The organism is Rhizobium sp. BR 250, assembly GCF_047445855.1.
In the GTDB taxonomy this organism is placed as follows: Bacteria; Pseudomonadota; Alphaproteobacteria; order Rhizobiales; family Rhizobiaceae; genus Agrobacterium; species Agrobacterium tumefaciens_I.
Genome location: NZ_JARWKW010000018.1, coordinates 1 through 55020, shown reverse-complemented (window position 1 = coordinate 55020; position 55020 = coordinate 1). Strand labels below are relative to the sequence as shown.

General features: G+C 59.9%; 65 protein-coding genes and 1 riboswitch. Of the genes, 17 read left to right on the top strand and 48 right to left on the bottom strand.

Going from position 1 to position 55020, the window contains the following annotated elements:
- Nucleotides 1-184 precede the first annotated feature (184 nt).
- From QD336_RS22775 to recA, 3 genes are all read right to left on the bottom strand, one after another.
- Nucleotides 185-1036, bottom strand: a complete 852-nt coding sequence (locus tag QD336_RS22775; protein ID WP_499172251.1) for an AraC family transcriptional regulator — start codon at nt 1034-1036, stop codon at nt 185-187.
- A 168-nt stretch (nt 1037-1204) separates the two neighbouring features.
- Nucleotides 1205-3868, bottom strand: coding sequence for an alanine--tRNA ligase (gene alaS, locus QD336_RS22770; protein ID WP_499172250.1), 2664 nt, complete (start codon nt 3866-3868; stop codon nt 1205-1207).
- Between the two features lie 229 nt (nt 3869-4097).
- Nucleotides 4098-5189 carry a recombinase RecA gene (gene recA / locus QD336_RS22765; protein WP_269340932.1) on the bottom strand — a complete coding sequence of 364 codons (1092 nt, stop codon included), beginning with the start codon at nt 5187-5189 and terminating at the stop codon, nt 4098-4100.
- Nucleotides 5190-5435: 246 nt separating this feature from the next.
- Here recA and QD336_RS22760 point away from each other — a divergent pair, with 246 nt between their 5' ends.
- Together QD336_RS22760 and QD336_RS22755 are read left to right on the top strand one after the other, a co-directional pair.
- Nucleotides 5436-6377: a carbohydrate kinase family protein gene (locus tag QD336_RS22760; protein ID WP_269340931.1), complete on the top strand. Its 942-nt coding sequence runs from the start codon at nt 5436-5438 to the stop codon at nt 6375-6377.
- Nucleotides 6378-6407: 30 nt separating this feature from the next.
- Complete coding sequence (locus QD336_RS22755) at nt 6408-7331, top strand: pseudouridine-5'-phosphate glycosidase (protein WP_499172248.1); 924 nt, start codon at nt 6408-6410, stop codon at nt 7329-7331.
- A 287-nt stretch (nt 7332-7618) separates the two neighbouring features.
- Here the strand turns inward: QD336_RS22755 and QD336_RS22750 are convergent, their stop codons facing one another.
- Nucleotides 7619-9916 (bottom strand): OmpA family protein, encoded by a 2298-nt coding sequence (locus tag QD336_RS22750; protein WP_499172246.1) that lies wholly within the window; start codon nt 9914-9916, stop codon nt 7619-7621.
- Between the two features lie 344 nt (nt 9917-10260).
- Between QD336_RS22750 and QD336_RS22745 the strand changes: the two genes are divergently transcribed.
- The 5 genes from QD336_RS22745 (at nt 10261) to QD336_RS22725 (ending at nt 14121) form a co-directional block, all read left to right on the top strand.
- The gene (locus QD336_RS22745) at nt 10261-11034 is read left to right on the top strand and encodes an ABC transporter substrate-binding protein (protein WP_269340927.1); all 774 of its coding nucleotides are present in this window, start codon (nt 10261-10263) and stop codon (nt 11032-11034) included.
- 112 nt (nt 11035-11146) lie between these two features.
- Nucleotides 11147-11950: an ABC transporter permease gene (locus QD336_RS22740; protein WP_269340926.1), complete on the top strand. Its 804-nt coding sequence runs from the start codon at nt 11147-11149 to the stop codon at nt 11948-11950.
- Nucleotides 11947-12777 (top strand): ABC transporter permease, encoded by an 831-nt coding sequence (locus tag QD336_RS22735; RefSeq protein WP_499172245.1) that lies wholly within the window; start codon nt 11947-11949, stop codon nt 12775-12777. Before QD336_RS22740 ends, QD336_RS22735 begins: the two co-directional genes overlap by 4 nt.
- A gap of 168 nt (nt 12778-12945) precedes the next feature.
- Nucleotides 12946-13212 (top strand): usg protein, encoded by a 267-nt coding sequence (locus QD336_RS22730; protein ID WP_174057312.1) that lies wholly within the window; start codon nt 12946-12948, stop codon nt 13210-13212.
- Between the two features lie 84 nt (nt 13213-13296).
- Nucleotides 13297-14121 (top strand): class I SAM-dependent methyltransferase, encoded by an 825-nt coding sequence (locus tag QD336_RS22725; RefSeq protein WP_269340924.1) that lies wholly within the window; start codon nt 13297-13299, stop codon nt 14119-14121.
- A gap of 219 nt (nt 14122-14340) precedes the next feature.
- Here the strand turns inward: QD336_RS22725 and QD336_RS22720 are convergent, their stop codons facing one another.
- The 3 genes from QD336_RS22720 to QD336_RS22710 all read right to left on the bottom strand — a co-directional run bounded on the left by QD336_RS22720 (nt 14341) and on the right by QD336_RS22710 (nt 16139).
- Nucleotides 14341-14829 carry an Lrp/AsnC family transcriptional regulator gene (locus tag QD336_RS22720; protein WP_065115978.1) on the bottom strand — a complete coding sequence of 163 codons (489 nt, stop codon included), beginning with the start codon at nt 14827-14829 and terminating at the stop codon, nt 14341-14343.
- Between the two features lie 70 nt (nt 14830-14899).
- The gene (locus tag QD336_RS22715; RefSeq protein WP_499172244.1) at nt 14900-15553 is read right to left on the bottom strand and encodes a uracil-DNA glycosylase family protein; all 654 of its coding nucleotides are present in this window, start codon (nt 15551-15553) and stop codon (nt 14900-14902) included.
- Nucleotides 15546-16139, bottom strand: coding sequence for a thermonuclease family protein (locus tag QD336_RS22710; RefSeq protein WP_499172243.1), 594 nt, complete (start codon nt 16137-16139; stop codon nt 15546-15548). Before QD336_RS22710 ends, QD336_RS22715 begins: the two co-directional genes overlap by 8 nt.
- A 107-nt stretch (nt 16140-16246) precedes the next feature.
- Here QD336_RS22710 and pdhS2 point away from each other — a divergent pair, with 107 nt between their 5' ends.
- Entirely contained in the window at nt 16247-17782 is a 1536-nt protein-coding gene (gene pdhS2 / locus QD336_RS22705; RefSeq protein WP_499172242.1) for a two-component system sensor histidine kinase PdhS2, read from the top strand.
- Nucleotide 17783: 1 nt separating this feature from the next.
- On the opposite strand, the gene QD336_RS22700 is transcribed toward pdhS2, so the two are convergent.
- Both QD336_RS22700 and cobT read right to left on the bottom strand, forming a co-directional pair.
- Nucleotides 17784-18188, bottom strand: coding sequence for a diacylglycerol kinase (locus tag QD336_RS22700; protein WP_499172241.1), 405 nt, complete (start codon nt 18186-18188; stop codon nt 17784-17786).
- Between the two features lie 8 nt (nt 18189-18196).
- Nucleotides 18197-19231: a nicotinate-nucleotide--dimethylbenzimidazole phosphoribosyltransferase gene (gene cobT / locus QD336_RS22695; RefSeq protein ID WP_269340916.1), complete on the bottom strand. Its 1035-nt coding sequence runs from the start codon at nt 19229-19231 to the stop codon at nt 18197-18199.
- Nucleotides 19232-19383: 152 nt separating this feature from the next.
- On the opposite strand from cobT, the gene QD336_RS22690 reads away from it, so the two are divergent.
- The 4 genes from QD336_RS22690 (at nt 19384) to ribB (ending at nt 22144) form a co-directional block, all read left to right on the top strand.
- Complete coding sequence (locus QD336_RS22690; protein ID WP_499172240.1) at nt 19384-20169, top strand: adenosylcobinamide-GDP ribazoletransferase; 786 nt, start codon at nt 19384-19386, stop codon at nt 20167-20169.
- Nucleotides 20170-20188: 19 nt separating this feature from the next.
- Nucleotides 20189-20380, top strand: a complete 192-nt coding sequence (locus tag QD336_RS22685; protein WP_269340913.1) for a DUF1289 domain-containing protein — start codon at nt 20189-20191, stop codon at nt 20378-20380.
- Complete coding sequence (locus tag QD336_RS22680) at nt 20377-21084, top strand: TIGR02281 family clan AA aspartic protease (RefSeq protein WP_269340911.1); 708 nt, start codon at nt 20377-20379, stop codon at nt 21082-21084. The genes QD336_RS22685 and QD336_RS22680 overlap by 4 nt, the downstream gene beginning before the upstream one ends.
- 150 nt (nt 21085-21234) lie before the next feature.
- Nucleotides 21235-21384: riboswitch (FMN riboswitch) on the top strand.
- A 118-nt stretch (nt 21385-21502) separates the two neighbouring features.
- Complete coding sequence (ribB, locus tag QD336_RS22675; RefSeq protein WP_269340909.1) at nt 21503-22144, top strand: 3,4-dihydroxy-2-butanone-4-phosphate synthase; 642 nt, start codon at nt 21503-21505, stop codon at nt 22142-22144.
- An 87-nt stretch (nt 22145-22231) separates the two neighbouring features.
- On the opposite strand, the gene QD336_RS22670 is transcribed toward ribB, so the two are convergent.
- The 5 genes from QD336_RS22670 to QD336_RS22650 all read right to left on the bottom strand — a co-directional run bounded on the left by QD336_RS22670 (nt 22232) and on the right by QD336_RS22650 (nt 28874).
- Nucleotides 22232-22993, bottom strand: coding sequence for an ABC transporter permease (locus QD336_RS22670; RefSeq protein WP_499172239.1), 762 nt, complete (start codon nt 22991-22993; stop codon nt 22232-22234).
- On the bottom strand, nt 22990-23916 hold the full coding sequence (locus QD336_RS22665; RefSeq protein ID WP_499172238.1) for an ABC transporter ATP-binding protein: 927 nt from the start codon (nt 23914-23916) through the stop codon (nt 22990-22992). Before QD336_RS22665 ends, QD336_RS22670 begins: the two co-directional genes overlap by 4 nt.
- Before the next feature lie 104 nt (nt 23917-24020).
- Nucleotides 24021-24842, bottom strand: coding sequence for a sulfite exporter TauE/SafE family protein (locus QD336_RS22660; protein ID WP_269340905.1), 822 nt, complete (start codon nt 24840-24842; stop codon nt 24021-24023).
- Between the two features lie 502 nt (nt 24843-25344).
- Nucleotides 25345-26658 (bottom strand): extensin-like domain-containing protein, encoded by a 1314-nt coding sequence (locus tag QD336_RS22655; RefSeq protein WP_499172237.1) that lies wholly within the window; start codon nt 26656-26658, stop codon nt 25345-25347.
- Nucleotides 26659-27059: 401 nt separating this feature from the next.
- On the bottom strand, nt 27060-28874 hold the full coding sequence (locus QD336_RS22650; RefSeq protein ID WP_499172236.1) for a methyl-accepting chemotaxis protein: 1815 nt from the start codon (nt 28872-28874) through the stop codon (nt 27060-27062).
- 243 nt (nt 28875-29117) lie between these two features.
- Between QD336_RS22650 and QD336_RS22645 the strand changes: the two genes are divergently transcribed.
- The gene (locus QD336_RS22645; protein ID WP_269340902.1) at nt 29118-29432 is read left to right on the top strand and encodes a DUF1883 domain-containing protein; all 315 of its coding nucleotides are present in this window, start codon (nt 29118-29120) and stop codon (nt 29430-29432) included.
- Between the two features lie 114 nt (nt 29433-29546).
- Here QD336_RS22645 and QD336_RS22640 read toward each other — a convergent pair whose 3' ends face one another.
- The gene (locus tag QD336_RS22640; RefSeq protein ID WP_499172235.1) at nt 29547-30863 is read right to left on the bottom strand and encodes a replication-associated recombination protein A; all 1317 of its coding nucleotides are present in this window, start codon (nt 30861-30863) and stop codon (nt 29547-29549) included.
- Nucleotides 30860-32266: a DegQ family serine endoprotease gene (locus tag QD336_RS22635; RefSeq protein WP_269340899.1), complete on the bottom strand. Its 1407-nt coding sequence runs from the start codon at nt 32264-32266 to the stop codon at nt 30860-30862. The genes QD336_RS22640 and QD336_RS22635 overlap by 4 nt, the downstream gene beginning before the upstream one ends.
- Before the next feature lie 173 nt (nt 32267-32439).
- On the opposite strand from QD336_RS22635, the gene QD336_RS22630 reads away from it, so the two are divergent.
- On the top strand, nt 32440-32790 hold the full coding sequence (locus QD336_RS22630; protein ID WP_269340898.1) for a lysozyme inhibitor LprI family protein: 351 nt from the start codon (nt 32440-32442) through the stop codon (nt 32788-32790).
- 16 nt (nt 32791-32806) lie between these two features.
- Here QD336_RS22630 and QD336_RS22625 read toward each other — a convergent pair whose 3' ends face one another.
- Nucleotides 32807-33808 carry a serine hydrolase domain-containing protein gene (locus QD336_RS22625; protein ID WP_269341387.1) on the bottom strand — a complete coding sequence of 334 codons (1002 nt, stop codon included), beginning with the start codon at nt 33806-33808 and terminating at the stop codon, nt 32807-32809.
- Between the two features lie 454 nt (nt 33809-34262).
- A complete protein-coding gene (ilvD, locus tag QD336_RS22620) occupies nt 34263-36098 on the bottom strand; it encodes a dihydroxy-acid dehydratase (RefSeq protein WP_499172234.1) in 1836 nt (611 codons plus the stop codon).
- Nucleotides 36099-36409: 311 nt separating this feature from the next.
- On the opposite strand from ilvD, the gene msrP reads away from it, so the two are divergent.
- Nucleotides 36410-37351 (top strand): protein-methionine-sulfoxide reductase catalytic subunit MsrP, encoded by a 942-nt coding sequence (gene msrP, locus QD336_RS22615; protein WP_269340895.1) that lies wholly within the window; start codon nt 36410-36412, stop codon nt 37349-37351.
- Nucleotides 37352-37353: 2 nt separating this feature from the next.
- Entirely contained in the window at nt 37354-38001 is a 648-nt protein-coding gene (gene msrQ / locus QD336_RS22610; protein WP_499172233.1) for a protein-methionine-sulfoxide reductase heme-binding subunit MsrQ, read from the top strand.
- On the opposite strand, the gene QD336_RS22605 is transcribed toward msrQ, so the two are convergent.
- Nucleotides 37955-38383, bottom strand: a complete 429-nt coding sequence (locus QD336_RS22605) for a ribosomal maturation YjgA family protein (RefSeq protein WP_499172232.1) — start codon at nt 38381-38383, stop codon at nt 37955-37957. The genes msrQ and QD336_RS22605 overlap by 47 nt on opposite strands.
- Before the next feature lie 57 nt (nt 38384-38440).
- Between QD336_RS22605 and QD336_RS22600 the strand changes: the two genes are divergently transcribed.
- Complete coding sequence (locus QD336_RS22600) at nt 38441-39313, top strand: DUF817 domain-containing protein (protein WP_499172231.1); 873 nt, start codon at nt 38441-38443, stop codon at nt 39311-39313.
- A 161-nt stretch (nt 39314-39474) separates the two neighbouring features.
- Here the strand turns inward: QD336_RS22600 and rplQ are convergent, their stop codons facing one another.
- The 29 genes from rplQ to QD336_RS22455 all read right to left on the bottom strand — a co-directional run.
- A complete protein-coding gene (gene rplQ / locus QD336_RS22595; RefSeq protein ID WP_003521014.1) occupies nt 39475-39900 on the bottom strand; it encodes a 50S ribosomal protein L17 in 426 nt (141 codons plus the stop codon).
- Nucleotides 39901-40020: 120 nt separating this feature from the next.
- On the bottom strand, nt 40021-41031 hold the full coding sequence (locus QD336_RS22590) for a DNA-directed RNA polymerase subunit alpha (protein ID WP_003495228.1): 1011 nt from the start codon (nt 41029-41031) through the stop codon (nt 40021-40023).
- Nucleotides 41032-41224: 193 nt separating this feature from the next.
- Nucleotides 41225-41614, bottom strand: coding sequence for a 30S ribosomal protein S11 (gene rpsK, locus QD336_RS22585; protein ID WP_003495225.1), 390 nt, complete (start codon nt 41612-41614; stop codon nt 41225-41227).
- A gap of 138 nt (nt 41615-41752) precedes the next feature.
- The gene (gene rpsM, locus QD336_RS22580; RefSeq protein WP_003516122.1) at nt 41753-42121 is read right to left on the bottom strand and encodes a 30S ribosomal protein S13; all 369 of its coding nucleotides are present in this window, start codon (nt 42119-42121) and stop codon (nt 41753-41755) included.
- Between the two features lie 303 nt (nt 42122-42424).
- Nucleotides 42425-43015, bottom strand: a complete 591-nt coding sequence (locus QD336_RS22575; protein ID WP_269340890.1) for an adenylate kinase — start codon at nt 43013-43015, stop codon at nt 42425-42427.
- Nucleotides 43012-44352: a preprotein translocase subunit SecY gene (gene secY / locus QD336_RS22570; RefSeq protein WP_269340888.1), complete on the bottom strand. Its 1341-nt coding sequence runs from the start codon at nt 44350-44352 to the stop codon at nt 43012-43014. Before secY ends, QD336_RS22575 begins: the two co-directional genes overlap by 4 nt.
- Entirely contained in the window at nt 44297-44464 is a 168-nt protein-coding gene (locus QD336_RS22565) for a hypothetical protein (protein ID WP_269340887.1), read from the bottom strand. Before QD336_RS22565 ends, secY begins: the two co-directional genes overlap by 56 nt.
- Before the next feature lie 218 nt (nt 44465-44682).
- Nucleotides 44683-45162, bottom strand: a complete 480-nt coding sequence (gene rplO / locus QD336_RS22560) for a 50S ribosomal protein L15 (protein ID WP_003521009.1) — start codon at nt 45160-45162, stop codon at nt 44683-44685.
- 16 nt (nt 45163-45178) lie between these two features.
- Nucleotides 45179-45385, bottom strand: a complete 207-nt coding sequence (gene rpmD / locus QD336_RS22555; RefSeq protein WP_003495212.1) for a 50S ribosomal protein L30 — start codon at nt 45383-45385, stop codon at nt 45179-45181.
- An 11-nt stretch (nt 45386-45396) separates the two neighbouring features.
- Nucleotides 45397-45966, bottom strand: coding sequence for a 30S ribosomal protein S5 (rpsE, locus tag QD336_RS22550; protein WP_004442585.1), 570 nt, complete (start codon nt 45964-45966; stop codon nt 45397-45399).
- A gap of 119 nt (nt 45967-46085) precedes the next feature.
- Entirely contained in the window at nt 46086-46448 is a 363-nt protein-coding gene (gene rplR / locus QD336_RS22545) for a 50S ribosomal protein L18 (protein ID WP_269340884.1), read from the bottom strand.
- A 12-nt stretch (nt 46449-46460) separates the two neighbouring features.
- Nucleotides 46461-46994, bottom strand: coding sequence for a 50S ribosomal protein L6 (rplF, locus tag QD336_RS22540; RefSeq protein ID WP_003495204.1), 534 nt, complete (start codon nt 46992-46994; stop codon nt 46461-46463).
- A gap of 43 nt (nt 46995-47037) precedes the next feature.
- Entirely contained in the window at nt 47038-47436 is a 399-nt protein-coding gene (gene rpsH / locus QD336_RS22535) for a 30S ribosomal protein S8 (protein ID WP_004442588.1), read from the bottom strand.
- A gap of 12 nt (nt 47437-47448) precedes the next feature.
- A complete protein-coding gene (rpsN, locus tag QD336_RS22530) occupies nt 47449-47754 on the bottom strand; it encodes a 30S ribosomal protein S14 (RefSeq protein ID WP_003507785.1) in 306 nt (101 codons plus the stop codon).
- Nucleotides 47755-47787: 33 nt separating this feature from the next.
- Complete coding sequence (rplE, locus tag QD336_RS22525) at nt 47788-48342, bottom strand: 50S ribosomal protein L5 (protein ID WP_003495201.1); 555 nt, start codon at nt 48340-48342, stop codon at nt 47788-47790.
- Entirely contained in the window at nt 48335-48643 is a 309-nt protein-coding gene (gene rplX, locus QD336_RS22520) for a 50S ribosomal protein L24 (protein WP_003521006.1), read from the bottom strand. The genes rplE and rplX overlap by 8 nt, the downstream gene beginning before the upstream one ends.
- Before the next feature lie 12 nt (nt 48644-48655).
- Entirely contained in the window at nt 48656-49024 is a 369-nt protein-coding gene (rplN, locus tag QD336_RS22515) for a 50S ribosomal protein L14 (protein WP_003495199.1), read from the bottom strand.
- 234 nt (nt 49025-49258) lie between these two features.
- Complete coding sequence (gene rpsQ, locus QD336_RS22510) at nt 49259-49495, bottom strand: 30S ribosomal protein S17 (protein WP_077983837.1); 237 nt, start codon at nt 49493-49495, stop codon at nt 49259-49261.
- 11 nt (nt 49496-49506) lie between these two features.
- Nucleotides 49507-49707, bottom strand: a complete 201-nt coding sequence (gene rpmC, locus QD336_RS22505) for a 50S ribosomal protein L29 (RefSeq protein ID WP_003495193.1) — start codon at nt 49705-49707, stop codon at nt 49507-49509.
- Nucleotides 49708-49719: 12 nt separating this feature from the next.
- A complete protein-coding gene (rplP, locus tag QD336_RS22500) occupies nt 49720-50133 on the bottom strand; it encodes a 50S ribosomal protein L16 (protein WP_003507774.1) in 414 nt (137 codons plus the stop codon).
- Between the two features lie 38 nt (nt 50134-50171).
- Nucleotides 50172-50903: a 30S ribosomal protein S3 gene (gene rpsC / locus QD336_RS22495; protein WP_003495188.1), complete on the bottom strand. Its 732-nt coding sequence runs from the start codon at nt 50901-50903 to the stop codon at nt 50172-50174.
- Complete coding sequence (rplV, locus tag QD336_RS22490) at nt 50903-51292, bottom strand: 50S ribosomal protein L22 (protein WP_006313972.1); 390 nt, start codon at nt 51290-51292, stop codon at nt 50903-50905. The genes rpsC and rplV overlap by 1 nt, the downstream gene beginning before the upstream one ends.
- 2 nt (nt 51293-51294) lie before the next feature.
- Complete coding sequence (gene rpsS, locus QD336_RS22485) at nt 51295-51573, bottom strand: 30S ribosomal protein S19 (RefSeq protein WP_003507772.1); 279 nt, start codon at nt 51571-51573, stop codon at nt 51295-51297.
- Between the two features lie 15 nt (nt 51574-51588).
- Entirely contained in the window at nt 51589-52425 is an 837-nt protein-coding gene (gene rplB / locus QD336_RS22480) for a 50S ribosomal protein L2 (protein WP_003507771.1), read from the bottom strand.
- A 43-nt stretch (nt 52426-52468) separates the two neighbouring features.
- On the bottom strand, nt 52469-52762 hold the full coding sequence (locus QD336_RS22475) for a 50S ribosomal protein L23 (protein WP_003521003.1): 294 nt from the start codon (nt 52760-52762) through the stop codon (nt 52469-52471).
- The gene (gene rplD / locus QD336_RS22470) at nt 52759-53379 is read right to left on the bottom strand and encodes a 50S ribosomal protein L4 (protein ID WP_003495173.1); all 621 of its coding nucleotides are present in this window, start codon (nt 53377-53379) and stop codon (nt 52759-52761) included. Before rplD ends, QD336_RS22475 begins: the two co-directional genes overlap by 4 nt.
- Nucleotides 53380-53391: 12 nt before the next feature.
- A complete protein-coding gene (rplC, locus tag QD336_RS22465) occupies nt 53392-54033 on the bottom strand; it encodes a 50S ribosomal protein L3 (protein ID WP_003507769.1) in 642 nt (213 codons plus the stop codon).
- A gap of 168 nt (nt 54034-54201) precedes the next feature.
- The gene (gene rpsJ, locus QD336_RS22460; protein ID WP_003507767.1) at nt 54202-54510 is read right to left on the bottom strand and encodes a 30S ribosomal protein S10; all 309 of its coding nucleotides are present in this window, start codon (nt 54508-54510) and stop codon (nt 54202-54204) included.
- A gap of 312 nt (nt 54511-54822) precedes the next feature.
- Nucleotides 54823-55020: EF-Tu C-terminal domain-related protein (locus QD336_RS22455; protein WP_475382462.1), on the bottom strand; the 198-nt coding region annotated here is incomplete at its 5' end.

Here is a 55020-nt window from a genome sequence, read left to right as displayed (position 1 = left end):
CTCCATCACGACGATCGAAGCGCCTTGCCCGGCCATAAATCTTCGAAAATGCTGCCGGGGTAGCTTCCGCCGGAACTTCACCTCTCCGGAAAGCAAAGCTCCGTGAACCTGAAAAACGTTCTTCGCCAGATCGATCCCAATCATCGTGTCGTATGTCATGCTGCCATCCTTCCACCCGTTGGATTTAACCCGACCATCCTCTGACAGAACGTGCCGGGTGGGTAGAGCGGCAACCACGCCATCTATTCAGATACTCCTCGAACATCGCGCCATCGCCGATCTGTCGTCCGGAGGCGGGAAGCCATTCAGCGTAAAGCCATCGATAAGCCCGGTGCATATCCGCATAGGGGCCTTTGTGACGCAGCACGGCATATTCGCCGCCTGCGATGGGTTGCCGCTGCAACGGCTCGCTCTCCATCGGTGTCACAACACCGGTGACGCAGGCAATGGAACGAAGGTCGTCGGCAGGCACAATATCGGGATCGTCGAAATAAACCCCGATCATGCGCATGTCCGGTCCGGCCAGTCCACGCGCATACAGCGTCCCGAACAGGGTTTCGAACGCCTTGCTGATCAGCATGTAGGAGCCGCGATGCGGAACCCCGGTCAGCGTCATGGGAGAAACGGTTTTCACAGCAATATCAAACATATCGGTCGCCTTTTCCAAAGGAACTGCGTTGAACAGACTGTGGCTCCCCTCTTTCCGGTAACGCGCCGGCGGCATGCCGTAGGCCGTTTTGAAAATGCGGTTGAAGGACTGGAGGTTCGGGTAGCCCGATCGTTTTGCAATGTCGCCGATGGCTAGATCGCCGCGGACGATCTCGCCCGCCGCGCGGTGCAACCGCAGCCTCTTGACAGTCATGGCCGCCGTTTCGCCATGGATTGCCCGATAAATTCTGTGCCAGTGATAGCTTGACATGCAGGCGATTTCCGCCAGCCGGCCCATATCCAGTTCCTCGTCAAGATGGTCGTGAATATAGGCTGAAACCCGCCTCAGACGCGTTTCATAGATTGCCCAAGCCGTGTCACCGTTCATATCGAGCCTCTTTGCAAATCCGATGGCCAATAGAACCATAACTCGATTTGACAAATCCTGCTCAGTTGGGTGCCCGGCAAACGAGGCCGGCAGCCGACAGTCCTCACCTTATTGGTGAAAACGGAAGTGGTTGGCCCGGAAAACCGGACCAACCCTGTGGTTTTAGGATCAGGCCGCCAGTGCCGCGGCCACCGCTTCGATGGCCTCCTGCGCCTTGGCGCCATCCGGGCCACCGGCCTGTGCCATGTCAGGGCGACCGCCGCCGCCCTTGCCGCCAAGTGCGGCGGAAGCAGTACGAACAATGTCCACGGCGCTGAAGCGCGCGGTCAGGTCTTCGGTCACGGCCGCAACAGCGCTTGCCTTGCCGTCTTCGGAAACCGCGATCAGCAGCACGACGCCGGAGCCGAGGTTGGCCTTGGCTTCATCAGCGAGACCCTTGAGGTCCTTGGCATCGATGCCGGACATGGACTTCGCCAGGAAATTGACGCCGGCCACCTGCTTGACGTCGCTTGCGCCGGCATCGGCAGAACCGCCGCCCATGGCGAGTTTCCGACGCGCATCGGCAAGTTCACGCTCCAGCTTCTTACGCTCGTCCAGCAGCCCTTCGACGCGCGAGAGAACGTCGCCCGGCTGTACCTTCAGCGACGACGCAAGCGCCTTCACCCGCTCATCCTGTTCGGAAAGATAGGCAAGCGCACCCTGACCGGTGACCGCTTCGAGACGACGCACGCCGGCACCAACGGCGCTTTCGCCGAGAATGCGGATGAGGCCAATCTGGCCGGTGGCGCCCACATGGGTGCCGCCGCAAAGCTCGACTGAATAGGGACGGTTGGCTTTTGCGCCATGCAGGCCGGTGCCCATGGAGACAACACGAACCTCATCGCCGTATTTTTCACCAAACAGCGCCATGGCGCCTTCGGCAATGGCGTCGTCAACGCTCATCAGGCGGGTGACGACCGGCGAGTTCTGCAGCACGATTTCGTTGGCCATCTCTTCGACAACCTTCAGCTCCTCGGCCGACATCGGCTTCGGATGCGAAACGTCGAAACGCAGGCGCTCGGGCGCAACCAGCGAACCCTTCTGGGCCACATGGGTGCCGAGCACTTCGCGCAGCGCCTCGTGCAGAAGGTGAGTGGCGGAGTGGTTGGCACGCAGACGCGAGCGGCGGTCGTGATCGACCGTCAGCTGAACGGCATCGCCCACTTTCAGGCCGCCCTTGGAGACGGTGCCCATATGCACGAACAGGCCTTCGCCCCTCTTCTGGGTATCGGAAACGGCAAAGGCGCCGTTGTCGCCGGAGATCACACCGGTATCGCCCATCTGGCCGCCGGACTCGCCGTAGAACGGCGTCTGGTTGACGACGACCTGCACGGTCTCGCCATCGGCAGCGCTCTCGACAGCCTTGCCGTCCTTGACGATCGCCAGGACGACGCCTTCGGCGGTTTCGGTGTCGTAACCGAGGAACTCGGTCGCGCCGAGCTTTTCCTTGAGCTCGAACCAGATTGTCTCGGTCGCCTTGTCGCCGGAGCCGGCCCAATGCGAGCGGGCTTCCGCCTTCTGGCGCTCCATGGCATCAGTGAAACCGGAAATATCGACGCCGATTTCGCGGGCGCGCAGCGCATCCTGCGTCAGGTCGAGCGGGAAACCATAGGTATCGTAAAGCTTGAAGGCGGTTTCGCCATCCAGCATATCGCCCTTGTGCAGGGTCGAGGTAGCGTCGGAGAGCAGCGACAGGCCGCGTTCCAGCGTCTTGCGGAAACGGGTTTCCTCAAGCTTCAGCGTCTCGGAAATCAGCGCTTCGGCGCGCACGAGTTCCGGATAGGCGCGGCCCATCTGCTGCACCAGTGCCGGAAGCAGCTTGTAGATCAGCGGCTCGCGCGCGCCGAGAAGCTCGGCATGGCGCATGGCGCGGCGCATGATGCGACGCAGAACGTAACCACGGCCTTCGTTTGAAGGCAGGACGCCATCGGCGATCAGGAAGGCCGACGAGCGCAGATGGTCGGCGATGACCCGGTGGCTGGCGCGCTTTTCGCCTTCGGCCGGAACGCCGGTTGCTTCGACAGAAGCGGAGATCAGCGCACGGAACAGGTCCGTGTCGTAATTGTCATGCTTGCCCTGCAGCAGCGCCGAAATACGCTCCAGACCCATGCCGGTATCGATCGACGGGCGCGGCAGGTCGATGCGCTCTTCCTTCGTCAGCTGCTCATATTGCATGAAGACGAGGTTCCAGATTTCAATGAAACGATCGCCATCCTCTTCCGGCGAACCGGGCGGGCCGCCCCAGATATGGTCGCCGTGATCGTAGAAGATTTCCGAACAGGGACCGCAGGGACCGGTATCGCCCATCGCCCAGAAATTGTCGCTGGTCGGAATGCGGATGATACGGTCGTCGGAGAAACCGGCGATCTTCTTCCAGAGGTTAAAGGCCTCGTCATCGGTATGATAGACCGTGACCAGCAGACGGTTACGGTCAATGCCGAATTCCTTGGTGATCAGGTTCCAGGCATGGGTGATCGCCTCTTCCTTGAAATAATCGCCGAAGGAAAAATTGCCGAGCATTTCGAAGAAGGTGTGGTGACGGGCGGTATAACCGACATTGTCGAGGTCGTTATGCTTGCCGCCAGCGCGCACGCATTTCTGCGCCGAAGCGGCCGTGGAATAGGGGCGGCTTTCAAGGCCGGTGAAGACGTTCTTGAACTGCACCATGCCGGCATTGGTGAACATCAGTGTCGGATCGTTGCGCGGCACCAGCGGGCTGGAAGGCACGATCTCGTGTCCGTTCTTCTTGAAGTAGTCGAGAAAGGTCGACCGAATTTCATTCACACCGCTCATGCCCACACACCGCTCACAGCTGGAGTCCATCACCGCCATCCCGAAGATGGCTATATTGCAAAATCACTGGCTTTTATCGTCCGCATCCTGCCCTGTCCAGCCATGGAGGCGAAGCAAGACATATAGGCAAGGAAAAAGGGCCGCGCGAAGAAAAATCGCACGACCCTTTTTATCCATATCAGTTCGGCAAAGTCTCCGGGCTGCGATACCTGGACCTTCGCGGACCGTATCAGCCCTCGTCGCTGCCGTCGTCACCTTCGCCGGCGTCCGGGCCACCATTTTGCAGGAAGCGGTCGGCGATCAGACCGGCATTCTGGCGCAGCGCCAGTTCGATCTCATTGGCCGTATCCGGATTGTCGCGCAGGAAGGTCTTGGCGTTTTCACGCCCCTGCCCCAGACGCTGGCTGTTATAGGAGAACCAGGCACCGGATTTCTCGACGATACCGGCCTTCACGCCGAGATCGACCAGCTCACCGGTCTTGGAAACGCCTTCGCCATACATGATGTCGAATTCCACCTGCTTGAAGGGCGGTGCCATCTTGTTCTTGACGACCTTGACGCGCGTCTGGTTGCCGACAACCTCTTCACGCTCCTTGACGGCGCCGATACGGCGGATGTCGAGGCGCACGGAAGCGTAGAACTTGAGAGCATTACCGCCCGTCGTCGTTTCCGGCGAACCAAACATGACGCCGATCTTCATGCGGATCTGGTTGATGAAGATCACCATGCACTTGGACTTGGAGATCGAAGCGGTCAGCTTGCGCAGCGCCTGGCTCATCAGACGGGCCTGAAGACCCGGCAGGCTGTCGCCCATTTCGCCCTCGATTTCCGCCCGCGGCGTCAGTGCCGCAACGGAGTCGACCACGAGCACGTCCACCGCGCCGGAGCGCACCAGCGTATCGGTGATTTCGAGCGCCTGCTCACCCGTATCCGGCTGCGAGATCAGAAGGCCCTGCAGATCCACACCGAGCTTGCGGGCATAGACCGGATCGAGCGCATGTTCGGCGTCCACGAAGGCGCAGATGCCGCCCTTCTTCTGGGCTTCCGCAATCGTCTGCAGCGCCAGCGTCGTCTTACCCGAGCTTTCCGGGCCATAAATTTCAATGATGCGCCCCTTCGGCAGACCGCCGATGCCGAGCGCGATATCCAGGCTGAGCGAACCCGTCGAAACGGTCTCCACCTCAACCACGTTTTCATTGGAACCGAGCTTCATGATCGATCCCTTGCCGAACGACCGTTCGATCTGGGAGAGCGCCGCTTCCAGTGCCTTGCTTTTATCCACCGATTTATCCTCTACGAGACGCAAAGAATTTTGTGCCATCCGAACCACCTTTAGGTTATTGAAGCCGCACAGGCAATGAAGCAGTATGGAAACGGTATGTACTCTATTTGTTCTCATTTCGCAAGGCTGAACCAGCATATTGAAAACAAATAGCGATAAGTAGTTTGTTCTGCTTTCGTTTTTCCGTGCCCGGCCCATCGCCGCAAACCGGATGCGAGGTCAGGAAGACATCAGTTTAGGCCGAATCGTCCGGTCTTTCCATCCGCCAAAGAGGGAAACGCAAGCGTGAAGAAAATACTCGTTCTGGGCGGCGCGCATATCGACCGGCGTGGCATGATCGAGACCGAGACGGCGCCCGGCGCCAGCAATCCCGGCTCGTGGATGGAAGAGGCCGGCGGCGGCGGTTTTAACGCCGCGCGCAATCTTTCCCGCCTCGGTTTTAAGGTCCGCATCATCGCCCCGCGCGGCGGCGATGTGACAGGAGAAGCCGTGGCGGAGGCAGCAAGGCAGGCCGGGGTGGAGGACACGCCCTTCGTCTTCCTCGACCGCCGCACGCCGAGCTACACCGCCATTCTGGAGCGCGACGGCAATCTGGTCATCGCACTTGCCGACATGGACCTCTACAAGCTCTTCACCCCGCGCCGCCTGAAGGTACGCGGCGTGCGCGAGGCGATCACCGCCAGCGATATCCTGCTCTGCGACGCCAATCTGCCCGAAGACACGCTGACGGCGCTCGGCCTCATTGCCCGGGCCTGCGAAAAGCCGCTTGCGGCCATCGCCATTTCGCCCGCCAAGGCGGTGAAGCTGAAAGCGGCGCTCGGTGATATCGGCATTCTCTTCATGAACGAGGCGGAAGCCCGCGCGCTGACCGGCGAGACGGCACAGAATGTCCGTGACTGGCCGGATATTCTGCGCAAGGCCGGGCTTTCCGGTGGCGTCGTCACCCGTGGCGCCAGCGAAGTGGTGGCTTTCAACGGAACGGAAAAAGCAATCCTCCACCCGCCCCTCATCCGTGAGGTAAAGGACGTCACCGGCGCCGGTGATGCCATGGCGTCGGGTTATCTCGCCGCCATTGCCGAGGGAAAGACGATTACGGAAGCATTGAGACAGGGGGCGGCCGCGGCCGCCATCACCGTGCAATCGCCCTTCGCCACAGCCCAGGAACTATCAAAAGACAGTGTCGACGCCATGTTGGGGCTTGTTCCCCAGGCTGAAATACTGGCATGAACCCGCTTTTGAAAATTGGAACAAACTAAAATGACCCGCCCCATCTCCCCGCTCCTGCCCATCGTCTATTCTCAGGAAGTCGCCGCCGCCAAGCAGCGCGGTGCGCCGATCGTCGCGCTCGAATCGACCATCATCACCCATGGTATGCCCTATCCCGGCAATATCGAGATGGCGGAAAGCGTCGAACAGATCATTCGTGATCAGGGTGCGGTTCCGGCCACCATCGCCGTGATTCACGGCAATTTGCATATCGGCCTTGAGAAAGACCAGCTCGAGGCGCTTGCGCAGACCACCGACGCCATGAAGGTCTCGCGCGCCGATATCGCCTTTGCAATCGCCGAGCGTCGCACCGGCGCCACCACGGTTGCCGCCACCATGATCGCCGCCGCCCGCGCCGGCATCCGCGTTTTCGCCACCGGCGGCATTGGCGGCGTGCACAAGGGCGCGGAAGAAACCTTCGATATTTCCGCAGACCTGACCGAGCTTGCCAGAACCGGCGTGATCGTCGTCTGCGCCGGCGCCAAGGCAATCCTCGATATTCCGAAGACGCTGGAAGTTCTCGAAACCAACGGCGTGCCGGTCGTCACCTTCGGGTCTGAAGAGTTCCCGGCCTTCTGGTCGCGCTCCTCCGGCCTGGCGAGCCCGCTCTCGCTGAACAGCCCGGCGGCAATCGCCAATTTCCAGGCGACCCGCGAACAGCTCGGCATCGATGGCGGCATGCTGGTGGCCAATCCCGTGCCGGAAGCCGACGAAATTCCGCGCGAGGAGATGGAAATCTACATCAACCGCGCCATCTCCCACGCCGAGCGTGATGAAGTCACCGGCAAGGCGGTCACGCCTTACCTGCTCGGCGATATCTTCCGCCTGACGGATGGGCGCAGCCTCGAGACCAATATTGCGCTGGTGCGCAACAATGCGCAGCTTGCGGCTGAAATCGCCGTGGCGCTGAACTGAGGCCATACACCCCCTCTTCGTTCCGTTCGACAGCAGAGAGTCTTCATCAAAATAGAGAGGAGCCGGGGAGCTTTTGACTTCCCGGCCGTGGGAGGTCATCGCAAACGTCCCATCCGTCATGCTCTGGCCTGTCCCGAGCATCTGCGGCGCCTCGCCCGGTGAGACGTGATTGGATCCTCGGGACGAGCCCGAGGATGACGTCGAGTTGCTGGAAAGACCTGTTGCCAACAACAAAAAGGCCGGAAAGCTTGCGCTTTCCGGGCCTTTGTTTTTCTTCCAGAACCCGATCAGTTCTGTGCGACGGGCTTCACCAGCGGCGTCACGCGGCGGATGGTGACGCGGCGGTTCTGCTGTTCAGGGCCGAGCGTCTGCACCTTCAGGTAACGCTCGCCATAACCCTGCGTCGCGAGGTTTTCCGGCGGAATGCCGTAAACATCGGTCAGCACATTGGCGACGGAGGCGGCGCGCTCATCGGAAAGGACGAGGTTGCTTTCATCCGAACCGACGGCATCGGTATGGCCTTCGATCAGGAAGGTTTCCGCCGGGTTCTTGTTCAGCGCCTTGTTGATCGCATCCGCAACCTTGCGCAGCGAGCGGGCCTGCGTCATCGGGATTTCGGCGCTGCCGGTGGCAAAGGTGATGGTATCGAGGTCGATACGGCGCACCTTGTCGCGGATACGGGCCGAATAACGCACTTCGTCCAGCGAATAGACACGCTCCACAGGCTCGACGGGCGGCTGCTCCAGGAAGCGGTAATAATCGCGGTCCGGATCGCTCGAGGTGTCGATGATGTAGTCGGTCACGGGAATGCGCAGGCGCATCGGCGGCAGGTCAAGGCCCGGGTCGCGATAGACATAATCGCGGTCCGGATCGTCCATCAGTTCCGGTGCATAAAACAGCACATATTCCCGGCCGCGATCATCGATGCGCGAACGCTGGATGACGTCGCCGTAGCGGTTGCGGATCGTCACCACCTGCGTGCCGTCACGGCGCTCGACGGTTTCGCGCACACGGCCACCCGGCAGGCGTTCGTAATAGGGCTCGCCGCCATCACGGATGAAACGCTGGTTGTCGTCACCGCGCACCACGACACGGTCGCCGAACTGCAGGATGATCGGTGCGTCACGATCCCGGTCACGCGGACGGCCTTCGCGCGGCTGCCATTCACGCACGCCTTCCGGCCGCTCATATTGCGGACGACGGTCGATGCGCTCGCCCTGCTGGGAGGTGATCGCCTCCATCTTCACGGGCGGCGGCGGGGCCTTGCCTTCGGCGGCACCGGCGCGCTGTGCTTCGGCGTCGGAGGTCGGAACCTTGACGTCACCGGCCTGTTCGCGCTCGCGGCGACGTTCCTCGCGGGTCTGGCGGTTGCCCGAGCGTTCCACTTCCTTGTCGCTGTCAAGAACGGCCGCGCCCTTGTCGACCGGCAGGATGACGGTGTCAGCGGTCTTGGACGGATCCTTGGCGATTGCCTTGGCCTTGTCCAGTTCCTCCTTCGTCATCGGCGGCGCTTCCGTCTGCGGCACGGCGACCTGATTGGGCACGGGCTCACCGGCCGGCGCCTGTCCGGTCGTCGCACCGCTCGGCGGCGGAGGTGTCGGGGCACCCGGCAGCGGCGCTGCGGGCTCCGTCCTGCCCTGGCCTTCGGCCGGCTGCTCGGAAGGCTGGCGGCCGGGTGCGGGGTTGGGTTGCACCTCAGGTGCCGGTGGGCGCGCAGGTGTTGGCGCTTCGGTCGGGACCGGCGCTTCCTTCACGGCGGGCTCGGGGGCTGCCGGCTTTTTCTCGGGAACGGGTTTTTCAGCCGGCTCGGCTTTCTGTTCCGGGGCCTTTTCCTCTACCTGCGGTTTTTTCGCGGGTGCCGGTTCGCKGGGCTTGGCGGGCTGCTCGGAGCTTTCCGGGCGCGCGGCGGGCTGCTGTTCGGCAGCGGGTTCCTTCGCAGGCTCCTTCGTGGGTTCCTTCTCCTTGCGGGGACGTTCCGGGCGTTGCTCGCCTTCGCCGGCGGGTTGTTCCGCCCGTTGAGGCTTGCGCGGACGTTCCTGCGGCTGCTGCTCGGCCGGTGCGGCTTCGGGCGCGGCCTCCCGCTGGCGTGCCGGGCGCTGTTCACCCTCGCCCTGCGGCTCCTGCGCACGTTCGGGTTTACGCGGGCGCTCCTGCGGCTGTTCGGCAGGTGCCGGCGCGGGTTCCGGGCGGGCCTCGCGCTGCTGGGGTTCCCGCTGCGGTTCGGGCTGCGCTTCGCGCTGGGGCTCCCTTTGGGGCTCCCGCTGGGGTTCAGGGCGTGGTTCGGCGGGTGCTTCGGCCTTCGGTTCGGGCGGCCGTTCACGCGGGGCTTCCGGCGCGCGTTCGTGTTTCTGAGGCTCGGCCTGCGGCTGCGCCTCCTCGGCCTGCTTGTGCTTCTTGCGCAGTTCCTCTTCCGGGTTCTCCGCTTCCGGCTGTGCCTGCGCCAGGATCAGCGGGCTCTGCGAATGGGGCATCTGTGTCTGCGCCCGCGCGGCGCCGGCAAAACCGGCGGCTGCCGGCTCCACCGCAATCGCCAGCGACATGAGGGGGAAAACCACCCCCGTCAGCAATGTGTTCTTCTTCAGCATCAGTGCTTCCTCATCTGCCATCGTTTTACGTCGCGTGTGCCGCGACATCGTGAATCCGGCTGCGCGTGCAGGCGCTGGTCAACGCCCGGCACACGCTTCGGTTCCCATGATGAACAAAGCCTTCTGTACCGGAAATGAACAGATCAAGGCGTTTTCGTGGAAGCTCTGCGGCACAAACGCGGTCGCTAATATTGCAGTTGCATTTTTTGACCAACCGGACGAATAATCTGATCCGCGCTGAAGGCCACAGGCGGTATAATCCGTTCTGCCGCGCCCAGCGCCCCTGGCGTCCGCACTGAAAACAACAACAGACTGCGGATGAACGACCAAAAGAGAGGATCGAAATGCCTATTTCCACCCGTCTGCTCGCAGCCGCATCGATTGCCGCCATCTCGCTGTTTTCCGGCGCTGCCCTCGCGCAGGACAAGATCGTCATCGGCACCGAAGGCGCCTACCCGCCCTTCAACAATCTCGAAGCCGACGGCACGCTGACCGGCTTCGACATCGACATCGCCAAGGCGCTGTGCGAACAAATGAAGGCCGAATGCACCTTCGTCACCAATGACTGGGACGGCATCATTCCCGCCCTGCAGGCCAAGAAGTTCGACGCCATCATCGCGTCCATGTCGATCACGCCGGAACGCCTCCAGAAGGTCGACTTCTCCAAGAAATATTACAACACCCCGCCGGCCATCGCCGTGCCGAAGGATTCGCCGATCAAGTCGCTCGACGATCTCAAGGGCAAGTCGCTCGGCGCGCAGGGTTCCACCACCCACTCCAACTATGCCGAAAAGCATTTTCCGGATGCCAACGTGAAGATGTATCCGACCGCCGACGAATATAAGCTCGACATTGCCAATGGCCGCATCGACGCCGTCATCGACGATATCGTCGTGCTTTCGGAATGGCTGAAGACGGATGCCGGCGCCTGCTGCAAGATCCTGACGCCGCTCAAGGTCGACGTCGAGATCAACGGCAATGGCGCGGGCGTCGCCGTTCGCAAGGGTGACACGGCGCTGGCCGACAAGTTCACGGCCGCCATCGCCGGTATTCGCGCCAGCGGCAAGTATCAGGAGATCAACAAAAAATACTTCGATTTCGACGTTTACGGCGAGTGAGCCTGTTCGATCTGTTGAAATCTGGTGGCGGAAGGCTTGCCCTTCCGCCATTTTTGTTTGAAAACGTCAGCATAACAATCACGGCGGCTTAAGACCGCGGGGGAAAACTGGCATGAGCGGAGCATTTTCCGCCATAGGTGCGTTCTGGACCTATGTCTCGACACTTCTCGATCCTTTCTGCGGACCGGTCGGTCTCTTCTCGCTTTTCGGAAACGGCACCCTCGTCGCCTGCGGCGATGCGGGTTGGGGCGATGAAATCGCCTTCGGCGTCAAGGTCACCATCTCGCTGGCGCTCGCCACCCTGCCCGTCGGGCTGCTGATCGGTTTCCTCATCGCGCTTGCCGCACAATCGGAAGAAAAATCGCTGCGGCTGGCGACCGGCATCTACACCACCATTTTCCGCGGCCTGCCGGAACTCCTGACGCTCTTCATCGTCTATTACGGCATCCAGATGCTGCTGCAATCGGTGGCCGGTTATGTGGGCATCACCGGTCCCGTCGAAATCAACGCCTTCGTGGCGGGCATGGTGGCACTCTCCGTGGTGTTCTCGTCCTATGCGTCTGAAGTGCTGCTTTCCGCCTTCAAAGCCATACCGAAGGGACAATATGAGGCCGGCCACGCGCTCGGCCTGTCGCGCGGCCGCACCATGGTGCTCATCATCATCCCGCAGCTCGTGCGGATCGCCCTGCCCGGCATGACCAATCTCTGGGTCATCCTGCTGAAGGACACCTCCTACGTCTCGATCATCGGCCTTGCCGACATCATTCGCCAGACCGGCATCGCCGCCCGCGTCAGCAAGGAAGCCTTCTTTTTCTACAGCATCGCCTGCCTGCTCTACCTCATCCTCGCGCTGCTTTCGTCCATCGGCATCGGTTTCATCGACCGCTGGTCACGCAAGTCGGAGGTGAGCCGATGAGCCATATTCAGGAACTCATTCCGCCACGCCCCGCGCCCGTCGTTGCGGACAAGCCGCTCAATATTTCGCGCATCGTCGGCATGGCCGTCATCGCACTCTGGGCGCTGCTCGCTGCAGGGCTGATCTTCGCCATGATCGAAGGCTGGGACTGGGACAAGTTCGAGCGTTACGGGCCGCGCTATATCGATGGTCTCATCACCACCATCACCCTCGTCGGCAGTTCGATCATTCTCGGCGCCATTCTTTCCGTGCCGATCGCCTTTGCCCGCATGTCGGAAAATCGCGTCCTCGGCGCGCTGGCCTATGCCTATGTCTATGTCTTCCGCAGCACGCCGCTTCTGGCGCAGCTTTTCCTGATCTATTACGGCCTCGGCAGCTTCCGCCAGGGGCTGGAGACCGTTAGCCTATGGTGGTTCTTCCGCGAGGCCTGGTATTGCGGCCTGCTGTCGCTCACCCTCAACACGGCGGCCTATCAGGCGGAAATCCTGCGCGGCGCCATCCGCAGCGTGCCGCGAGGCCAGCATGAGGGTGCGGCCTCGCTCGGCCTGTCGAAACTCGTCACCTTCCGCAAGATCATCCTGCCGCAGGCGCTCATCGTGGCGCTGCGCCCCTATGGCAACGAGATCATCCTGATGATCAAGGGTTCGGCGGTGGTCTCCATCGTCACGGTCTTCGATCTGATGGGGCAGACCCGTTACGCCTTTTCCCGCACCTTCGATTATCAGGCCTATCTCTGGGCCGCGATCTTCTATCTGACGATCGTCGAAACGCTGCGGCATGTCTGGGCATGGCTGGAAGCACGCCTGACGCGCCACCTCAAACGCTAGGCGAAACATTGGCAGCACTCATCAAGAGCGGCTGCCAACATTTTGAAAAATATAAATATTTTGTGACAGTCCACGCCTTTGGCAAGCTTGGATTAACCCTGTCGTGTTCCCATATTCGATACAGCGGCAATGCTGTGATCGGCAATCATGGATACGGGAACCGCCGTCATGAACAAGGACATGGAAATGATGCTGAGAGGCTACGGCCTCACCACCGCCCAGATATTTTACCGCCTGCCGGACCATCCGCTGGTTCTCCAGACCTATGTCTGGCAGGACTATGATCTCGCCCCGGACTTCCCCGAAATGCACGGCTTCCTCAAATTCTGGCAGGAAAAGCTCGACGGGCCTTTGCACTCCGTCCGCTACGTGCACCGGCAGGTGATCTCGGCGCAGGAATGGCGTGCGCTCAAAGGAGAGTTCATCATCCACTGATGCGTCGCGCCACATAAGCATTGCGCCCGTCCCCGATGCGGCTTACAGCAAACCTCAACTGAAGATGCTGACGGATAAGGCACGATGACGAAGAACCAGAAGATCGACGAAGAGGCGCTTGCCGAGGCGTATAACCGTGCACTCGCGCTCGAAAAAGCCGGCGATGTGGACGCGGCGGTGAAGGCCTACGAGGAAGTTCTGGCCATCGATCCGGAAGACCACGGCGGCGCGGCCGTGCGCATCGCCGCCATGGGCCGGGGCGAACAGCCGTCGAAAGCGCCCGACGCTTACGTCGAAACCCTGTTCGACCAGCACGCCGAAGCCTTCGAGGATATTCTTGTCGAGCAGCTCGGTTACGCCGTGCCGATGATGGTGCGCCAGCGGCTGCAGACACTGAACCTCGGCCCCTTCAAGCGCCTGCTCGATCTCGGTTGCGGCACCGGCCTCACCGGTGAGGCGCTGCGCGATATGGCTGACGACATCACCGGCATCGATATTTCCGAAAACATGGTCGAGATCGCCCATGAGAAGGATCTCTACGAGACGCTCTATGTCGCCGAAGCCGAGGACTTCCTCGAGGACAACGACGACGAGCCCTTCGACATCATCACCGCCACTGATGTGTTGCCCTATCTCGGCGCACTGGAGCCGCTGTTTTTCGGCGCCGCCGAAAACCTCAATGCCGGCGGTCTCTTGATCTTCTCCTCGGAAACCCTGCCCGAAGACATCATGGCCGGCCGCCCCTATATGGTCGGCCCGCACCAGCGTTTCGCCCATGCGGAAACCTATGTCCGGGAAAGACTGGCCGCGACCGGTTTCGAGGTCGTCGAGGTCACCGACATCAATGTGCGCATGCAGGACGGCAACCCCACGCCGGGCCATCTGATTATCGCCAAGCTCAAGGGCTGAGGCGGCGTCGCGGCATCTTTCTTCTCCCCGCCGGGGAGAAGAAACAAGCGGCGGACGCTCGTTTCAATGCGACGAACCCGCTTTGCTGAATCAACATCTCATCAACTCCGCCCAGCGGCTTGAAGAGATTCGACTTTCCGTCACCGAAACCCACAAAACGAAAAATGCCCTTCCCGACGACCGGAAAGGGCATTGCTCAAAAACCGGATTGGCGGCGGATCACTCTTCGCCGGATTTCGGGTTATCCAGCAGCATATAGTCGAGCGGTAGTTCCGTCGTATATTTGATCTGTTCCATCGCGAAGGCGGACGAGACGTCGCGGATTTCGATCTTGGCGATCATCCGCTTGTAGAAGGCGTCATAGGCGGCAATATCCGGCACGACGACGCGCAGCAGATAATCGACATCGCCGCTCATGCGGTAAAATTCCACGACTTCAGGAAACTCGGACACCACCTCGGAGAAACGCTTCAGCCATTCGATGGAATGGGAGGCGGTGCGGATGGAAACGAAAACCGTGACCTTGGTGTTGACCTTGCCCGGATCGAGCAGCGCCACACGCCGACGGATGACGCCATCCTCTTCCATCTTCTGGATGCGCCGCCAACAGGGCGTCGTGGAAAGGCCGACCTTCTTCGCAAGGTCAGCGACGGCCAGTGTGGAATCCTCTTGCAAAATGCGCAAAATCTTACGGTCAAGGCGATCCAATGCGTCTATCCTCCTGAATTAATTTCCTTTCAATACACTAATTTTTGCAGAAAAACAGAAAATTGTTTCACTAAATCCGCATTTCCACATGTTGCCGCAGAACCGGAAGCAATTCCTCGGTGAACCACGGGTTCTTTTTCAGCCAGCCGGTGTTGCGCCAGCTCGGATGCGGCAGGGGAAAAATGCCGGGGCCGGAATTGGCATGAAGGTAGCTGCGCCAGTCATGCACGGTTTCGGTCATGGTTTTGCGTCGTTTTTCGCCCAGGTGAAAAGCCTGCGCATATTGGCCTACGGCAAGGATCAGCTCCACCTGCGGCATCGCCACCATCACCCGCACCCGCCAGTGCGGCGCACATTCACGCCGTGGCGGCAGGTCGCTGCCGCTTTCGTCATAACCGGGAAAACAGAACCCCATGGGCACGATGGCAAAACGATCGCGATCGTAAAATGTCTCCCGGTCGACATTCAGCCACTGCCGCAACCTGTCGCCGGAAGCATCGTTGAAGGGCAGCCCGGTTTCGTGCACGCGCAACCCTGGCGCCTGCCCGGCAATCAGGATGCGGGCCTTCTTCGACATGACGACCACCGGCCGCGGTTCGTGCGGCAAGCGATCGGCCATTCCCTTAAGCGGCTTGTCACGACAGAGACGGCAGCGGGCGATCTCGCCGCGCAGCCCATCCAGCCCGTCATCAAGCCCATCATCCAGCAGATCCGGCTCAGCCATGGTTCCACCCCAGAAGATGGCGAATGATGGTCAGGAAACCCGCGGCCGGTGTCTCGATATCCGCCGCCCGATGCTCGCGCCGCCATTGCGACGGCTTTTCGAATTCGCCCGCCCAGATGCCCCGCGCCTGCCGGCGGGCCGCCGCCTGTTCGCTTGAAAACTGGAAATAACCGGAGGCAACGGCAAAACCCGCCGACACCATTTCCGAGGAAACATCCTGACCACCCGCGGAACAATAAACCAGCAGCCGTCCGTAACGGTCCCTCGAGCTACCGGAACAGGAAAAATCCCGAGCGCCGGCCAGCCGTTGCAGCACACGGCGCGCTTCTTCACCACAAGGCCAGGTCCCACCGTCACGCAGGCACGTCTGCGCAAGCTCCGGCGCATCGATGCCGAGCAGCCGGAACCGGTCTTCGCCCTTTGACAGCGTGTCGCCATCGATCACGAAGAAACGGCCGACATAGGTTTCGCTATTGATCTGGTCCAGCTTGGCGGCGATGAGAATGCCGAGAAAAACCGTGGCGAGAAAAAGCCCGCCATCGCGAAAGGCCGAAAAACGCTCGCGCCTGCCTCCATTTCGTCTCATGTCACAACAAACCCTTGTCAGAAATGGCAAACAAATCCTTTCACGGCAGCATCTTCTTAAGATTTTGGGCGTAGCCTGCAAGGGTTCATGTCACTCGCGTTGTAACAATGAGTAAAAGCGTCAGCACGTCCACCGACAAGATCATCGTCGACCGGTCGAGAAAACACCGTAACAAGGCGGTTTTCGACACGGTGAAGACGACGCGTGAACGCCTGCAGCAGGGGGCCGGCGCTAGCGACGCCTATGAACGCGAAATGCTGACCATGCACATCGCCGAGACCCTTCAGGGCGCGATGATCATGCCGCTTTTTATCGTGCTTGCCTCCATCATCGGCCTCTATATCACCCGCGACATCGGTTTGATCCTCTGGTCGCTGATCGCGCTGAGCTTCCATGCCATATCCCTGCTGCTGGCCAAACGGGCGGCGAAACAGGAGATCACGGCCGAAAATCTCCAGCATTGGAAAAACCTCTTTCTCGGCGTTCAGATCCTCATCGGCTGCGCCTGGGCCATGTTCGCACTGGTCGAGCCGGTGCGCAACGACCCGACACTCGTGCTTTTCTTCAAGGGCTCGACGCTGCTGATCGCGCTTTCGCTGACCGCCATGGCCGGTTTCATGCTGCGGCGCGCAACCTTCGTGACCTTCCTGCCGGTGCTGGCGGCCCTGTGCATGACCTCGGCCATCTCGCGCGATCCCTTCGATGTCGGTCTTGCGCTGATGTTCGGCATGGCGATCCTCTTCTGTCATCGCATCACCAGCCGGCTTTACCAGACCAGCGTCAAGCTCCTCTCCTCGCAGACGGAGAAGGACGACCTGATCGCCGAACTCGAAGTCGCCAATTCCGTTTCCGACGAAGCGCGGCGGCGCGCCGAAGAGGCCAATCTGGCGAAATCACGTTTTCTCGCTTCCATGTCGCATGAGCTCAGAACCCCGCTCAACGCTATTCTCGGCTTTTCCGAGGTCATGTCGTCAGAGGTGCTCGGCCCGCTCAACAATCCGCTCTACAAGGAATATTCCGGCGATATCCATCGCTCCGGCCAGCATCTGCTCGATCTCATCAACGAAATCCTCGACCTGTCGCGTATTGAGGCCGGTCGCTACGATCTCAACGAGGAATCCATCTCCATGCTGGAAATCGCCGAGGATTGCATCGGCATGATCCAGCTGCGCGCCCGCGCCAAGAACATCAGGATTTCCCAACAGTTCGAAACCAGCCTGCCGCAGGTCTGGGCCGATGAAAAATCCATCCGTCAGGTCATTCTCAACCTGCTTTCCAATGCCGTGAAATTCACCCCGCAGGGTGGCGAGATTCTGGTGAAGGCGGGCTGGACTGCGGGCGGCGGGCAATATGTGTCGATCAGGGATAATGGCCCCGGCATTCCCGAGGACGAAATCCCCGTGGTGCTGTCGGCCTTCGGTCAGGGATCGATCGCGATCAAGAGCGCAGAACAGGGAACGGGCCTTGGCCTGCCCATCGTTCAGGCCATCCTCGCCAAGCATGATGGCCAGTTCATCCTGAAATCGAAGCTGCGCGAAGGCACCGAAGGCATCGCCATCCTGCCGGCCAAGCGCGTGCTGCAAAGCCTGCCGGCGGTGGAAGAAACCCACGCCGTCCAGCCGCGCCGCCGGTCCTTCGCGTAAATCAGAAGAACAGCGTCGCCACCAGCGAATAGAGCACGAAAAATCCGTTGGCCAACAAAAGGCAGAAGACGGCGAAGGAGCCGAGGTCCTTGGCATGCCGCCCGACGGAGGAGATTTCCGGCGAAATGCGGTCCACCAGCTCCTCGATAGCGGTATTCAGCGCCTCGACCGAAAACAGAAGCAGCATCAATACCGTGAAGGTGAGAAGATGCGCAAAGGGCGCGCCGATCACCAGAAGCAGGGCGAGCCCGACGCCAAAGGCCAAAACTTCGTGGCGGAACGCCGCTTCCTGCCACAACCGGCCAAGCCCCTGCACGGAATAACGGGCGGCGGCAAAAAGATGCCGCCAGCCTTTTTCCTTGCGAAAGGCGGGTTCCGGTTGCTTCTTTTGCGGCGTCACGTCCATCTTCGGCCTCAATGGTCGGTGCGGGAGCTGATGCGGGTGTCCACACCCGCCGCTTCGAAGGTCGCCATGCCGGAATGGCAGGCGGCAGCGGCCTTGACGATGCCCGCGGCAAGTGCTGCACCGGTGCCTTCACCGAGCCGCATGCCAAGCGCCAGAAGTGGTGTCTTGCCGAGCTTTTCGATGGCGGCAAGATGACCCGGCTCACCCGAGACATGGCCGATGAGGCAATGGTCCAGCGCCGAAGAATTGGCGGCCTTCAGGAGAGCGGCAGCGGCTGTTGCCACATAACCGTCAATCAGAACCGGGATGCGCTGCACGCGGGCGGCCAGAATGGCGCCGGCAATTGCCGCAATCTCACGCCCGCCGAGACGGCGCATGATTTCCAGCGGATCGGACAGGTGGTCCTTGTGGAATTCCACCGCAGCCTTAACCGCCGCGATCTTGCGGGCCATGACCTCACCTTCCGAACCCGTGCCGGGACCGGTCCATTCTTCCGCCGTGCCGCCATAGAGCGCCAGATTAATCGCGGCGGCAATCGTGGTGTTGCCAATGCCCATTTCACCAACGCAGAGAAGATCGGTACCGCCGGCAATCGCCTCCATGCCAAAGGCCATGGTGGCGGCGCAGTCACGCTCCGAAAGGGCGGGCTCGCAGGTGATGTCGCCGGTCGGATAATCGAGCGCCAGGTCGAAGATTTTCAGGCCGAGATCATTGGCCACACAGATCTGGTTGATCGCCGCGCCACCTGCTGCAAAATTCTCCACCATCTGCTGGGTAACCGACGTCGGATAAGGCGTGACGCCATGGCGGGTAACGCCGTGATTGCCGGCGAAAATCGCCACCAGCGGACGGGTGACGGCGGGCGAACGGCCGGACCAGGCGGCCAGCCACATGGCGATTTCCTCGAGACGGCCGAGCGAGCCGGCAGGCTTGGTCAGCTGCGCATTGCGCTCCTTGGCCGCCACAAGCGCGTGCGTGTCCGGGCCGGGAAGCTCGCGCAACAGCGCGCGGAAATCATCGAAGGGCAATCCGCTCATGCTCATGATATCTGTCTCTCTCATCGCCGGGTTGGCTTTCGCATCGGCTCATGCGTCCGGAACTTGTGTTTTCCGGCAAATCGGTCTTTGTTGCGCCTCTCATAATCGCGGATGCGCCGCGGAACAACCGGAAATGCAGCGACTGCAACGGAGAGAGCATGAAGGCCGGGGATTTTATAACAGATGTCATGCATTCCGTTGCCTTTCTCAGCCGCCTGCCGGTTCCTTCCCGGTTTTTCGAAGATACCGACGGCACCTCCATGCGTCGCACTGCACGGACCTTTCCCGCCGCCGGCCTGCTGATCGCCCTGCCCGCCGCTTTCCTGGTGGTGATTTTCGCCGGCTTCGACGCCTCGCCGCAGCTCACGGGCTGGCTCGCCATCGGCCTGACGGCGCTCATCACCGGCGCATTGCATGAGGACGGGCTGGCCGACATGGCCGACGGTTTCGGCAGCGGCAGGGACAAGGCCCGCATGCTGGAGATCATGAAGGACAGCCGCATCGGCAGCTATGGCACCATCGCCATGGTTCTGTCCTTTGCACTGCGTGCCACAGCGCTTGCGTCGCTGATCGAGACCCTGCCAGGAAAAACCGCCGCTGCCTGCCTGATCGCCGCCCTTGTCCTCAGCCGCGCCCTGATGGTGTGGCACTGGCAGGCCCTGCCCGCCGCCAAGACCTCCGGCATTGCCGCAAATGCGGGCCAGCCGGGCGAAAGCGAACGCAACATCGCACTGGTGAGCGGTTTGCTGCTCTTCATACTCTTCACGCTGCACGCCCTGCCGCTTGTCGCCATAGCATGTGTGCTGGCCGCCGCCGTCCTTGCAGCGGTGCTGTTCGGCAGGCTCTGTGACAGGAAGATCGGCGGCCATACCGGTGACACCATCGGCGCCTGCCAGCAGATCACGGAGATCGTTACTCTCGTCGCCCTTGCCCTTGCGACATGACGGCCTGATATAGAACGCCATGGAAACACCCTGCATCCATATCTGCCGCCTCGACGCGACCAATAGTTTCTGCATCGGCTGCGGCCGCACGCTGGATGAAATCGGCAGCTGGGCAGGGTATAGCGACGAGAAGCGCCGCACGATCATGCGGGCGCTGCCGCAGAGACTGGAAAATTTGAGCGAGAGCGCCAGGGAGACACATACCGCATGAACAGACTGACCATCGTTCTCCTTCTGCTGGCCGTCGGCCTTGGCCTGCTGCTCATCAATCATGACGGCGGACGAACGCTCGGCATCGACAATGATCAATTCGCGCAGGTCCTTTATCTTCTGCCCATCGCCGGTCTCCTCTCCGCCGGCATATTGGCGGGAAGGCGCGGCAGCTTCGGCACCGTCATCCGCCAGCTTGCGGTCTGGCTCGTCATCATCCTCGGCCTCGTCTCGCTTTACCTCTATCGCTACGACCTGCAATCCTTCGCCGACCGGCTGCTGGGTGGCCTGATGCCCGGCCGCGCCGTGATGGTGACAACGGCCGGCGGCGAGCAGGAAATCGTGCTGCACAAGTCGATGAGCGGCCATTTTGAGGCGAATGTCGTCATCGAAGGCAAGACCATTCATATGCTGGTCGATACCGGCGCAAGCTCGGTGGTGCTCGCCAATGCCGATGCAGCCGCAATCGGCATCGACACGACGGGCCTGCGCTACACCGTACCCGTCATGACCGCGAACGGCCGCACGTCGGCGGCGCCCGTCACCCTGTCCGAGATCGGCATAGGCCCGATCGTGCGGCGCAACATCCCTGCCCTCGTCGCGCAGGACGGGCAATTGGGCCAGAGCCTGCTCGGCATGAGCTTCCTGTCCACACTCGGCTCGCTGCAGATGCAGACCGACGAATTGCGGCTGCGCGACCGGTAACGCCAACCACCGGCAGACCGATCTCCGGGCCGCCATGGGTCCGGAAAGGAAATGCCCCGTTTCGAATATATTTGGGACGTTCTTTTCGCCTATTGAGAATCCGGCAAACCATTGCCCCTTGATTCCCCCTCATTTGATAATTTATGTTGGTTCCGTTCTCAGGGCGGGGTGCAATTCCCCACCGGCGGTATCGGGATTTTCCCGGAGCCCGCGAGCGCTTCCGGTCTCCAAAGCCGGAAGGTCAGCAGATCCGGTGAGAGGCCGGAGCCGACGGTATAGTCCGGATGGAAGAGGACAAGGCATAAGACGCCCGCGCGTAGCGGGCTCGCATTGCATTGTTCGCCCAAGGGATATTTGGCGCTTCGTGAAGCGCGAAAATGCCGCAAAACGGCATAACCCTTGAAAGGCTTGAAAGAAAATGACTATTGCCAGAATTGAAGATGCCATCGAAGCCATTTCCCGTGGCGAGATGGTGATTGTCGTCGACGACGAGGATCGCGAAAACGAAGGCGATATCATCGCCGCTTCCGACAGCATCACGCCGCAGCAGATCGCCTTCATGATGAACCATGCGCGCGGCCTGATCTGCGTCGCCATTCCGGGCGAGCGCCTCGATGCGCTCGATATTCCGCTGATGGTGCCGCGCAACACCGAATCCATGAAAACGGCCTTCACCGTCTCCGTGGATTATATTCCCGGCACCACGACAGGCATTTCTGCCGCCGACCGGGCAAACACGGTGCGCGCTCTGGTATCGGAGAGCTCACGCCCGGACGATTTCGCCCGCCCCGGCCATATCTTCCCGCTGCGCGCCAACCCGGAAGGCGTTCTCGGCCGCACCGGCCATACCGAAGCGGCCGTTGATCTCTGCCGTCTTGCCGGGAAATTCCCCTGCGGCACCATCTGCGAAATCGCCAATGATGACGGTACCATGGCCCGCCTGCCCCAGCTCAGGGTCTTCGCCGAACGCCACGGCCTGCTGATCGTCACCATCAAGGACCTCGTTGCCTATCTGAAGGGCGAGGAGCTTGAGGACGTGGTGCAGAAGCAGGTCGCCTGATCTGCACACCCTGTGTCGTGAATACAAAAACGCCCGGCGAGAGCCGGGCGTCAATCTGATCAAATCAGGTCCGAAACCAGCCCGCCGTCAGTTACGCAGCCGGTAACCCGTCTTGAACATCCAGCCGACAACGCCAAGACAGAGCGCCAGAAACAGCGTTATCATCGCCAGGCTGATGACGGGATTGACGTCGGCGATCTCGTAGAAACTCCAGCGGAAACCGCTGATGAGATAAAGCACCGGATTGAAGTGGCTGACCGCCTGCCAGAAGGGTGGCAGCATGTCGATGGAATAGAAGCTGCCGCCAAGGAAGGTCAGCGGCGGCACCACCAGCATGGGGATGAGATTCAGCTGCTCGAAATTCGTCGCCCATATGCCGATGATGAAACCGAACAGGCTGAAGCTTACTGCCGTCAGCACGAAAAACAGGATCATCATGAACGGATGGGCAATGGTGATATCCACGAAGAAGGTGGCGGTTATCAGGATGATCGTGCCGATCATCAGCCCCTTGGTCGCCGCCGCCCCGACATAACCGGCCAGAATTTCCGTCATCGACACCGGGGCGGAGAGGATTTCATAGACCGTGCCAGTGAATTTCGGGAAATAGATACCGAAGGAACCATTGCCGATACATTGGGTCAGAAGCGTCAGCATGATCAGGCCGGGCGTTATGAAAGCGCCATAAGAAACCCCGCCAACTTCCTGAATCCGCGAACCGATCGCGGTTCCGAACACGATGAAATAAAGGGAGGTGGAAATGACCGGCGACACCACGCTCTGCAGCAGGGTGCGCCGCGTGCGCGCCATTTCGAACAGATAGATGGACTTGATGGCTTCGAAATTCATTTCTGGCCTCCGACCAGCGAAACGAAGATATCCTCAAGCGAACTCTGCCGCGTTGAAATATCCTTGAAATGGATGTTGGCGGCGGAAAGGGCTCCCAGGAGATCGGCGATGCGCCCCTGCTCGCCATTGTCCTCGATTTCATAGGTGAGCGTGCAGCGATCATCCGAAAACGTCAGGCCGAAGGGCGCAAGGCTTTCCGGCAATTGCTCCACCGGCTGCGCCAACTCGAGGAAAAGCTGCTTGCGGCCGAGCTTTTTCATCAGCGCCGTCTTTTCTTCCACCAATAGCAATTCGCCGCCATTGATGACGCCCACCCGGTCGGCGATTTCTTCCGCCTCCTCGATGTAATGCGTGGTTAGAATGATGGTGACGCCCCGGGCGCGCAGATCGGAAACGACGTTCCACATGTCACGACGCAGCGCCACATCCACGCCCGCGGTCGGCTCGTCGAGGAACAGAACCTTCGGCTCGTGCGCCAGCGCCTTGGCAATCAGCACACGCCGCTTCATGCCGCCGGAAAGTTCCCGCAGCATATTGTCCTTCTTGTCCCACAACGACAGGGACTTGAGAACGCTCTCGATCAGCGCCGGATTCTTCTTCTGCCCGTGCAGGCCGCGCGAGAAGCTGACCGTGTTCCACACGGTCTCAAACATATCCGTCGTCAGTTCCTGCGGCACGAGGCCGATGAGCGCCCGCGTCTGGCGGAAATCCTTGACCACGTCATGCCCGCCGACAAGCACCGAACCTTCGCCCGGATTGACGAGACCGCAGACAATCGAGATCAGCGTCGTCTTGCCGGCACCGTTCGGCCCCAGAAGCGCGAGGATTTCCCCCTGCCTGATATCGAGGCTGATACCCTTGAGCGCCTGAAAGCCATTTGCGTAGGATTTTGTCAGATTCCGTATCGAAACAATGGCATTCATGACGAATCTTTCGAAAAACCGAGTAAGATGCACGCCATATAGGCCGGGAAAGGCGCGATTGCCAGCCCGGCAGCCTGAACACTGCGTTCGGCAAAAAGGGAAAATCAGCCGTAGACGCTATAGAAAAACTGCGCTGCGACGAAGACGAGAAACAGCCCGAAAGCCCGCTCAAGCTGCTTCCTGCTGAGCGCATGCGCGAGCCGCGCCCCATAAGGCGCGACGAAAAGCGTGATGGGGATCAGGAGCACCACGGCAATCCAGTTGATGAAGCCGGTCGAGAACGGCGGCAGGCCCGCATCGCCCCAGCCGGCCCAGATATAGCCAAGGAGACCCGGCAGCGAAATCAGCACGCCGACGCCGGAAGAGGTGGCGACCGCCTGATGGATGGTGCGTCCGTAAAGCGTCATGAAGGTGTTATTCATCACCCCGCCGCCCACGCCCATCAGGCCGGAAAAAAGCCCGATGCCGGTTCCCACCAGAAAACGGCCCGGATTTTTCGGCAGGTCGGAACCAAGATGCCAGCTCGCCCGGTTGAAGATCATCCGGAAGGCGAGCGCCAGTGCGATGAAGGCGAAGATCAGCCGCAGGGCAATGCTGGAGGCATGGGCGGCCACCACCGATGCGAGGATGGTGCCGAGCGGCACGGCAATGATCCAGCCCTTCAGAAGATCGATATCGACGGCCCCCTTCTGACGATGCGTCAGGAACGAACGGATGGAGGTCGGCACGATGATGGCGAGCGACGTGCCGAGCGAAAGATGCATGCGCACAGCCTCCGGCACATCCAGAAGGCCGAAGACATGGTAGAAGACCGGCACCAGCACCGCGCCGCCGCCAATGCCGAACAATCCCGCCAGAAGTCCGGCCACCACACCCGCGGCCGCGAGCGCGGCGGCAAAGACCATTATCTCCGAAACAGGGGGCATGAAAGCAGGCTCCAGGGGGCCGTTGTCACAAACATGTGACGCTCATAGCGTATCAGAAAGGCGCGGCAAGCCATGTTGACCGCAGGTCAGTACGGCGCGATGTCTTTTGCCGCATATCCGCGCCGGATAGACCACTCCGTGGGATCGTTTTCCCATTGCATGCCCTTGCAAAGACGCCGATATCCCCCCGATATGGCTGTCTTCTTCACCGGCCTTCGGGCCGGTCTTTTTTTGTGCGGTGTGACAGGCGGCTATCGAACTGGCACGCAGCTGGAGAAACATCCCCAATCTTCGTCATTCCGGCCTTCTCCCGAAATCCGCAGCCCAAGTCATCGGCAACAGGCAGATAACAAGCCGCCCTCCACATTCGACGTCATCCTCGGCCTTGTGCCGAGGATCTGCCAACCCATCGCCAATCGCGACGTCGCAGATGCTCGGGACAGGCCCGAGCATGACGGAGAAGACGCTTTCAAACTCAGTCGTCAACCTCCACCGGCACACCCTAATCGCAATGCCTGTAACCGGATTTGCGCGTGCGCAGGTCGAAGTGGAAATGGTTCCAGTGATTGGGATCGCTGCCCGGCCCGAGAACGGTCGAGAAATATTTGCAGCTGTCGGACCTCACCGCCTTCAGCAGCGCCTTTTCGCGGAAGGCGAAGAAGCTCTTCTTGCGGACGTCGATCTCCTTGCCGTTCTTCAGCGTAATGGTGCCGATATCGATGGCATTGCCGCGCGCATGTTCGGACCAGGGATTGCTGGAACGGGAGTTCATCTTGCGGCAGGAATAACCGCCCATCGGCGTGATGCGACCGACGCCCGAGAGATAGCGGAAGCGCGAGGACGGCACGAGTTCGAACTTCACCCATTTGGCGAAGGCAAGCGTCACCTGGCAATTGAGCTTCACCGCCGGGCGAACGGCGACGCCGCTGGCAAGACCGCTGAGTTCAATCGGATAATCGATGCCACAGGTCGGACCGTCGGCAATACGGGCGACGTCGCGGAAGGCGACGCCGAGACGGCGCAATTCGCTGCGGCAGGCAACTTCGGAGGATGGCATGACGCCGGGCGACATCTGCCGGTTGCTCTGCATCCCGCCACCCGCCATCGGATCGTTCGGCATGAGCATGGCCACTTCCTCCACCGGCTGGCGGCGGGAAGAGGAACCGGGCGGTGGCGGCGGTATCAGGCGTGACTGGCTGGAGGCCGGTTGCCGGCGCGCGGGAGACACGGCCACCGGATTGTCCGTGCCGATGCCATCCACTACCGGCTGCGTCGAAGCGCCCTCGGCGATCTGCGCATCCTGTTCTTCGGCAAGGCCGCGAACCGGTTCCACACCCAGCATGGAATCCATGTTCACGCCGCCCTCGCCTTCGGCGATCTGGTTGCCGGCCATCTGCTGCGCGGGCACGGTCTGGCCCTGCATGGCCTCATTCTGCATGGTTTGGCTTTGCATCGTCTGGGAAGGCATATTGGCATGGCCGCTGGCCGCCATGCGCGCCTGGTGCTGCGCGTCGAGCGTGGAATAACCCTGCCCGCCCTGCGGCGATCGCAGCAGCGGATCCTGCGAGGCGTAGGGTTCCGGCATCGGCTGCGATATGGCGGAAGGATAATCGGCGCTCTGTCCGGCCCGCTCGGCCTGATAAACGGCCCCGGCCGGCGCACTGTAACCCTGCTGCCGCGACGAGCGAATGGCGCTGACGCGCGTGGTGCCATCCACCTCCGCCGGAGGCACGAGACCCTCCGCCGAACACGACACCATGACCGTGGAAATCATCAGCAACGTCACAAGACGACGCGGAAGGGAAACATACGCCATACGAGAACCTGTACCTTCAGCGGCCGCTATCGCGGCAATACAGGACAAATTTTAAAGAAATGAGGTAAACGAAACCTTATTGGTTGCGGGAAATAACGAAATGGCCTGTCGCGCGACACTGCAGACGGAGAAGCCGAACCGAAACTCGCAAAGGCTTTGGTGATGTCCGCCAAACGAGGATTTCCGGCGAAACCGCAACGTCCGCACTCCGTCACCCCGGAGTTGATCCGGGGTCCAGCGCGATCAAGTCCTTGATCGCAAGAGAGTCTTCTCACGGAGCAGACGCACCGAGACTGGGGGCGGCCGGATCAAGTCCGGCATGACGGAAGAACGGTTTGCATCTCGCCAATGCCAAAGGGCGCAGCCGCAGCCGCGCCCTTCACTCATCCCTGTAAATCAAATCACGCCACCCGCGAAACCGCGCGCGCCGCACCCTGCCCCAGTTCGAAACGCGAAAGCAGCGCCCGCAGCTGCTGGCTTTCTTCGGCCAGTGTCTGGCTGGCTGCGGTCGTCTCTTCCACCATGGCGGCGTTCTGCTGGGTCATCTGGTCCATGTGGTTGACGGAGGTATTGATCTCCTGCAGGCCGGTCGCCTGTTCCCGCGCCGCCGTGGCGATGGAATTCACATGGCCTTCGACGCGGTTGACCAGTGCCACGATCTCGTCGAGCGCATCGCCGGTGGAGCGCACGAGTGCGACGCCGCCGCCCACCTCTTCCGCCGAACGGTTGATGAGCGTCTTGATCTCCTTGGCGGCATTGGCGGAGCGTTGCGCCAGTTCACGCACTTCCTGCGCCACCACGGCAAAACCGCGCCCCGCCTCGCCCGCCCGCGCCGCCTCGACGCCGGCATTCAGTGCCAGAAGGTTGGTCTGGAAGGCGATTTCATCGATGACGGAGATGATCTGCCCGATGCGCTTCGAGGAGTCCTCGATGCGGCCCATGGCTTCAACGGCATTGCGGACGATCTCGCCCGAACGGCCTGCGCTGGTTTTCGTGTCCTGCACCATCTGCCGGGCTTCATTGGCCCGTTCGGAGGCGGTGCGCACGGTGGCGGTGATCTCGTCCAGAGCGGCCGCTGTCTCTTCCAGCGCCGCCGCCTGCTGTTCGGTCCGGCGGGAAAGATTGCCGGTCGCGCCGCTGATATCGGAAGCGCTGTCATTGACGACATGGCCGGTTCTGGCAATCGCCTCGATCGCGCCATACAGCGCGCCGACGGCACGATTGAAATCCACGCGCAGTTTTTCGTAATCCGCGCCGATATCCGACAGTTCGACGGTCAGATCGCCATTGGCAAGTGTCTCGAGCGCATTGCCCAGCCGCTCCATGGCATGGGCCTGCCGCTCGGATGCGGAGCGCAGAACCATCTCGTTGCCATGCCGCGCCTCCTCCAGCGCCCGTTGCTGGTCCGCCTCGCGAGCCTGCAGCGCGCTGCGCTCATTGACGCTGTCGCGCAATACCAGCAGCGTCTTGGCGATCGCGCCGATTTCATTGCGGCGGTCGGCAAACTGGATTTCGGCCTCGCCGTCACCGTCGGCAATCCGCCGCATGCTCTGGCGAATGAGATCGATCGGCCGTGTCACGCTGCGCACGACGGCGGCAGCCACACCGACCACAAGAAGGCCCGCCAGGAGACAGACACCGCCATTAAAATAGACGTCGCGCCAGAACACCGCTTCCAGGTCATCGACATAAACGCCGGTGCCGACGATCCATCCCCAGGGGGCGAAACCGGCGACATGCGAAAATTTCTCGACCGGCTCCGGCGCACCGGGTTTCGGCCAGTAATAATCGACAAAGCCCTGCCCGCCGGCCTTCACCGTGTTCACGAACTCGACGAACAGCGCCTTGCCATTCGGGTCCTTGTTGGCGGTAAGGTCCGTGCCGTTCATCTCGGGCTTGATCGGATGCATCACCATTTTGGGATGCATGTCGTTGATCCAGAAATAACCGCTGCCCTTGCCATAGCGCATCGCCGCAATGGTTGTCTTGGCCTGCTGCTGCGCCGCCTCGCGCGTCAGGCTTCCGGCCTGTTCCAGCCGGTAATATTGGTCGAGAATGGCAACCGCCGTTTCGTTCATCGCCGCAAGGCCGGCTTTCCGCTCGCGCTCCATTTCATGGTAGCTCTCGAACAGGCTGAATGTCAGGGCCGCAGCCAGTATTGCCAGAAACAATGCGACGAGCGCATAAAGGCGCATAGATATCGTTACGTTTTTCATGTTCCCCCTCAACATCGCCGATTGCACTTCGACCGGGCAATGTTAAAGGCAAAAAATTTATTATTATTAAATACACATATTATACGTTGGTATTATTCCTTTGCACCCATAGATGTTCACACCTTCATTCCAGACGGCGGCGGCACGCGCGAATTTCGGAGCCGATCCACGGCATTTAAAGACAGCGTTAACCGTGCGGCCCCTATCCTCTTTGACCAAAATTACGTTACACGGAGGCGCGCGATGGCCCGGCCGAATTTTCGCTACACACATTATGACCTGAAGGAACTGCGGGCCGGCACGGTCATCGAAGTCTCCCTGTCGTCCATCAACAATGTTCGGCTGATGACGGGTGCGAACTTCCAGCGCTTTACCGAATTGCTGGATTTCAAATATCTCGGCGGCGTCGCGAAAAAATCGCCGATCCGCATCGCCATTCCCGAAACGATGCACTGGCATCTGGTGATCGATGCCGAAGGTCATAGCGGTCTGGCGGAATCCTCGGTCAAGATGCTGCCCGCCCAGCCACAGGCCGCACCGCATCGCAAGGCATCCTGATTTCCTTTAAAAACAGTGAGTTGTCGCGGTTTCGCGACTCTTTTTGCCAGCGGCTTGATTCTGTTTGTGAAGATCGATGCGCGATATGGACTTCGGCCAAACCGCATGACGAGGTCAGCGTGCGCCACGCTCCCGGCGCAGCTTCGCCCACCAGTCGAGACGCTTGCGGATTTCCCGCTCGAAGCCCCGGTCCGGGGGATCGTAAAAGGTCGTGCGCCCCATTTTTTCCGGGAAATAATCCTGCCCGGAAAAAGCGTCCGGCTCGTCATGGTCATAACGATAACCGTCACCATAACCCTCGCCCTTCATGAGCTTGGTCGGGGCGTTCAGAATATGTTTCGGCGGTACCAGCGAGCCGTTTTCCTTGGCCGCCCGCATCGCCGCCTTGAAGGCGGTATAGACGGCGTTCGATTTCGGGGCGGTGGCGAGGTAGACGCAGGCCTGCGCCAGCGCGAGCTCCCCTTCCGGTGAACCGAGATAATCATAGGCATCCTTGGCGGCGTTGCAGACGGCAAGCGCCTGCGGATCGGCAAGGCCGATATCCTCCACCGCCATGCGCACCAGCCGACGGCCGATATAGAGCGGGTCTTCGCCGGCATCGAACATGCGGGCGAGATAATAAAGTGCAGCATCCGGATCCGAACCGCGCACGGATTTATGCAGCGCGGAAATGAGATTGTAATGGCCGTCCTGGCTCTTGTCATAGACCGGGGCCCGGCGCTGCACGATGCGGGTCAACCCTTCGGTATCGAAGGTCTCATCCCTGCGCGCCGCGCGCCAGACCTCTTCGGCAAGCGTCAGCACCGCGCGGCCATCGCCATCGGCCATACGGATGAGGCTCGCCCGCGCATCCTCCGTCAAGGGCAGCGGTTTCTTCTCGGCTTCCTCGGCACGTTTCAGAAGTTCGCTCAGGCTCTCCTCGTCATGCGAGCGGAAGGTCAGCACACGCGCCCGCGACAGAAGAGCGGCATTGAGTTCGAAGGACGGGTTTTCCGTGGTGGCACCAACGAGAATGATGGTGCCGTCTTCCATGACCGGCAGGAAGCTATCCTGCTGGGCGCGGTTGAAGCGATGAATCTCATCGACGAAAAGCAGCGTCTGCCGGCCATTCATCCGGCGCGTGCGCGCCGCTTCAAAGACTTTCTTGAGATCGGCGACACCTGAAAAGATCGCCGAAATCTGTTCGAAGGCCAGCCCCGCCTCGCCGGAAAGCAGGCGGGCAACCGTGGTCTTGCCGGTGCCGGGCGGGCCCCAGAAGATCATCGACCCCAGGGAGCCGCTATCGATCATGCGGCGCAGAACGCCCTCTTCGCCCGTCAGATGCGGCTGCCCGCTCACCTCGGCAAGCGTCTTCGGACGCAGGCGATCGGCGAGAGGCCGCCGGTTGGCGACCTCCACGGGCACTTGCGGGGCGAAGAGATCGTCGCTCATCGCAGGAACTGCCGGATACGCTGCCCGTCACGCAGGATTTCCACGCGCCAGAAGCCGGGATTATCGTCCAGCGCCTTTTCGACCGCAGCCGTCGAGCCGATATCCGCGCCATTGAGCGACAGGATGATATCCTTCGGCTGGAAACCGACACGATAGGCCGGCGAGCCGCGCTTCACGTCGACGATGACAACGCCCTTGATCTGCGACGGCATGCGCAATTCATCGGCAAGCTTCGGCGAGAGATTGGCGACGCTCGCGCCGGCAAAGGGATTGCGGCCTTCGATCAGGCGCTCATCACGCGGCGCGGTTTCCGGCGCCGTATCGAGCGCGATGGTCACCTTCTTTTCCTTGCCCTTGTCCATGACGGTCAGCTCGGCGGATTTGCCGATGCCAGCCGTCGTCACGCGATAACCCAGCGCATCGGGATGCTCTACCTCCAGGCCATTAACGGCGGTCACCACCTGTCCCGGCTCGATACCGGCCTTTTCAGCCGGGCCGTCCTTGACGACGCTGACAACGAGCGCGCCACGGGCGCGATGCAGGCCGAGCGCTTCCGCGACATCGGACGTCACAGGATCGAAAGTCGCACCGATATAGGGCCGCTGGAAGCTCGGATCGCCACGCTCGGCGGCAGCCACGAAAACCCGGACCAGATTGGCCGGAATGGCAAAACCGATACCGTTGGAACCGCCACCCTTGGAAAAGATCGCGGTATTGATGCCGATCAGCTCACCCGCCATGTTCATCAGCGCACCGCCGGAATTGCCGGGGTTGATGGAGGCATCGGTCTGGATGAAGAAGCCGAAATCACCCTGCGTCACCTGGTTGCGTGCGAGACCGGAGACAATGCCGCTCGTCACCGTCTGGCCGACGCCGAAGGGGTTGCCGATGGCCAGCACCAGATCACCCACCTCGATCTTGTCGGAATCGCCGAGCGACAGCACCGGGAACTGCTCCTTGGCATCGATCTGCAGCACGGCAAGATCGACCCGGTCGTCCTTCAGCAGAACCTTGGAGGAAAACTCACGGCCATCCGCCAGCGCCACCTTGATGTCATCAGCGCCGTCAATGACGTGATTGTTGGTCACCACGAGGCCGCCAGCCGTCACGATCACGCCCGAACCGAGCGACGACTGTTTTTCCGTGCGGTTCGGCATCTGCTGGCCGAAAAACTGCTCAAAGAAGGGATCGCCGGCAAAGGGCGAAAGGCGCCGCTGTACCACGCGCTCGGCATAGACATTCACCACAGCACCTGCGGTGCGCTTCACCAGCGGCGCGAAGGAAAGCTGCATTTCCGTGTGGCTTGCCGGCACGGTCTTGTTGTCCTGCGCCGCAGCCCCCACGGGTAAGAGAACGAGCGCGGCGAGAAAGCCGGTGGACAGATACTTCAACACGCTTCGCATGTGATTCCTCATCGTCATCAGTATGATGGAGTTATAACGCCAAAGCCTGTAAAGCAAAGAGCGGCAAGATGATGGCCAAGCTTTTCCAGGCGGGGATCGGTTCACGCAATTGGAACCAACGGCGCCCCTTTCTGGTTTCACCGGCATCCGACTGTCCTTAAAAGAGACGATCCATGCATCTGAAACCAAGCCTCCTCGCCGCAGCCACCCTCCTCGCCTCCTCCTTCGTTACACCGGCCAGCGCGGCAAGCTTCGATTGCAGCAAACCCGATCTGGCGGCCGACGAAAAGGCGATCTGCGACAACCGCGCGCTGAATGACCAGGATGTGAAGATGGCCACCACCTTCGACATCCTCACCCAGTTGATGGCCATGGGTGCGCGCGATACGCTGCGCGACGAGCAGAGCCGATGGCTGAAGAAACGCCAGGAATGCGCAGCCGATGTGGCCTGCCTGACGGGTGCCTATGAGGAACGGATGAAGAAACTCGGCGAAGCCTTCCAAAGCATCAACCGCCCGCTCTGATCTCTACCGCCTGTCCTCACACCGCACGGATGATGTTTTCCATAAGCCCATGCAGCTGGTCGCGATAACCGGTTCTGGCCGAAGGCGCGTCCTCGCGGGAGGTCATGACCACGGAAAGCCGTCTGGCGGGAACAATATAGAGCATCTGCCCGCCATAACCCCAGGCGTAATAGACCGTTTCACCCGCCATTTCCTTGATGAACCAGCAATAACCGTAACCGTCGCCATTGAAGACGGAATTGGTGCGCTGCTGCCAGGACTGGCTGATCCATTCCTGTGAGATCAGCCGCTCACCCTCAGGCGTTACGCCGCCAAGACGATAAAGCTCGCCAAAGGCCAGCAGGGAGCGCGCCGTCATCGCCATCTGGTTGCCGCCGAGATAGATACCCTGCGGATCGCGCTCCCAGCCGCCGATGGAAAATCCCTCGAGCGGGCGGAACCAGTCTCGGGCGAGAGAAAGCGTCGAGCGGCCCGATGCCTTGGTCAATATCGCCGAGAGCAGATGTGTAGATGCCGTGGAATAGAGCATGCCGCCGCCGGGCTCTCCGGCAAAACCGGAATCCAGCGCCATTCTCACCCAGTTGCGGCTGGCAACCCAGCGTCCATAATTCGGGCCGGACATGCGCTCCAGACCGGATTGCATGGACAAGAGATTGCCGATGGTGATCCGCTCCAGCCGAGGATCGGGATTTGGCGGAAAATCACTGCGCAGAATAGTGGCGATCGGCTGGTCTGCACCAGTAATGATCCTGCGATCGATCGCCATGCCCACCAGCGCCGAAATGACCGATTTCGAGGCCGACTTGATATTGGTGGAGCCATTGAGGCTGGCGCCATGATAGGCGCGGCTCGCGACCTCTTCGCCATCGATGCTGACAATCACCGCCTTGAGGCTGGAAAGCGCATCCGCCTGCCTTAGCAACGGATCAAAACGGATATTGTTGCCGGCGCTCTGCGCCTGGGCAAGCCGGGCAAGAGGCAGCGACGCGATGAGGGCGAGTGCGGTTCGTCTTTTCATGTTGATGAAGTTAGGCATCCCAGCGTTCTGGAAAAGAGCCACTGGACGAACATCACTCCAATGTGACTGCTGGATAGGAAACAGCTGCAAGTAGTTTCGCATTTACGATGGAAAAACAAAATGTTGAAGGCAGTCGAAGAATCATCCTGTGAGGCAATTGAATCTGTTTGTGAGCTGAGTTGCATCATCTGGTACAGACAGCAAAAAGCCGCCCCAGAGGGCGGCTCAAGTTGAAGACGAGGTGCGAAGCTCTCTCCTCCGTCCTGCCGGACTTAATCCGGCATCCAGCCACGGCGCGTCTGCGCCGTGAGAGGAGTCTCATGCGATCAAAGACTTGATCGCGCTAGACCCCGGATCAAGTCCGGGGTGACGAGGCGTGCTTGTTATCGCTCTGCGACACTCCGAGAAGAAAGCTGCCCACCTGGGACACCCCCCACCCCATTCTGCGACAGGATTACTCCGGCAAAATCCGCACAGCACCCTTGTCGGCACTGGACGCAAAGGCCGCATAGGCCTTCAGTGCCGTCGTGACATTGCGCTTGCGCGGTGCTTCCGGCTTCCAGCCCTGTTCTTCCTGCTCGGCCCGACGCGACGCCAGTTCCGCATCGGAGACCTTCAGGTTGATGGTGCGGTTCGGAATGTCGATCTCGATCAGGTCACCCTGACGCACGAGGCCGATGGCGCCGCCCTGTGCCGCTTCCGGGGAGGCGTGGCCGATGGAAAGGCCTGAGGTGCCACCGGAGAAACGACCGTCGGTGATCAGCGCGCAGGCTTTGCCGAGGCCCTTGGATTTCAGGTAGCTGGTCGGATAGAGCATTTCCTGCATGCCCGGTCCGCCCTTCGGCCCTTCATAACGGATGACGACGACGTCGCCCGCCTTGACCTCGTTGCCGAGAATGCCCTTCACGGCCGCGTCCTGGCTTTCGTAAACAACCGCCGGACCGGTGAATTTCAGGATGGATTCATCAACGCCCGCGGTCTTCACGATGCAGCCATCGAGTGCGATGTTGCCGTAAAGCACGGCCAGACCGCCATCCTTGGAGAAAGGCTTTTCGACCGAGCGGATAACGCCGTTTTCGCCGTCCGTATCGAGATCGTCCCAGCGCGAGGACTGGCTGAAGGCCACCTGCGTCGGCACGCCGCCGGGGGCAGCCTTAAAGAACTGCCGCACCGTTTCACTGTTGGTGCGGGTGATGTCCCAGCGGTCGATGGCGTCGCCCAGCGTCGCTTCGTGCACCGTATAGGTATCGCGGTTGATGAGACCGCCGCGCTCCAGCTCACCCAGAATGCGCATGATGCCGCCGGCGCGGTGAACGTCTTCCATATGCACATCCTGCTTGGCCGGCGCGACCTTGGAAAGGCAGGGAACTTTACGGGAAAGACGGTCGATGTCCTCCATGCCGAAATCGACGCCGCCCTCATGCGCTGCCGCCAGAATATGCAGAACCGTGTTGGTGGAGCCGCCCATGGCGATATCCAGCGACATGGCGTTTTCGAACGCCGCCTTGTTGGCGATGGTGCGCGGCAGAACGGTTTCGTCGTCCTGCTCGTAATAACGGCGAGCGAGATCGACGATCAGGTGACCGGCTTCAACGAACAGGCGCTTGCGATCCGAGTGGGTGGCAAGCGTCGAGCCGTTGCCGGGCAAGGACAGGCCAAGCGCCTCGGTCAGACAGTTCATGGAATTGGCGGTGAACATGCCGGAACAGGAACCGCAGGTCGGGCAGGCAGAGCGCTCGATAACCTTGACGTCCTCGTCGGAAATCTTGTCGTCAGCGGCAGCCACCATCGCGTCGACCAGATCGAGCGCGACCGTCTTGCCATGCAGAACGACCTTGCCCGCTTCCATCGGACCACCGGATACGAAGACCGCGGGAATGTTGAGGCGCATGGCCGCATTCAGCATGCCGGGCGTGATCTTGTCGCAGTTGGAAATGCAAACCATCGCATCGGCGCAATGGGCATTGACCATATACTCCACCGAATCCGCGATGATCTCGCGCGACGGCAGCGAATAGAGCATGCCGTCATGGCCCATGGCGATACCGTCATCAACCGCGATGGTGTTGAATTCCTTGGCAACACCGCCGGCCGCTTCGATTTCGCGGGCAACCAGCTGGCCGAGATCTTTCAGATGCACATGGCCCGGCACGAACTGCGTGAAAGAGTTGACCACCGCGATGATCGGCTTGCCGAAATCGCTGTCCTTCATGCCGGTGGCGCGCCAAAGGCCGCGCGCGCCCGCCATGTTGCGGCCGTGGGTTGTCGTTCTGGAGCGATAGGCTGGCATGGTGTTTTCCTCGATCTCTGGCGAAGAGCGCATTTCCGCAAACGCGGTAAAAATAGCTCCTGCCCTATTTTGCGGTTTTTCTAGCGCAAACCGCAAGCCCTGTCACTGTCACCTTGAGGCAAAACAGTACGGTTCGGTACGGTACGCTTTCTATTCGGCACCATCGGCAGAGGACACGCCATCACAAATGCGCGATTACCACCTGTTCAGCGTTGTTTTTCCGCAGAGCGCTGAAACATATCTGTGCAGCGACCGTATTGGCTATCATAATCGATTTATCGCCGATGCACCCGGCTTTTGTGGAGGTTTTTATGCCCGCCTATCGTCCGCCCCATATCGCGTCTTCAGAGATAACGCCCAAATCCTTTTATCTGTCCCGACGCAATTTCCTCGGAACGGCGGCAGGCCTTGCTGCCATAGGATTGGCCGGCCGCGAGGCCATTGCCGCGCCGCTCTCCGCCAAGGCCGGTGCCTATAAGCTGGATGACAAGCTCACCCCGCTCGATGCCGTCACCAGCTACAATAATTTCTACGAATTCGGCGTCGGAAAATCCGATCCGAAGGAGTACTCCGGCAAGTTCAAACCGACGCCGTGGACGGTGAAGGTGGATGGTCTCGTTTCCAAACCGCAGGAATTCGGCATCGAAGAACTGATGAAATATCCGCTGGAGGAACGCACCTATCGCATGCGCTGCGTCGAAGGCTGGTCGATGGTCATTCCGTGGATCGGTTTTCCGCTCGCCACACTGCTCGACAAGGTGGAGCCGCTGGGCAGCGCGAAATACGTTTCCTTCGAGACGGTGGTGCGGCCGGACGAGATGCCGGGCCAGAGCGGCCTTTTCCAGCCTCTGTCATGGCCCTATGTCGAAGGCCTGCGTCTCGATGAAGCGCGTCATCCGCTCACCATCCTCGCCGTCGGGCTTTATGGCGAGACCCTGCCAAACCAGAACGGCGCGCCGATCCGGCTTGTCGTGCCGTGGAAATACGGTTTTAAGGGCATCAAATCCATCGTCCGCATTTCGCTCACCGAAAAACAACCGGAAACGACCTGGAAAAACTCCAATGCCCGCGAATATGGCTTCTATTCCAACGTCAATCCGCATGTGGACCATCCGCGCTGGAGCCAGGCGACGGAACAGCGTATCGGCGAAGGCGGCTTTTTCGGCACGGAGAACCGCCCTACCCTGATGTTCAACGGTTATGACGAGGTGGCGAGCCTTTATGCCGGCATGGATCTGAAGGCGAATTATTGACCATGGCCTTTGCCCTGCCCCTTCCCACGCTGCCGAAGCGTTACCAGCCGACGGCCATCTGGTCGCTTTATGTGCTCGGCCTCTGTCCAGGCGTCTGGTATTTCTACCTCGCCGCAACCGGTGGCCTCGGCTTCAACCCGGTCAAGGATTTCGAGCACCTGCTCGGCATCTGGGCCCTGCGCTTCCTGTGCCTCGGACTGCTGGTAACGCCGCTGCGCGATCTCCTCAACATCAACCTCATCGCCTATCGCCGGGCGCTGGGGCTGATCGCCTTTTATTATGTGCTTGCCCATTTCACCGTCTATCTGGTGCTGGATCGCGGCCTGATGCTGGGCTCCATCGCCGGCGATATTCTGAAGCGCCCCTATATCATGTTCGGCATGGCGGGCCTTCTCATGCTCATTCCGCTGGCGCTTACCTCTAACCGCTGGTCCATCCGCAAGCTCGGTAGTCGCTGGAACACACTGCACAAGCTCGTTTATCTCGTCCTCATCGTCGGCGTGCTGCATTTCGTGCTGGCCCGGAAATCGATCACGCTGGAGCCGGTGTTTTATATCAGCACCATGGTGGTCTTGCTGGGCTATCGGCTGGTGCGGCCGACGATCATGACGATGAAGAGGAGTAAGCGCGCAAGGCCCGTCCGGACGTAAAGGACGCCACCGCGATCCCGCCGATATAACAGACGATATTCCACACGGAAAAAACGCGGCCGAGCAGCAAAGCTCCGGACGCCGTTGCGCGAAACGCATCCAGCGCCGGGAAATGAACGAGCCGGATCAATTCCACGACGACAACGACAATGACGGCGATGTGAACCTCATAGCCGTGCCAGCGGGACGGAAGAATGGCCGCCAGCAGCAGATAGACCATCGCCCCCCAGAGCACGGATCCGCCGTATTTTACCGCCACGAACGGCAATCCCACCTCGTAGCCGAACGCCCGCAGGCAAAGGCCGCCAATGATCACCATCACGGCCGCCGCCAAAAGCCGGATGCGGGCAAAATAAGGCGGGGAAAGGCGTGACGGACCCATGCGAGTTCCTTCCGGTTTTCGTATGAAAATCTAACGGATGCAAATCGAGGCGCGAACATGAGCACAGCAACAGGTACAGCCGCAACCCGCCTCTCGGTTTTGGACGATCTTCTGTGCGATACCTATCCCTGGGGCGAACTCAAGGGCATCAGGCGCTTCATCGTCGAATTTCTCTATTTCGGCATCAAGGAAGCCCGTGCCTGCCTGTTTGCGGGATTGTTCTTCCTCTCCATCTTCGTGGTGCCACATGCCGGGTTATTTGGCATTCCGCGTTATGACGTGCTGCTGATCATCGCTCTCGGCATCCAGTTCTTCATGATCTGGAGCAGGCTGGAAACGCTGGATGAGGCCAAGGCCATCCTGCTGTTCCATATCGTCGGTTTCGCGCTGGAGGTGTTCAAGACGTCAGGCGCCATCCAGTCATGGTCCTATCCCGACTTCGCCTATAGCAAGGTCCTCGGTGTACCGCTCTTTTCCGGCTTCATGTATGCCGCCGTCGGCAGCTACATCATCCAGGCGTGGCGTTTGCTGGATGTGCGCATTCGCCACTATCCCACCTATTGGATGGCAACGCTGATCGGCATCGCCATCTATGCCAACTTCTTCACCCACCACTTCATCGGTGATTACCGCTGGTACATCGCCGCCTGCGCCGTCGGTCTCTATTCCCGCGCAACGGTGGTGTATCGCCCCTACGATCGGGATCGGAAGATGCCGCTTCTCCTCTCCTTCATCCTGATCGGCTTTTTCGTCTGGCTGGCGGAGAATATCTCCACCTTCTTCGGCATCTGGAAATATCCCGATCAGATCGGCGCCTGGTCCGTGGTGCATATCGGGAAATGGAGTTCATGGTCGCTGCTGGTCATCATGACGTTTACAATCGTCGCGCAACTCAAGCACATCAAGGCCCGTATTCACGTTCCGGAGTAAGAGAAGCAAAGCTTCAGCCGAGCATCTGATCTGGCAGGCGCCAAAGGCTTTGCAGAGGCAGCACCCTCGCCTGCTCGATTTCCCAAAACCCAAACGCAAGAAAGCCGGGTGATCTCTCACCCGGCTTTTTAATTCACGACGCCTGGAAAAGGCGTCAGACCTTATGCGGCTTCGGCAGCAGCAGCTTCAGCGGCAACGCGAGCCTTGTCGGCTGCGCCCTTGGCGTCAACATCGCGCTCGACGAATTCGATGACGGCGAGAGCGGCATTGTCGCCCTGGCGGAAACCGGCCTTCATGATACGCAGGTAGCCGCCGTTGCGGTTTGCATAACGGGCTGCGATCGCGTCGAACAGCTTGCGAACGGCGTCCTGATCCTTGATCTGCGAAATCGCCTGACGACGAGCGTGCAGGTCGCCGCGCTTGCCGAGGGTGACGAGCTTCTCAACGATCGGGCGAATTTCCTTCGCCTTCGGAAGCGTGGTGACGATCTGCTCATGGGTGATGAGCGAAGCAGCCATGTTGGCAAACATTGCCTTGCGGTGGCTGGCGGTTCTATTGAGCTTGCGGCCTGAATTACCGTGGCGCATTGCTATTCTCCTTCTACGCAGGTTCCTTCTCTAAGGCCTGCCGTTTCCTGGCACATGCAGATGACTTATCTGCTGTTTGACGGGGAAAGGCAGTCTTTAAAGGGTCTGCCTTTTTGATTGTTAGTACTGGTCTTCGTAACGCTTTGCGAGATCTTCGATGTTCTCAGGCGGCCATGCCGGCACTTCCATGCCGAGGTGCAGACCCATGGAAGCGAGAACTTCCTTGATTTCGTTCAGCGACTTGCGACCAAAGTTCGGCGTGCGGAGCATTTCGGCTTCGGTCTTCTGGATCAGGTCGCCGATATAAACGATGTTGTCGTTCTTCAGGCAGTTTGCCGAACGAACGGACAGTTCGAGCTCGTCGACCTTCTTGAGAAGCGCCGGGTTGAACGCGAGTTCGGTAACCGATTCTTCTTCTGCTTCCTTCTGCGGCTCGTCGAAGTTGACGAAGACGCCCAGCTGGTCCTGGAGAATGCGAGCGGCGAAGGCAACGGCATCTTCGCCGGAAACCGAACCGTTGGTCTCGATCGTCATGATCAGCTTGTCATAGTCAAGAACCTGACCTTCACGGGTGTTTTCCACCTTGTAGGACACTTTCTTGACCGGAGAATAGAGGCTGTCCACCGGAATGAGGCCGATCGGGGCATCTTCCGCGCGGTTGCGCTCAGCCGGTACGTAACCCTTGCCGTTGTTGACGGTGAATTCCATGCGGATTTCAGCGCCATCGTCCAGCGTGCAGATCACGTGGTCGGGGTTCAGGATCTCGATGTCGCCAACCGTCTGGATGTCACCAGCGGTTACGGCACCCGGGCCCTGCTTGCGCACGACCATGCGCTTGGAATCATCGCCGTCCATCTTGATGGCGATTTCCTTGATGTTGAGCACGATATCCGTCACATCTTCCCGAACGCCGGGGATGGAGGAGAATTCGTGCAGGACACCGTCGATCTGCACGGCCGTTACAGCGGCACCACGCAGAGAAGACAACAGAACGCGACGCAGCGCGTTGCCGAGGGTAAGACCGAAACCACGTTCCAGCGGCTCGGCAACCAGAGTTGCCTTGGTGCGGCTGGACGAGGTGAACTCGACCTTGTTCGGCTTGATAAGTTCCTGCCAGTTCTTCTGAATCATCTTTAAACCTTCCGTTCGCCGCCACCATCCAATCGTGACGGACCGAGCATGAAAACACCGAGAGGAACCTTAAGCCGGTTCATCGGTGGGTTCTTGAGCGCAAGTCCGTCGATCGAAATCGACGCGCACACGCCAGATACACGAAAATTCCGCCAGACCTGAGGTAAGGCGGAATTTCCGAACCACGGCCGCGTCAGACGCGGCGCTTCTTGCGCGGACGGCAACCGTTGTGCGGGATCGGCGTCACGTCGCGAATGGAAGTGATCATGAAACCGGCAGCCTGCAGAGCGCGAAGTGCCGATTCACGGCCGGAACCCGGACCGCAAACTTCAACTTCAAGCGACTTCATGCCGTGTTCCTGAGCCTTCTTCGCGCAATCTTCAGCAGCGATCTGGGCAGCGAACGGGGTCGACTTGCGCGAACCCTTGAAGCCCTTGGCACCAGCGGACGACCAGGCAATAGCATTGCCCTGTGCGTCGGTGATGGTGATCATCGTGTTGTTGAAGGTCGAATTGACGTGCGCGACGCCAGACGTGATATTTTTGCGTTCGCGACGACGGACGCGTGCGGCTTCCTTGGCCATTTTATACCTTTCATTGATCTCTTCACCGCCGTAACACCAGCGGCTACACCGGCAATCAGCCCGTGACCGAGCTTTTCGCCAAACTCAGAAAGGCTGGCGCGGACTGCACCAGCCTCCCCTTTCCGGAGAACCGGAAAATTACTTCTTCTTACCAGCGATAGCCTTCGCCGGACCCTTGCGGGTGCGAGCGTTGGTGTGCGTGCGCTGACCGCGGACCGGAAGGCCACGACGGTGACGCAGGCCGCGGTAGCAACCGAGGTCCATCAGACGCTTGATGTTCATCGAGGTCTCACGACGCAGGTCACCTTCGACCTGGTAGTCGCGGTCGATGGCTTCGCGGATCTGAAGAACTTCAGCATCCGTCAGCTGATGAACGCGCTTGTCAGCCGGAAGACCGACCTTGTCCATGATTTCCTGCGCGAATTTCGGACCAATCCCGTGAATGTAGGTCAGCGCAATAACAACGCGCTTCGCAGTCGGGATGTTGACGCCAGCGATACGTGCCACGTCTTTTCTCCTTGGTTCCAGTTGCCATCCGGCAAGTGGTGATTCCATTTGAGCGGCCGACAAGACCGCCAGTTCAAATTGGTGTCCGTGACAAGTCAAAACGACCGAACCCGGATCTCCCTTCCCTAAGGGAAATCCGCGCCAGTCGCTTGGGATGTCGCGAGTTGGCGCGGTGTTTAACGGAATCAGCGCAAAAAAGCAACCGGCTCCGCCAAGATTCTTTTGCGATCCAGAGGATCTGCCGCCATGCGCAAGCGCGATATGGGCAAGAACGCAACAGCGCCTGCCCATCCGCTCCGTCGATCAGGCGGAGGCTTTCTCGAGAACGCGCTCGATAGCCTCGGTGACAGCATCGACATCGGCCATGCCATCCAGCGTCACAAGCTCACCCTGCTCGCTGTAATAGGCCGACAGCGGCGCGGTCTTTTCGCGATATTCCGTCAGGCGCTTGCGGAAGGCTTCCGGATTGTCATCCGAACGAACCGTGCCGCCGGCGGCAATGGTTTCAGCCACGCGGTTTTCGATTCGGCGAATCAGCGCCTCCTCATCCACCTTCAGCTCGATGACGGCATCAAGGACCAGATTCTTCTTGCGCATGTTGTCGGCAAGCGCCTTGGCCTGCGGAACGGTGCGCGGATAGCCGTCGAGAATAAAGCCCTTGGCACAGTCAGCTGCTTCGATACGTTCGGAAACGATCTGATTGACGATATCGTCGGAAACGAGCCCGCCGGCATCCATGACGGCCTTGGCGCGCTTGCCGATTTCGGTGCCCGCGCTGACCGCAGCGCGCAGCATGTCACCGGTGGAAAGCTGCGGGATCCCGTACTTGTCCGTCAGCCGCTTGGCCTGGGTTCCCTTGCCCGCACCCGGCGGACCCAAAAATATCAGTCTCATCGTCCCCTCTTTCCTCCACGCAACTTCGACTTCTTGATCAGACCTTCATACTGCTGGGCGATCAGGTGACCCTGAATCTGCGCAACCGTATCCAGAGTTACACTGACGACGATCAAAAGCGAAGTACCACCAAGGGCTAATGGAATGCCCGTACGCGCGATAAGTGTCTCAGGAAGGATACAGACGAAGACCAGATAAATCGCGCCGACCACGGTGATGCGGGTCAGGACGTAATCGATGTACTCCGCAGTGCGCTCACCCGGACGGATGCCCGGAATGAAGCCGCCATGCTTCTTGAGATTGTCAGCCGTATCCTTCGGATTGAACACGATCGCCGTGTAGAAGAATGCGAAGAACGCGATCAGCAGGCCGTAGAGCGCCATGAACAGCGGCTGGCCGTGCTGCAGCGACGCGATGATCGAGGTCGCCCAGGTCGGCAGGTTGGTGTTGCCGGCAAAACCCGCAGCCGTTGCCGGCAGGAGTAGCAGCGACGATGCGAAGATCGCAGGAATGACACCGGCCGTGTTGAGCTTCAGCGGCAGATGCGAGGTATCGCCCTGGAACATCCGGTTGCCGACCTGTCGCTTCGGATATTGTATCAGGAGGCGGCGCTGGGCGCGCTCCACGAAGACGATGAGGCCAATGACGCCGATGGCGACGATGACAACCATCAGGATGAGCGGGGTCGACAGCGCACCGGTGCGGCCAAGTTCCAGCGTTCCGGCCAGAGCCTTGGGCAGGCCGGCGGCGATGCCCGCGAAGATGATCAGCGAAATACCGTTGCCGATACCGCGCGACGTGATCTGTTCGCCAAGCCACATCAGGAACATCGTGCCGCCGAGCAGCGTAATGACGGTGGAAATGCGGAAGAACATGCCCGGATCGACCACGAGACCGTTGCCGCTTTCAAGGCCGACCGCAATGCCATAGGCTTGCAGCGTGCCGAGCAGCACCGTGCCGTAGCGGGTGTACTGGTTGATGATCTTGCGGCCGGCTTCGCCTTCCTTCTTCAACGCTTCGAGCGAGGGCACGACCGAGGTCATGAGCTGCACGATGATCGAAGCGGAGATGTAAGGCATGATGCCGAGGGCGAAGATCGCCATGCGCTCGACGGCGCCGCCCGCAAACATGTTGAAAAGACCGAGAATACCGTTGGCCTGGCCACGGAAGGCCTGCGCATAGGCTTCGGGGTTCAGGCCCGGAAGCGGAATATGGGTGCCAAGACGGTAGACGAGAAGTGCGGCAAGAGTAAACCAGAGACGCTTTTTCAGATCCTCCGCCTTAGCGAAGGTCGAAAAATTCAGGTTCGAAGCCAGTTGTTCCGCTGCTGAAGCCATAAATTTCTCCGAATGACCCTTGCCAGCCAGCAACACCGGCCAATGCGGAAAGGTCTAAAAGATACTGGTCAAAACCGGGCTTCGGACGAATGCGGCTCTTGGCCGCCATCATGCCTCACCCTGTTTTTTATGTCCTATCCCCTCCCCTACGGAAGTTCAAGAACTGTGAGGCTCTCCCTGCAGCACTTTCTGCCGCAAGCGGGGCCTTGAAAGCACACCGCGAAGAGATTGCCCTGATGCTCTATAAATCGATTTAGATCGAAAGCACCAGTGGCCAGGGAGCGCAAACGCCCGGAGCGACATGCGCACCGGGCGTCTGAAGTCTATATATTACTCGGCGGCTTCTGCTGCAACTGCGAGAAGCTTGATCGAACCGCCAGCCTTTTCGATCTTTTCGATTGCGGGCTTGGAAGCACCGGCAACTTCGAAAGCAACCTTGGCCTTCAGCTCGCCGTCGGCGAGAATGCGTACGCCGTCCTTGGCGCGGCGGATAACGCCGGCAGCCTTGAGAGCAGCGGCATCGATCGTTGCGGAAGCGTCAAGCTTCTTGGCATCGATGGCGGTCTGAATGCGGCCGAGCGATACGACAACATATTCGGAAGCGAAGATGTTGTTGAAACCGCGCTTCGGCAGACGACGGTAGATGGGCATCTGACCGCCTTCGAAGCCGTTGATGGCGACGCCCGAACGAGCCTTCTGACCCTTCACACCGCGACCACCGGTCTTGCCCTTGCCGGAACCGATACCGCGACCTACGCGGATACGATCCTTGGAGGCGCCTTCGTTATCTCTGATTTCATTGAGTTTCATGATAGGTTACTCCGTCTCACTTCTCGTCAACGACGCGAACGAGATGCTGGACCGCACGGATCATGCCGCGAACCGCAGGAGTATCTTCCAGGGTGCGCTGACGATGCATCTTGTTGAGACCCAGACCGACCAGCGTCTGACGCTGGATTGCCGGGCGGCGAATAGGGCTGCCGATCTGTTCGACCGTGACAGTCTTCTTGGCTTCAGTAGTTTTCTTGGCCATGATCCAGCTCCTTATTCTTCAGAAGCGTTGCCGGAAGCGGCACGACGAGCCTGAAGGGTCGCATACTTGAGGCCACGCTGTGCAGCGATGTCCTTCGGATGAACCTGATGCTTCAGAGCGTCGAACGTGGCGCGAACCATGTTGTACGGGTTCGACGAACCGGTCGACTTCGCAACAACGTCATGAACGCCGAGCGTTTCGAAAACGGCGCGCATCGGACCACCGGCGATGATACCGGTACCGGCCTTGGCCGAACGCAGCAGAACCTTGCCTGCGCCGTGACGGCCATTGACGTCGTGATGCAGAGTGCGGCCATCGCGCAGCGGAACGAAGATCAGATCGCGCTTTGCGCTTTCGGTTGCCTTGCGGATAGCTTCCGGAACTTCACGAGCCTTGCCGTGACCGAAGCCAACGCGGCCCTTCTGGTCGCCAACGACGACGAGAGCGGCGAAGCCGAAGCGACGGCCACCCTTAACAACCTTTGCAACGCGGTTGATCGCGACCAGCTTGTCGACGAATTCGCTATCGCGCTCTTCGCGGTTCTGACGCTCTTCGCGGGAACCTCTTTTATCCTGTGCCATTGTCCTTGTCCTTTTTCTTTTGCGGGTGGAACGGCAAACGAAAAGACCAGCGGCCTCGAGAACGAGATCCGCATGGTCCGGTGATATTCCGCCCGGATCATTGTCCGGGCGGAAAAAAATCAGAAGTTCAGACCGCCTTCGCGGGCAGCGTCTGCCAGGGCCTTGATGCGGCCATGATAGATGAACGCGCCACGGTCGAATACGACATCCTTGACGCCAGCCTTGACGCCACGCTCGGCAACCAGCTTGCCGACAACGGATGCTGCTGCAACGTCGGCGCCAGTCTTGAGCGAGCCGCGCAGATCGGCTTCGAGCGTGGAGGCAGACGCAAGCGTCTTGCCAGCAACGTCATCGATGATCTGGGCGTAGATGTTCTTCGACGAGCGATGAACCGACAGGCGCGGGCGGCCGTTGGCAACCGCCTTGATCTGGCGGCGCACACGGCTCGCGCGACGTGCAAGTGCTTCTTTCCTGCTAGCCATTTCGCGTGATCCTTACTTCTTCTTGCCTTCTTTGCGGACAATACGCTCTTCAGCGTATTTCACGCCCTTGCCCTTGTAGGGCTCGGGACCGCGGTATTCGCGGATTTCCGCGGCTACCTGGCCAACCTGCTGCTTGTTGATGCCGGAAACGATGATTTCCGTCGGCTTCGGAACGGCAATGGTGATGCCGACCGGCGGCTCGTAAACAACGTCATGGCTGAAACCGAGAGCCAGCTGCAGGTTCTTGCCCTGCATGGCGGCACGGTAACCAACGCCGTTGATTTCGAGCTTGCGCTCGTAGCCGTCCTTAACACCCTTGAAGATGTTCTCGATCATCGTGCGGGACATGCCCCACTTCGAGCGAGCTTCCTTGGTGCCGTTTGCCGGCGTTACGGAAACGCCGTTATCTTCGAGCTTCAGCTGGATGTCGTCGTTAGCGACGAAAAACAGCTCACCCTTCGGGCCCTTAGCAGTGACCTTCTGGCCGTCGACATTGGCCGTCACACCTGCGGGAACCGGAACGGGCTTTTTACCGATACGAGACATTATTCAATCCTGTCTGTTCGTTATGGAGATCCTTGCTCGGGTCTTAGAAGACCGAGCAAAGAACCTCGCCACCAACGTTCTGTTCGCGAGCCTGGTGATCGGCCATCACGCCCTTCGGGGTCGAAAGGATGGTGATGCCGAGGCCGTTCGCGACCTGCGGAATGGACTTTACCGAGACATAAACCCGGCGGCCCGGCTTGGACACGCGGCCGATCTCACGGATCACCGACGCGCCTTCGTAGTACTTCAGCTCGATGGTGAATTCGGACTTGCCGTTTTCGAAATCGACCTTGGAATAACCGCGGATGTAGCCTTCAGACTGCAGCACGTCGAGAACGCGTGCGCGCAGGCTGGAAGCAGGCGTGCTTACCGACGACTTGCGGCGAGCAGCACCATTGCGGATGCGGGTGAGCATATCACCCAAAGGATCAGTCATGGTCATGTGCCCGTCTCCTTACCAGCTCGACTTGACAATGCCCGGCACCTTGCCGGAATTGCCCAGCTCACGAAGCGCGATACGCGACATCTTGAGCTTGCGATAGAACGCGCGCGGACGGCCCGTTACTTCGCAGCGGTTGCGGATACGCGTCTTCGAGCCGTCACGCGGCAGCGAAGCGAGCTTCAGAGTGGCCTTGAACCGGTCTTCGATCGGAAGGGACTGGTTCATCACGATCGCCTTCAGTGCGGCGCGCTTGGCGGCCTGCTGGGCGACCGACTTGCGGCGGCGCTTGTTCTTTTCAACTGCGCTTGTTTTCGCCATATCGGAGTTCCTTTTCTACGCTCGTCGTTACGGTTAGTGACGGAACGGGAAGTTGAACTCTGTCAGCAGAGCCCGAGCTTCGTCGTCCGACGTCGCCGTCGTGCAAACGATGATGTCCATGCCCCACATCTGATCAACCTTATCGTAGTTGATCTCAGGGAACACAATGTGTTCCTTGATGCCCATGGCGAAGTTGCCACGGCCGTCAAAGCTCTTCGGGTTCAGGCCCCGGAAGTCGCGAACGCGCGGCAGCGCGATGTTGACCAGACGATCAAGGAATTCGTACATGCGGGCGCCACGAAGGGTAACCTTCGCACCGATCGGCATGCCTTCGCGAACCTTGAAACCTGCGATCGAGTTACGAGCGCGGGTAACGACCGGCTTCTGGCCGGCAATCGCAGCCAGGTCACCGGCAGCGATGGTGGGCTTCTTGGAGTCGGCGGTTGCTTCGCCGACGCCCATGTTGATCACGATCTTTTCAAGCTTCGGGATCATCATGACGTTCGCGTAGGAGAACTTCTCCTGCATGGCGCCACGGATACGGGAAACGTATTCCGTCTTGAGACGCGGCTCGTACTTATCAGCCATCGATCACTTCTCCCGAACGCTTGGCCACGCGGACCTTCTTGCCATCCACAACCGAGAAGCCAACGCGGGTCGGCTTGCCATCCTTGTCGACGATGGCGATGTTGGAGATGTGCAAGGATGCTTCCTTGTTGATGATGCCGGCTTCCTGGGCCTGGGTCTGGCGCTGGTGACGCTTCACCATGTTAACGCCACGCACAACGGCCCGATCTTCCTTCGGCAAAACCTGGATTACTTCGCCGGTACGGCCCTTGTCCTTACCGGTCAATACGACAACCTTGTCGCCTTTACGAATCTTCTGCATCGCATTCGCTCCTTACAGTACTTCCGGAGCCAGCGAGATGATCTTCATGTGGTTCTTGGCGCGAAGTTCGCGCGGAACCGGTCCGAAGATACGGGTGCCGATGGGCTCTTTCTTGTTGTCGATAAGAACGGCTGCGTTGTTATCGAAACGGATGACGCTGCCGTCAGCGCGGCGGATGTCCTTGGCGGTGCGCACGACAACCGCCTTCATCACGTCGCCCTTCTTGACGCGGCCGCGCGGAATAGCTTCCTTGATGGAAACGACAATAATGTCGCCAACAGAAGCATATTTGCGCTTCGAGCCGCCCAGCACCTTGATGCACATGACACGACGTGCGCCGGAATTATCCGCCACGTCGAGGTTTGTTTGCATCTGAATCATGTCAGGTCGCCTTCTTGTTGTTACCGGAACGGTTGGGCAAACTCTCCCGAGCGAGCCCCCTGCCCCAGCTTATGAATATCTCTTTTTTTGCGCGGAAATGTCGTGACAGGGTGGTTTCCCGAAGGACCTTCCGTGCGCATCAAAGCAAAAGACGCCCGGGTCACGAGCGTCCTTGCGCTGCTTCATACAGGATTCCGCGCCAAGTACAAGAGACCTGGCGCGATTCTGATGAAATTAAGCCTGGGCGGAAACGACCGTCCAGCGCTTGTCCTTGGAAATCGGTGCGCATTCCTCGATGGAAACGACATCGCCGACCTTATACTGATTGTTTTCGTCGTGTGCCTTGTACTTCTTCGAACGACGAACGGTCTTTTGCATGAGCGGGTGAGCGAATCGACGCTCAACCCGGACCACGACAGTCTTCTCGTTCTTGTCGGACACTACGACGCCCTGCAGAATGCGTTTCGGCATATTATTCTTCCTTAGGCCTTGGCTTCTGCCGCCTTCTGGCGGGCAATGGTTTTAACGCGGGCGATGTCCTTGCGGACTTCGTTGATGCGCGAGGACTTCTCCAGCTGGCCAGTTGCCTTCTGGAAGCGCAGGTTGAACTGCTCCTTCTTCAGATCGGCGAGCTTGTCCTTGAGCTGGTCGGCGCTGAGGCCGCGAACTTCATCGGCTTTCATGTGCCTTGCTCCTTACTCTGCGATGCGCTGTACGAAGCGCGTCTTGACCGAGAGCTTGGCAGCGCCGAGACGAAGCGCCTCACGGGCGATCTCCTCGGTAACACCGTCGATCTCGAACATCATACGACCGGGCTTGACCTTGCATGCCCAGTAATCGACCGAACCCTTGCCCTTACCCATACGAACTTCGGTCGGCTTGGCCGTAACCGGAACGTCGGGGAATACGCGGATCCACACACGACCTGCGCGCTTCATGTAACGCGTGATCGCGCGGCGGGCCGCTTCGATCTCGCGTGCATTCACGCGGTTCGGTTCCTGCGACTTCAAGCCGAATTCACCGAATGCCAGGTCAAAGCCGCCCTTGGCGACGCCCTTGATGCGTCCCTTGAACTGCTTACGGTACTTAGTACGCTTTGGCTGCAACATTTTCTTACTTCTCCGAGCTTATCTTTCGCCAGCGTCAATCAAGCGTTTTCGCGACGACGATCGGGACGATCGCCACGCTCACGGCTTGCAGGGCCCTGTGCGTCGCCTTCGAGACCGCGACGCTCAGAAGCCATCGGATCGTGCTCAAGGATTTCGCCCTTGAAGATCCAGACCTTGATGCCGCAGATGCCGAATGCAGTTTCAGCTTCGGCCGTGCCGTAGTCGATGTCCGCACGCAGCGTGTGCAACGGAACGCGACCTTCGCGGTACCATTCGGTACGAGCGATTTCTGCACCACCGAGACGACCGCCGCAGGTGATCTTGATGCCTTCGGCGCCAAGACGCATTGCGGACTGAACAGCACGCTTCATCGCACGGCGGAAAGCCACGCGGCGCTCGAGCTGCTGGGCGATCGACTGGGCAACCAGCGTCGCGTCGATTTCCGGCTTGCGCACTTCAACGATGTTGAGGTGCGTTTCGGAGTTGGTCATCTCGGAAAGCTTCTTGCGAAGCTTTTCGATGTCTGCACCCTTCTTGCCGATGATCAGACCCGGACGAGCCGAGTGGATCGTAACGCGGCACTTCTTGTGCGGACGCTCGATGACGACCTTGGCAATGCCGGCCTGCTTGAGTTCCTTGATCAGGTAAGCCCGGATCTTCAGGTCTTCATGCAGAAGCTTGCCGTATTCAGCAGTGTCAGCGTACCAGCGGCTGTCCCAGGTACGGTTGATGCCGAGGCGGAAGCCGATCGGATTGATTTTCTGACCCATTATGCGGCCTCCCCTTTTTCCTCAACTTCACGAACAACGATCGTGAGGTGAGCGAACGGCTTTTCAATGCGGGAAGCACGACCACGGCCACGAGCGTGGAAACGCTTCATGGTGATGGACTTGCCAACATAGGCCTCGGCGACGACGAGAGCGTCGACGTCGAGGTCATGGTTGTTTTCCGCATTGGCAATTGCAGATTCGAGCGTCTTCTTGACGGTGCCTGCAATGCGCTTGCGGGAGAATTCGAGCTCGGCGAGAGCGCGATCAACCTTCTTGCCACGGATAAGAGCGGCAACCAGGTTCAGTTTCTGGGGGCTGACGCGGAGCGTACGGGCAATGGCCTGAGCCTCATTGTCCTTCAGCCGGCGTTCGGTCTTAGCCTTCGCCATGATTACTTCCTCTTTGCCTTCTTGTCCGCGCCGTGACCGTAGTAGGTACGGGTCGGAGAGAATTCACCGAACTTGTGTCCGACCATGTCTTCGTTGACGGAGACGGGCACATGCTTGCTGCCGTTGTAGACGCCGAAGGTCAGACCAACGAACTGCGGCAGGATCGTGGAGCGACGGCTCCAGATCTTGATTACTTCGTTACGTCCGCTCTCGCGCACCTTCTCAGCCTTGGTGAGAAGATAGCCGTCAACAAACGGACCTTTCCATACTGAACGAGCCATTAGTGACTACCTCTCTTACTTCTTACGCTGATGGCGCGAGCGCATGATGAACTTGTCGGTCGACTTGTTCGAACGGGTGCGCTTGCCCTTCGTGGGCTTGCCCCACGGAGTAACCGGGTGGCGACCACCCGACGTGCGACCTTCACCACCACCGTGCGGGTGGTCGACCGGGTTCATGACGACGCCGCGAACGTGCGGACGCTTGCCGCGCCAACGGGAACGACCGGCCTTGCCGTCGTTGATGTTGCCGTGGTCCGAGTTCGAAACAGCACCGATCGATGCGAGGCAGGAGCCATGCACCAGACGCTGTTCGCCCGAGTTGAGACGCAGGATGGCCATACCGGCATCGCGGCCGACGAGCTGGACATACGTACCGGCGGAGCGAGCGATCTGACCGCCCTTGCCCGGCTTCATCTCGACGTTGTGGATGATCGAACCGACCGGAATGTACTGAAGCGGCATGGTGTTGCCGGGCTTCACGTCCACTGCCTTGTCGGAGGCGATCACCTTGTCACCGGCAGCGAGACGCTGTGGCGCGAGAATGTAAGCCTGTTCGCCGTCGGTATACGTAACCAGCGCGATGAACGCGGTGCGGTTGGGGTCGTATTCCAGACGTTCAACGGTACCTTCAACGTCGAACTTGCGACGCTTGAAGTCTACCAGACGGTAGGTCCGCTTGTGACCGCCACCCTGGAAACGGACGGTGATCCGGCCCTGGTTGTTACGGCCACCCTTGGAGCTGAGGCCCTGGGTGAGAGCCTTTACCGGCTTGCCCTTGTAGAGCGAAGCGCGGTCCACGATAACCAGCTGACGCTGGCTCGGCGTGGTCGGATTGAAACTTTTCAATGCCATATTCTTGTTCCCTTTTGGGTCTTTGCCCGCTTGGGCCTAACCTTTAGAGTCCGGTGGACACGTCGATGGATTGACCTTCGGCGAGCGTAACGACGGCTTTCTTGACGTCCTTAAGCTTACCGGCGAACCCACGGAAACGACGGGTCTTACCCTTGCGGATAAGCGTGTTCACAGCCGTGACTTTGACGCCGAAGAGAGCTTCCACGGCAGCCTTGATTTCAGGCTTGGAAGCATTCTTGGCGACGTTGAATACGACCTGGTTCTGTTCGGATACCAGCGTCGACTTTTCCGTGATCGAAGGAGATACGATCACATCGTAGTGGCGAAGATCCGTCATTTGAACCGCTCCTCCAGAGCCTCTACAGCAGCCTTGGAAAGCACCAGCTTGCCACGGCGCAGGATGTCGTAAACATTGATGCCCTGAACCGGCAGAACGTCCACGTTCGGGATGTTCTGAGCAGCGAGCTTGAAGTTGCCATCAAGTTCGGCGCCGCCGATAACGAGAGCGTTGGTCAGGCCAAGCGAAGCGAAGCTGCCCAGCAGAGCCTTGGTCTTTGCTTCGGATGCAACGAGCTGATCAACGATGATCAGTTCTTCAGCCTTCAGCTTTGCAGACAGGGCGTGACGCAGAGCGAGCGCACGAACCTTCTTGGGAAGGTCATGGGCGTGGCTGCGAACGACCGGGCCGTGGGCCTTGCCGCCGCCGCGGAACTGCGGTGCGCGAGCCGAATGGTGACGAGCGCGGCCCGTACCCTTCTGCTTGTACATCTTCGCGCCGGTGCGGGAAACTTCCGACCGGTTCTTGGACTTGTGGGTTCCCTGCTGCTTCTTTGCAAGCTGCCAGCGAACCATGCGGGCCAGGATGTCCTGGCGGGGGTCGAGGCCGAAGATCTCATCCGACAGAGAAACCTTGCCGGCGTCTTTTCCCTCGAGGGTCTTGACGTTCAATTCCATGATAAGGCTCCCTTACTTCGCAGCCGACTTGACGGCGTCGCGGACGATGATCCAGGAACCCTTCGAGCCGGGAACTGCACCCTTCACGAGGATGAGGCCACGGTCTTCATCAGTCGAAACGACTTCGAGGTTCTGGGTCGTAACGCGCGTCTGGCCCATATGACCAGCCATGCGCTTGCCCTTCCAGACGCGGCCCGGATCCTGGTTGTTACCGGTCGAACCGTGTGCACGGTGCGATACGGAGTTACCGTGCGAAGCGCGGCCACCACCGAAGTTGTGACGCTTCATAGCACCGGCAAAACCTTTACCGATCGTGGTTCCAGTGACGTCGACCAGCTGGCCGGACTGAAAATGATTTGCGGTCAGTGTTGCACCGATGTCGATCAGGTTCTCGGGGGAAACCCGGAACTCGACGAGCTTGGCTTTCGGTTCGACATTGGCAGCGGCAAAATGGCCGCGAAGCGCCTTCGTCGTGTTCTTGACCTTGGACTGGCCGGCACCGAGCTGAACTGCGGTGTAGCCATTCTTGTCTTCCGTGCGCTGGGCAACGACTTGTACGTTATCCAGTCGCAATACTGTTACAGGGATATGTTCACCTGCGTCGTTATAGACGCGTGTCATACCCACTTTCTGTGCAATCACACCTGAACGCATTGGTTCATCCTCTTGCGAGCCTTGAAGGGAAAACCCTCTCTGGCCTTTGTTAAGGAGTGCCCTTCGACATCTCACGATGTTTCCGGTCTCCGGTTTGGAAGTCGTTGGATTGCTCCACGTACCTTCCTTGTTATTTCAGCCCTCACCTTGGATGGTTCGGGCCGGGTCTTAGAGCTTGATTTCCACGTCAACGCCAGCAGCGAGGTCGAGCTTCATCAGAGCATCAACAGTCTGCGGGGTGGGGTCAACGATATCGAGAAGACGCTTGTGCGTCCGCATTTCGAACTGTTCACGGCTCTTCTTATCAACGTGGGGAGAGCGGTTGACGGTAAACTTTTCGATGCGGGTGGGGAGCGGAACCGGGCCGCGAACGCTGGCGCCGGTGCGCTTTGCGGTCGACACGATTTCACGGGTAGAGGCATCGAGGATCCGGTGATCGAACGCCTTGAGGCGGATACGGATATTCTGGCCGTTCATTCGTCTTGTCCTTGTTCTTTGTTATTCGTTTCCGCACGCGGAAACACATGAACTTCTATTGATCGTGGCGCCGCAGATTTTCAAAAATCGAGAGGGGATGCGCGTCGCACCCCAATCATTTCAGTAGTCTGTATTGCTAAAACACCGCGTTTCGCAATCGCTTGCGAATCCAGCGGTGAGTGTGAGTGCGCGTTTACGCGTTTTCACCGAATTTTTCAAGCACTAAAAATGCAACGCCGCCAGGCTTTTTATGAAAAGTCCGGCGGCGGTGTTGTTCACACCGCCGCCAGTCAGAATTTCAACGGTCGAATATTACTCGACGATCGAAGCAACGATGCCGGCGCCGACGGTACGGCCGCCTTCGCGGATAGCGAAGCGCAGCTTTTCTTCCATCGCGATCGGAACGATCAGCTCGACTTCAACGGTAACGTTGTCGCCAGGCATAACCATTTCCGTGCCTTCCGGCAGCGAAACGATGCCCGTCACGTCCGTCGTACGGAAGTAGAACTG

Coding starts and splice junctions, on each gene's coding strand:
- rplQ (WP_003521014.1), bottom strand. CDS start 39,900: ATGCGCCACGGTAATTCAGGCCGCAAGCTCAATAGAACCGCCAGCCAC.
- rplF (WP_003495204.1), bottom strand. CDS start 46,994: ATGTCTCGTATCGGTAAAAAGCCCGTTCCGGTTCCCGCAGGTGTGACG.
- rplR (WP_269340884.1), bottom strand. CDS start 46,448: ATGGCTAGCAGGAAAGAAGCACTTGCACGTCGCGCGAGCCGTGTGCGC.
- ilvD (WP_499172234.1), bottom strand. CDS start 36,098: ATGCCAGCCTATCGCTCCAGAACGACAACCCACGGCCGCAACATGGCG.
- QD336_RS22730 (WP_174057312.1), top strand. CDS start 12,946: ATGAACAAGGACATGGAAATGATGCTGAGAGGCTACGGCCTCACCACC.
- cobT (WP_269340916.1), bottom strand. CDS start 19,231: ATGAGCATGAGCGGATTGCCCTTCGATGATTTCCGCGCGCTGTTGCGC.
- rpmD (WP_003495212.1), bottom strand. CDS start 45,385: ATGGCCAAGAAAACTACTGAAGCCAAGAAGACTGTCACGGTCGAACAG.
- rplD (WP_003495173.1), bottom strand. CDS start 53,379: ATGGAATTGAACGTCAAGACCCTCGAGGGAAAAGACGCCGGCAAGGTT.
- QD336_RS22740 (WP_269340926.1), top strand. CDS start 11,147: ATGAGCGGAGCATTTTCCGCCATAGGTGCGTTCTGGACCTATGTCTCG.
- QD336_RS22735 (WP_499172245.1), top strand. CDS start 11,947: ATGAGCCATATTCAGGAACTCATTCCGCCACGCCCCGCGCCCGTCGTT.
- QD336_RS22475 (WP_003521003.1), bottom strand. CDS start 52,762: ATGACGGATCTTCGCCACTACGATGTGATCGTATCTCCTTCGATCACG.
- msrP (WP_269340895.1), top strand. CDS start 36,410: ATGCCCGCCTATCGTCCGCCCCATATCGCGTCTTCAGAGATAACGCCC.
- QD336_RS22640 (WP_499172235.1), bottom strand. CDS start 30,863: ATGAGCGACGATCTCTTCGCCCCGCAAGTGCCCGTGGAGGTCGCCAAC.
- QD336_RS22645 (WP_269340902.1), top strand. CDS start 29,118: ATGGCCCGGCCGAATTTTCGCTACACACATTATGACCTGAAGGAACTG.
- rpsE (WP_004442585.1), bottom strand. CDS start 45,966: ATGGCACAGGATAAAAGAGGTTCCCGCGAAGAGCGTCAGAACCGCGAA.
- QD336_RS22715 (WP_499172244.1), bottom strand. CDS start 15,553: ATGGCTGAGCCGGATCTGCTGGATGATGGGCTTGATGACGGGCTGGAT.
- QD336_RS22565 (WP_269340887.1), bottom strand. CDS start 44,464: ATGATGGCGGCCAAGAGCCGCATTCGTCCGAAGCCCGGTTTTGACCAG.
- rplO (WP_003521009.1), bottom strand. CDS start 45,162: ATGAAACTCAATGAAATCAGAGATAACGAAGGCGCCTCCAAGGATCGT.
- QD336_RS22690 (WP_499172240.1), top strand. CDS start 19,384: ATGAAGGCCGGGGATTTTATAACAGATGTCATGCATTCCGTTGCCTTT.
- rpsS (WP_003507772.1), bottom strand. CDS start 51,573: ATGGCTCGTTCAGTATGGAAAGGTCCGTTTGTTGACGGCTATCTTCTC.
- rpmC (WP_003495193.1), bottom strand. CDS start 49,707: ATGAAAGCCGATGAAGTTCGCGGCCTCAGCGCCGACCAGCTCAAGGAC.
- QD336_RS22625 (WP_269341387.1), bottom strand. CDS start 33,808: ATGAAAAGACGAACCGCACTCGCCCTCATCGCGTCGCTGCCTCTTGCC.
- rplN (WP_003495199.1), bottom strand. CDS start 49,024: ATGATTCAGATGCAAACAAACCTCGACGTGGCGGATAATTCCGGCGCA.
- QD336_RS22680 (WP_269340911.1), top strand. CDS start 20,377: ATGAACAGACTGACCATCGTTCTCCTTCTGCTGGCCGTCGGCCTTGGC.
- QD336_RS22660 (WP_269340905.1), bottom strand. CDS start 24,842: ATGCCCCCTGTTTCGGAGATAATGGTCTTTGCCGCCGCGCTCGCGGCC.
- QD336_RS22700 (WP_499172241.1), bottom strand. CDS start 18,188: ATGGACGTGACGCCGCAAAAGAAGCAACCGGAACCCGCCTTTCGCAAG.
- QD336_RS22575 (WP_269340890.1), bottom strand. CDS start 43,015: ATGAGACTGATATTTTTGGGTCCGCCGGGTGCGGGCAAGGGAACCCAG.
- rplC (WP_003507769.1), bottom strand. CDS start 54,033: ATGCGTTCAGGTGTGATTGCACAGAAAGTGGGTATGACACGCGTCTAT.
- QD336_RS22670 (WP_499172239.1), bottom strand. CDS start 22,993: ATGAATTTCGAAGCCATCAAGTCCATCTATCTGTTCGAAATGGCGCGC.
- recA (WP_269340932.1), bottom strand. CDS start 5,189: ATGGCACAAAATTCTTTGCGTCTCGTAGAGGATAAATCGGTGGATAAA.
- rpsH (WP_004442588.1), bottom strand. CDS start 47,436: ATGACCATGACTGATCCTTTGGGTGATATGCTCACCCGCATCCGCAAT.
- QD336_RS22650 (WP_499172236.1), bottom strand. CDS start 28,874: ATGAAAAACGTAACGATATCTATGCGCCTTTATGCGCTCGTCGCATTG.
- rpsQ (WP_077983837.1), bottom strand. CDS start 49,495: ATGCCGAAACGCATTCTGCAGGGCGTCGTAGTGTCCGACAAGAACGAG.
- rpsC (WP_003495188.1), bottom strand. CDS start 50,903: ATGGGTCAGAAAATCAATCCGATCGGCTTCCGCCTCGGCATCAACCGT.
- QD336_RS22775 (WP_499172251.1), bottom strand. CDS start 1,036: ATGAACGGTGACACGGCTTGGGCAATCTATGAAACGCGTCTGAGGCGG.
- QD336_RS22755 (WP_499172248.1), top strand. CDS start 6,408: ATGACCCGCCCCATCTCCCCGCTCCTGCCCATCGTCTATTCTCAGGAA.
- secY (WP_269340888.1), bottom strand. CDS start 44,352: ATGGCTTCAGCAGCGGAACAACTGGCTTCGAACCTGAATTTTTCGACC.
- QD336_RS22590 (WP_003495228.1), bottom strand. CDS start 41,031: ATGATTCAGAAGAACTGGCAGGAACTTATCAAGCCGAACAAGGTCGAG.
- QD336_RS22745 (WP_269340927.1), top strand. CDS start 10,261: ATGCCTATTTCCACCCGTCTGCTCGCAGCCGCATCGATTGCCGCCATC.
- QD336_RS22605 (WP_499172232.1), bottom strand. CDS start 38,383: ATGGGTCCGTCACGCCTTTCCCCGCCTTATTTTGCCCGCATCCGGCTT.
- QD336_RS22725 (WP_269340924.1), top strand. CDS start 13,297: ATGACGAAGAACCAGAAGATCGACGAAGAGGCGCTTGCCGAGGCGTAT.
- QD336_RS22685 (WP_269340913.1), top strand. CDS start 20,189: ATGGAAACACCCTGCATCCATATCTGCCGCCTCGACGCGACCAATAGT.
- rplP (WP_003507774.1), bottom strand. CDS start 50,133: ATGTTGCAGCCAAAGCGTACTAAGTACCGTAAGCAGTTCAAGGGACGC.
- pdhS2 (WP_499172242.1), top strand. CDS start 16,247: ATGAGTAAAAGCGTCAGCACGTCCACCGACAAGATCATCGTCGACCGG.
- msrQ (WP_499172233.1), top strand. CDS start 37,354: ATGGCCTTTGCCCTGCCCCTTCCCACGCTGCCGAAGCGTTACCAGCCG.
- QD336_RS22635 (WP_269340899.1), bottom strand. CDS start 32,266: ATGCGAAGCGTGTTGAAGTATCTGTCCACCGGCTTTCTCGCCGCGCTC.
- QD336_RS22655 (WP_499172237.1), bottom strand. CDS start 26,658: ATGGCGTATGTTTCCCTTCCGCGTCGTCTTGTGACGTTGCTGATGATT.
- QD336_RS22665 (WP_499172238.1), bottom strand. CDS start 23,916: ATGAATGCCATTGTTTCGATACGGAATCTGACAAAATCCTACGCAAAT.
- rplV (WP_006313972.1), bottom strand. CDS start 51,292: ATGGCGAAGGCTAAGACCGAACGCCGGCTGAAGGACAATGAGGCTCAG.
- QD336_RS22600 (WP_499172231.1), top strand. CDS start 38,441: ATGAGCACAGCAACAGGTACAGCCGCAACCCGCCTCTCGGTTTTGGAC.
- rplX (WP_003521006.1), bottom strand. CDS start 48,643: ATGCAGAAGATTCGTAAAGGCGACAAGGTTGTCGTATTGACCGGTAAG.
- QD336_RS22710 (WP_499172243.1), bottom strand. CDS start 16,139: ATGAGACGAAATGGAGGCAGGCGCGAGCGTTTTTCGGCCTTTCGCGAT.
- QD336_RS22630 (WP_269340898.1), top strand. CDS start 32,440: ATGCATCTGAAACCAAGCCTCCTCGCCGCAGCCACCCTCCTCGCCTCC.
- alaS (WP_499172250.1), bottom strand. CDS start 3,868: ATGAGCGGTGTGAATGAAATTCGGTCGACCTTTCTCGACTACTTCAAG.
- rplE (WP_003495201.1), bottom strand. CDS start 48,342: ATGGCTGATAAGTACGAGCCGCGTCTCAAGACGGAATACGTTTCCCGT.
- rpsN (WP_003507785.1), bottom strand. CDS start 47,754: ATGGCGAAAACAAGCGCAGTTGAAAAGAACAAGCGCCGCCGCAAGTCG.
- rpsK (WP_003495225.1), bottom strand. CDS start 41,614: ATGGCCAAGGAAGCCGCACGCGTCCGTCGTCGCGAACGCAAAAATATC.
- rplB (WP_003507771.1), bottom strand. CDS start 52,425: ATGGCATTGAAAAGTTTCAATCCGACCACGCCGAGCCAGCGTCAGCTG.
- rpsJ (WP_003507767.1), bottom strand. CDS start 54,510: ATGAACGGCCAGAATATCCGTATCCGCCTCAAGGCGTTCGATCACCGG.
- ribB (WP_269340909.1), top strand. CDS start 21,503: ATGACTATTGCCAGAATTGAAGATGCCATCGAAGCCATTTCCCGTGGC.